Below are 57,671 nucleotides of genomic sequence, written 5' to 3'. Positions count from 1 at the left end.
CGCCCTGATGCGCACCCACCTGCTTCCTGCACCCTACGATTCGATTTCGCATGGGCTGCTGCAACAGTACATCGACCTTCGGCTGGCTGTCAGCAACACCGACTATGCCATGGTAACGGAGCAGGAAACGCTTGCCAAAGAAACCAAAGCCCTGCAGCGCAACATCTGGGAGCAGGCCGTGAAAGCAGCCCGCATCGATCCGCGCACAGTGACCACCGGCTTTTTTATCGACTCGCTCAACAACATGATAGACGCCCACAGTAAACGAAATGCCTTGCTGGCGATGCATGTGCCCGAGATCATTTTATTTCTGCTGTTCATTGTGTTCATCATGTCGGGTGCCCTGATCGGGTATGGCAGCGGGCTCGGCAACCAACGCACCATTCTGCCATCGGCGCTGATGAGTTTTCTGATCTGCCTGGTCGTCTTCATCATCATCGATTTGGACAGACCGAAGCGTGGCATTATCAAAGTCAATCAGCAGAGTATGGAGCAGCTTAAACAGGAAGAGGAACCTGCATAAAACACGGGTTTTTGCCTTTTGTCTGGTGTTGCCTGTTCGTTTCCAATGCCCAATAAGGCTGTTGATCTGGCCCAATGGCAGCTTTCGCAAAATACACTGCAATAACCCGTTGATAATGGATTAAACTACGTATCTTAGGGTATGTTAGAAAATACATTCCCCATCGGATCTGAAGTGTTCGCCAAAGTGAATCCGGATCTAAAGTTAATCATCAGACAATACCTGAAGCGCATCTACTACTGCACTGTTGTTGGCAATCCATTGCAGAAGGACCTGGTGTTCTTCGAGCGAGAGTTGATTCCGGTACGCATTAAATAAAAAACGAAAGCCCCCGCCGAAAGCAGGGGCTTTTTTTATGTGTGACCGCTTAAGGTATAGCCAGGTTCGTGACCTGAACTGATCAGAATTACTTACACCGATAGGTGTAGGTCATGGCCAGTTCCCTCCCATCTGTGTAGCGGGTAGTGGCCGTAACCGGGTACCCTGCTTCGTTGTAGGTATAGGCCGTTGTGTGGCTGGGGTAACTTGGGTTGTTTTCGAGCACGGTATAGCTCAACTGGTTGTGAGCGGACGGTGGGTGCAACGGCTCAAAATAGGTATGGGCGTATGGCGTGCTGGGCAGGTGGAGCGTATCGTACGTCATTTGCACATGGTAATAGCTATCGGCGCCAGGCACAAGCTGTTCCAGTCCAACAGGATCACCGGCCACGTAGGTATACCTCCATATCAACTCCGCTACAGGCTGACCGGACTGCATATTGAAATACTGTGCTTCCGTAAGTTCTCCCTGGCTGTTGTAGCGCAAGGTATAGTACCCTGATTGCTCCTCTTTCAGATCGCCCATGCGTTTTGCAAACCTCATCTGCTTAAGCAGTTTTCCCTGTCCGTCGTACTCGTTCACATAGCGGTAGTACTGATGCACGATCTCTTTTACCAGCCCTTTCCCGTCATACTTTAAATTGGCTCTGTCGAAGTAAACGCCCGCATAGTCTGTCTGGAATACAGTGGCAAGCGCATTCCGATCGTTGTACTCTAACCGTGTTGTGATGGTCTGCGGTTTGAGCTGAAGGTCGGGATACTGAACAGGATCATAGTGGAGTGAAGCAGTTTGCTCCATCAGTTGGCAGGGAGGTATTTCTACAACAGGTGCAGGCGATTCACTGCTGCAGCTACTCCCGAGCAACAGCATGAAAGGAACAGCAAGGCGTACGAATGTTTTCATATCTGTCAGGTTGATGCAACAGCTATAACGGTTCAAAGGGGCCCTGCTGCGCTGGCTTTTTCGTGATCGGGCTTTTCAACAACTCTGCCTTCCCCGTTGCTGGAGCTTCGGCAGGCTCAGGAAAATTACTTGATGCTGTAGGTCAGCAGCGGAAAGTTGCCCAGTTGGCCCATGTCCGTCAGGATAAGCCCTACGCCTTTGGCCCAATAGTAGTCGGTCGGGATGCCCAGTTCCACTTCCGTGCCCATGATGGTATAAGTAGCGTTCATCTGCACATGGATCACTTCTTTGAAGGTTTTGCCCTCCACCGTTTTAGAAATGCCTTTCCCGATAATGGTGAACGTCATTTTGGTTTGGATGCCGTTGATCACATTGCTTTGCTCCCAGGGCTTGCCCACTGGCGTCTCTTCCTTCAGGAAGGTCAGCGCAACATCACCTAAGGATGGATCCATGCCAATAGCCGTATACACCCCTTTCTCTTTCAGCAAATAGGATTTCCCGGTCTCACTGCCCCGCTTTGTTTCCATTTCAGCGTACGACTTCCCATCGATCATTTTGGTTTTGCCGGTGGCGAGGACAGTATAAGGGGTGGAACCGCCGTAGGACCAGGTAGAGCCCTGTGTAGTGGGTTGATAGTCCAGTTCGGCCGTTTCTTTAGGCGAAGCATCATTGTCCTTATCGCCACACGAAACCAGGATGCCCAGCATAAGGCACCACATCATCAACAATTTAAGTTTGTTCATAGGTATATAGTTATATAACGATGCAATATAGAGAAATATATTAGCCGCAAAAATTGAATTTTAATATCCTCCGGCTCAACAAATGGCTAGCTGCTTTAGCACATGCCTAAAACAGGAAAGGTCCGGACAATCTGGTCCGGACCTTTCTGCGTTTATTTCAGATAACTGCCTTTATTTACTCGCTCTTTGCCCCGGCTTATAGGTCGATTTGGCTCTTTTTTCCACATCTTCGCGGTAGTAGGCCACGTCCTTGAATTCAACATCAGCATAGCGCTGGGCCTGGTCGTTGAAGTGCGGAGATTTGGGGTCGCCGCTCTGCCCACCCGCCAGAATGGTCTTGGCTTTTACCTTATCACCAAATTCCACCACGGCCACAAAGCTGTTGCCGGAGGTGCCGTATAGGCGCTTGGTGTTGTAGCTGTTGGCGCCGTAAGAAGCCAGTGCTCCCCAGTTGCCCGAAGCCATCCCGATCGGAATGCTTGGGGCCGCATCATTAAAAGGCTGCTTGATGTCGCCTGTGAGGCGCTGGAAGCGGTTGATCTCGCCCCAGGGTGTGTTCCATTTACCAAAGTCCTGCTCCAGTTGCGCAATGGTCTTTTGGAAAATGTCCAGTCGCTCTGCTGCTGGAGCTGTGTTGGCATAGTAGTCGAAGCGCTCCATGATGTGGCCCTTCGGCGCAGAGCCGTCGCGCAGCAGGTTGGTGGCATAGAAGTGCGCCAGCGATATCGCCACCGACTCCTCTGACACGGCATAGTCCCAGGTACGCATCACCTCGATGGCTGCCTTCAATTTCGGGTCGTTTGGCTTTTGGGAATCATAGGCCTTTACAAGTCCGGGAATCAGCACTTCAAAACCCGGCAGGTAGGGATCGTAGGCCAGGTCAATCAGTTTGTCAAGCGTCAGGTTTTCTGCTTTTTTGAGCAGGCGGATGGCGTGCACACCCCGGAAGTTTTCAGGTGATGGTGCCATGTACACTGGGTAGTCCTCTTTTTTCGGGCTATACTCAGCAGCGGCTGTGTAAGGCGTAGAGTTGCAGTTCTGTATCCAGCCGTTTGGCGGATTCATGATCCGGATCGTTTCATCGAGTGTGTGCAGACCGTTCCAGTCGGTTTTCGGGTTACTGCCATCCACCGGCTTGGAGTAGTCGAAGGAAGTATCGCGCTTCGGGAAGAAATTGCCGTGGTAGTAGGCGATGTTCCCGTCGGCATCGGCATATACCGTGGCGTTGGAAGAGTTAGTGCGCATCTGCATCATCTCGTCGAACTCCTTCAGGTTGCTTTTCTTGGTGCGGGTATAGGATTGGATCAGCGCATCGACCGGCTTCCACATCAGGGCCGTGGCCACCCACTTGTCACCGTTTTTGTGCGTGATCGGTCCGTGGTGCGTGCGGTAGGTTGTGAAGGTTTTTTGCTTCAGCTCATTGCCATCCTTGTAGGCCAGCGTCACTTCCTGTGTTTCCACCGGGCGCAACTCCTCGCCATACTTATAGAACAGCTTGCCGTCCTGCTTTACAATGGTCTCTTCAAACTCGTCGATCACATCGGCATAGGCAGACGTGTGCATCCAGCCGGTCTTCTCGTTGAAGCCCTGGTAAATGAAGAACTGCCCCCAGGTAACGGCGCCGTAGGCATTCAGACCCTCTTCGCTCACGGCATGCACCTCGCCCCGGAAAAAGAAAGAGGTATGCGGATTGATCAGCAGCATGGCATCGCCGGAGGCCGTGTGTTTGCCCGAGATGGCAAAGCCGTTGGAGCCTTTTGGCTCTTCGAGCAAAGCCGGCTGCACCAGACCATGACCGGCACTGTTCAGCCCCAATGATTTATCAGATTCATAAAATGCTTTGATTCCTTTGGTAGAAACGCTCTCGATGTCGCCGCCAATGGAGCCTTCGCTGAAATACATCGGCATCCAGGGCTCAAAACGCGTAAGCAGTTTCGACTTCACCTCCGGGTGCGTGTGCAGGTAGTAATTGATACCGTCGGCAAAGGCCTGGCAGAGCTCCTTCAGCCACGCCGGACTTCTTTCGTATTCAGCCTTGGCTTCTGCCTCGGTCATGTACAAACGGGCACGCAGGTCATTGTAAAGTTGCTCCTCTCCTTCTACCTCAGCCAATCGGCCTGTGGCCCATAGGTAGTTGCGCTCCACGCGGTTAAAGTCATCTTCGCACTGGGCGTAGAGCAGTCCAAATACAGCATCAGCATCTGTTTTGCCATAGACGTGCGGCACACCGAAATCATCGCGCATGATGGTGATGCGGGCAGCCTGCTCCTCCCACTTCGCGACCTCGGTGGCAGAATTGGTTTTGGGGTTGGTGGCACAGGAGGAAAGATAGACGAACAAAAGCAGCAGTAGTGCCTGGGACTTGAAAAGGTATTTCATGGTTTTAAGGTAGATAAGCTGAAATTCGATCTACCAATTTAAGGATAATTCTGAAAACCACAGGAATGATGTATAGCAGGCGTACCCTATACAGGCGCGATCTGACAGCCTTATTCTGTCCCCTATCTTCACCGGAACAATTTTTACGCTTGAGAATTGTCCCCTTGAGGGGACTACAGGGGTGTGAAGCTACGGAGCGGGCGGCCGATCCACAAAAACCGGTGCCCCCAGCTCTTACAGTTGTGGAACAAGAGCTCTCTTGGATTTACAATCCACATAGCAAAAGCAGCTATACCTACTGCCACCTTAAAACCAGGAAAACAGCCTACACATTCACAACAGCAATATCATCAAATTCTGGCCTGATAGGTATAAAGTTGATAGTACCGCCCTTGCTTCTCCAGCAGTTCTTCATGGCGACCCTGCTCGGCGATGCGGCCCTGCTCGATCACCAGGATCTGGTCGGCCTGCCGGATGGTGCTGAGGCGGTGGGCGATCACAAAGGTGGTGCGACCCTGCATTAGAGTTTTAAGACTGGCCTGGATGAGACTCTCGCTTTCGGTGTCGAGGTTGGAAGTAGCCTCGTCCAGAATGAGGATGCGTGGATCGGCCAGGATAGCGCGTGCGATGGCAATGCGCTGTCGCTGCCCACCTGACAGCTTCACGCCCCGCTCCCCGATCAGTGTGTCCAGGCCCTCCGGGAAACGGTTGGTGAACTCCTGCACGTGGGCTGCTTCTACTGCCTGCATCAGTTGTTCCTCCGTGGCATTGGGACGCGGGAAAAGGATGTTCTGCCGGATGCTGCCTTCAAACAGGAAATCGTCCTGCAGTACCACCCCCAACTGACTGCGATAGCTTTGCAAACTGATGCTCTGCAGGTCGTGACCGTCTACGGTAATGGTGCCACTGTCAGGGTTCAGGAACGAAGCAGCCAGCCCTGCAATGGTTGTTTTGCCGGAGCCCGAAGTACCTACCAGTGCTGTGACAGAGCCGGCAGGTGCCCGAAAGCTGATCTCCTTCACCACTTCTTTGCCGGTTTCATAAGCAAAAGCCACGTGGTCGAACACGATATCACCGTGAATCTGATCGAGCTTCAGGGTGCGGGTTCCGAGCGCATCTTCCAATGGTGTGTTCAGGATCTCCTGGGTGCGGTCGAGACCGGCGAAGGCCTCCGTGAACTGGCTTCCGATATTGCTCATTTGCAGGATCGGGGCGATCATAAAACCCAGGTATAGCGTGAAGGCCAGAAAGTCGCCAAAGGTCATTTCTCCTTTCATGATCAGGTAGCCGCCAATACCCATGATGCCCGCCGAGGCAAAGCCCAGCAGCAAGGTAGCGGCAGAGGTCACCATACTGGTCGTGGTCAGGCTCTGTTTTACGTTCAGGAAAAGTCGCGTCACGCCATCTTCAAATGTCTTGATCTCCTGCGCTTCCGCATTAAAGCCTTTGATTACGCGCACCCCGCCCAGCGTCTCGGTCAGGCGACCAGTCACTTCGGCATTGATCACGCCGCGCTCCCGAAAGATCGGCCTGATCTTACCGAATGCTTTGAGGGAGATCACCCCAAAAATTGCCACCGGAATGAGCGCAAAACCTGTCATCAGCGGACTGATATAAATGAGCAGCACGAGGCAGATGAGCGAGGTCAGTACGCCACCGATCATCTGGGCAAAGCCGGTGCCGACGAGGTTTCGCACCCCTTCCACATCCGTCATGATGCGCGACACCAGTTCGCCGGTTTTGGTATTGTCGAAAAAGCGGATGGGCAACTGCATGATGTGACGCTGCACTTTGGCGCGCAATTGAGAGATGAGGTGCTGGGCCTCCACACTCAGTATTTGGGTGAGTGCAAAGGAAGTAACCGACTGAATGACTATGGCCGCCAGCACGGCCCCGATCAGCCATTTGAGCATGGTGCTGTCACCGGTCGGGATCACATCATCGATGAGAAACTTACTCGCACCCGGCAGCACCAGACCTGCCAGACGACTGATGACGATCAGCACCAACCCGACCGCAAGATACCTGCGACGCGGCCATATGATGGTCCTGAATACTTCTGCAATTGTAACGTTCTGTAGCTTTTTTGATTTTGGCATGGGTACGAAGATACGACAAAAAAACGCTCACAGCAGGTATACCTGCCGTGAGCGTTTGAAGGAAGCTGTGTGCTATACCTTAGGATGGGATACTGCTCCTCCAGTTATTCCATTGTTGGAGCTGGGTGGGGTTCAGTACGGTTTCAATGTTTTGCATCAGGTCGGTGCGGTGCTGGCGCAGCACCTGCATATGTGTTTTCTTCTGTTCGTGTTCACTAAGTTCCGCTTCCACACGCTCGTAAAGGACCAGCAGTTTTTGCTCCAGCTGCTCTTTTGTGATCCGCCGTTCCTGATAGGATTTCATAAACGCGTCACGTTCGGTATTGGCGCGCATCAGTATTTCCTGGTGGATGATGCTGATGCTGCCGCGGGGATTGGCAGTGGCCCGTTGGTGGTTGAGCGCGTAGTCCCGGATCGTGGCGCCCTGATTGGCCTGAAGTCCCAGCGTTGGCAGGATGTAGGAAAGTGACTGTCGTTCGGTTTTGGCTGTGGCGACTGTATGGATGTTGAAGGCCTTTTTATCGCAACCATCTCGCAGGTGAGGCTTTGCCAGCGCATCCAGGTCATCGAGCAAAAACTCGGACGATGAGTACGACAGATCGACAGCAGGATCAGCGCCGTCTTTTTCCTCGCAGGCCGACAGGCTCAGGAAGGAAACGAAGGCCATCAGCCCCCAGATACGTAAATATTTTTTCATAGCTAAACATGTTAGAATCACCACCTTCTTTATACGAAGACCGGATTAAAAAGAAGGTACCTTCGCTTGGGAAGCAGGTGTGTTCGCCATGTTTAACTGCCCTAGTCAAAACCCTCCCTGAACTCCCGGAGGTGTGCGTAGCAAACCGGACTGCTGTACTCGTCAGGCTGCTTATCAGGGATATGGCTGCGCAGGGATGCCGGGGGAGTTAGCCGGTTGAAACGCACCAAATGACCGGGCGCCTGCAGACAGGTACAGGCGTTTGTGAGACGTCTGTTTGCGTGCATCGGATCGGTGTCAGGTTTTCGGAGCATAGAATGTCCAGGTTTACTTTTGGGCGGAAGACGCACGTTGAGGTTCTATAAGTTTTTCCAGGGTATAGCGCAGTACTTCGTCATCGTCGTCGAGCAGGTGGTCACGCACTACGTGGTCCGGTATAAGCCCGGCCAGTTGCTCGTCGCCGTTCGGGCGCACAATGTAGCCTTTCGGCACCTTGAGCTCTACGCTGGTGCGGGGCAACTGAAAGCTGAACTGCGCGGCATAGAGGGTGGGCGTGTCGCCGGTCTCTTCTCCCACGATCTCCCCAAAGCCATAATCCTGTATGAGGGCACCGCTCACGGCCGCCATGGAGTAGGACTGGCGGTTAACGAGCACGTATACCTTGCCTTTAAAACGCTGGGCCTCCGGCATGGGCTGCTGCATCGTCTGAGCGTAGGCGAAGGTAACGCCGTCAGCACTTTCCAGAATCTGACGGGTATAGTCGTCAGGTATAGCATTGGGGTACTGCTTTCGGGTTTGCTGCTTGAGCACTTCACTGGTTTTGACAGTGAAGTCAGAAAACCAACGGAAAGGCTTGTCGGCAAAATAGGAGATCAGGTAGTCGCTGTAGGTGTTGTGTCCGCCGGCATTGTTGCGCAGGTCCAGAATCAGGAAGCGGGCCTGGTGGGCGTTTATGTCTGCAAAAGCACTGTCCACGAAGGCTTTGAACTGCTCCTCTCCGTCTGCTTCGGGCGAACTGAAGGGTCCGGGATGCAGGTAGGCCACCTCCTCCGTCAACCTGAAAGAGCGCTCGCTCCGGAGGATCTCCCCTCCCCGGCTGGCCTCGTAGCCCATCACCGTCACGGGCTTGAGCGTGTGGGTGCTGCGTTTGCCACTGGCATGCCTTACTTTGATTTTAAAAGCCTCCTGCTGCCCGAACACCGCCCAGTAATAGCGGGGGAAAGACCAGAATTCGAGTTTAGCGTCTTTGAAATAAGGGCGCTCTGCTGACAGGTAGGGATGAATGGCGGCTTGTATTTTGCGGATGGGCTTGCCGTTTAGTTGTAGCAGTTGGTCGCCTGCCCGTATGCTGGAGTCGGACGTATAGCTTCTGCGGACGAAGGCCTTTCCGTTTTCAAATGCCAGCTCGAGCGGAAACACCGTGCCGCCCTGCGTGGCGTAGGTGATGTACGAAGCAGCCGGGAAATCGACTTCGCAGTGGCCCACGTCGCCGATCGCCAGCAGTCGCTGCATCAGCATGGTTGTTTCGAGCATGCTCAGCGAGTCCTTCCGGATCGACTTTAGCAAATCATCGTAAGCCGCGTCGTAGGCCGACTTGCTCACATAGGCGAACAGGTTGTAATGTGCTTTTTGCAGCGTCTCGTAAGCATAGGCCATATCAGCTTTTACATCCGTTGCAGCAAATTTGATCGGCTTATGTTGGGCGGCCAGGTGCCCAGGCGCTGCCAGCACCAATAAACACAGCAAAAGCTGGATGGAATTTTTAGACAAGAAGCTTTTCATGCTACTGTTTTTCTGAGGTTTGTATGCTGCCGTCTTAGGTCATCACCAAACGGTACACCAATATAAGCACACTGATGAGAACGATCGTGGTATAGATCTCTTTATTATACCTGGCCAGCCAGTTAGGCAGGAAAATATCAAAATTATCACGGGTAGAGTCGGAGTAGCGCCGGGCCACAACCGTAATGGGGCACATTTTTTTGAATACCAGCAGCACAAGCCCTTCCATTACGATCAGACCCAGGCAGATCCATACCCATTTATCGATCCGGTTGGTGAGCACGGCATAGAGCAGGTAGAAGATCACCACATTGAAAAACATCCACACCGTCGTATGCACGACTTTGATGAGCAGTAGTTTTCGTTCCCGCTGTTGCTCCTGACTCAGCTCCATGTTCACCTCCCTCCTTTCTTGTTTTACGATTGCAAGTGCTTGGTGGCAGAGCGATTATGGTGTGAACACTAACGGCGGCTATACCTGCGCTGTAGGTATAGCCGCTGCTTTTAGCTAGCCTGCCAGGGCGGCAGCTTCTGCAGGCTCACGTTGCTGCCTGCTGCTTAGGTATAACCTGATGATGAGGAGCAGGGCCTCGAGTAGCAGCACCCCACCCAGACCCCAAAACACATGGGAAATCCGAATACCCAGCGTTACCATTGTCATGGCGACAAAAGGCAGTGCCAGCAGCAACCTGTCGAGCTTGCTCAGCTGCTCATTGCGCAACAGCGTGACGGCAAAAGCAGCGAAAGCCGGCAGAGCAAAGGTATGGGTCAGGAAGCTATTGAAGGGAGCTACCAGCAGCGTTAGCAGGCAAAGCCCTATCCCCAGCCAACTGTACAAATTCTGACCAATTTGATCCGTTACGGACGGACTAATCTGATAGCTCCGGTCAGCCTGCCATAGAAAACGAAACTTGTCCCGCTCCAGTAGTAGCAGTGTGAGGTTTAACATGAGTATCACCGAATTGACATAGGGCGTGCCGACCCATTGCTGTGAAACAGTTACCGCCAATATGGCCACGTTCATGGGCACCAGCATAATGGCACCCAGCAAGCTGAAGCGTTGCGAAAGAAGCAAGGTACCGCATAGCACCTGACTCACGGCCACTACTTTGGCAAAAAGCCCCAGTCCGTACTCAGCCAGTTGCGCCTCCAGCCACGGCGGCCCGATCAACTGACCAAAATTTCCACCCGTTAGCTTGCAGATGCCAGCCGAGAAAAAGGTATAGCCCAAGAAGAGCCGGATCAGGAGCAGCAGGATGTCTTTGTTTTGAAGCATGGCACTAAACAGCTGATTGACAATAGATTCTATCTTACGCTCAAGAATATAAATCCATTACTCAGATGAAAATCTATTAGACCAACACCCCAAATTAAACGGCTAACATAAGCTGCACCTGCTATCTAAGTTACAAAGCAGTGCCCAACAAGCGGCGAAGTACGACGATCTGGCCAAGGTGGTAGGCATTGTGCTCGGCCACCAGCATGGCTTCACGCAGGAGTGTCTGGCCGTTGCCGTGTGGTAAGGGCGCAAAGAGGTCATGGGCTGAGTTTTGCACTAACTCCACCATGGCTTCCAGGTCATTATTGATCGCTTGCAAGGTATTGTCGAGGGTAGCCTGATTGGCTGGCGCTTCCGATGCGGGCCAATAATCGTCGGGCCAGTCGGGCTCCTGGTAGTTGGGGTTACGGCAAAAGTCGAGTATGTCGTGCTGTGTGAACCGCAAATGCTCAAGCAGCTGCCAGATGGTATAAGACAGGTCCTTTACCCGCTCGCCCGCCTCCTGCACAGTGATTCCTTGCAACAGTTCCTCCCCCGGACGAAAAGCCTGCCCCATCCGCATCAGTTTCTCCAAATGATCGCGCAATTGTCTATCCGGTATCATAAGCTTGATTTTATCTTATCATACTGGTCGTGCGGCAAAAAGATCAAGAAGGACCATCAGATTTAGTGTTACTGCAAAAAAAAGGGCAGCCCATACTGACTGCCCTTTTTTCGCTTCATCGGCTAAGGCTATACCTTAGTATTTCCGTTTATTTTTGTCTTTGTCTTTGTCCATTTCTTTCTCTACGCTACCATCGGCGTTGAATACAACTTTCAGGTCTTCGTCATCTCCATCGAGCTTGGCCATGTACCTGGTCTGCCCGTCTTTCTCCACGGTTTTGGCTTTCTCAATAGTGCGGTTTGCATATTGCTGGCTAATAGCGTTGCGCACCGCTTGTGGCAGCTCGCTCACTTCTATCTCACGCCCTTGCTTTTTGACAGTACCATCCGCATTAAACTTGATCCAATGCTTGTTGCCGTTCATCTCAAACTTGGCGTAATAGGTGTCGTCCTTAGCTTCCCACTCTACATCGCTCGCCTGGGCATAGCTGTTATTAAAATTGGTTTTTACTTGTTCCGGCACATTGTCCTGGGCAAACACGGCTGTACTCATACCGAATCCAAGGGCCAGAGCTAATACTAACTTTTTCATAGCGCTTCTTCTATTTAGGTTAAGGTTTAAAAGATAAACAGGTTGACAATTCTGTGTCTGTAATTGCATACTTAACAGAATATATCAACCCTAGAATTCTCCTGTTTATATACCACCCTCCTATTAGAAGGTTCTGAAAAAAGTGCTTTAATTGCCTGGAATTCAAATAAAACACAAAGCCATTAACCGATATTACAAAAAGTAGGAGAGCCGATCCCCTAAAGGAAACGACTCTCCTGTTGCTCATTTTATAGGTTATGTATTCTAATAGCGATCGTTGCGGTTGCGGCCACCGCCCTGGGCGCCATAGCCACCGTAGTTACCAGAGGAAATTCCGTAACTGCGGTCGCGGTCAAAGTCGGTGCCGAAATCATCCTCGAAGCTGCTGGTGATGCCCGCATTCGGGATACCCCTGTTGGAGTGGATGTCCTGCTGCCGCATACGGCCATAGTCTGAAATGCCGTAGCCTTCGCGCATGCGGTCCTGGCTCATGTGGCTGCTACGATCCTGCTCCATACGGCTGCTGCGATCCAGGCTGCTGTAGCGGTCGCGGTCATAGTCATCGGAGCGCTGGCTATACCTGCCTGCTGTGCCATAGTGATCCTCGTCGGACCAGTTTTGGTTGCGGTTGTCGCCCCAGCTACCGCTATTACTCCTGTTACGCGCACCGTAGTATGTGTCAGAACTGGTGTCGCGGCGCATGCTGTCTCTCCCATCTCGCATGCGCTCGTACGCATTGCCCATATTGCCTTCGTGGTAGCTGTGGCCCATGCCGCCGCGGTTGTAGCGCTGTTCATTCATCTCCGGGTGATGACTGCGATACTCCTGCTCAAACTCGTTGGTCAGGTTGCGGGCGCTGTGGTAGTGCTCATCGTTGCGGTTGTAACCGGCTCCTCCGCTGTAGTCGCGGTCGTAGTTGTCGTGATCGAAGCGATCTCTGTCTCGTCTGTTCATAGTTTTTAATCAGGTTTAAAATGATACTTCCTTTTTTAAACGAGGACAGCGGAATACGGTTATTTTGACACGGTGCCTCAGGTTTCCTTGATGCGGGAAGCCAGCACCCGGAACAGGATGTAGAGGGCAGCGAAAACAGCCATGGCGATCAGCGTCCAGAACTTCTGCTCGTTCTTGTCCTGCCAGTAGTCGCGCTCGCTTTCAGCTGACTTCAGTCTGCCACTGATGGCCTGGTTTGCCAGTTGCTCGATCTGTAATTCGCGTTGCAGCGAGTCAAGCGCCAGTGTATCGCGCAGGTATACGGTGCGGGTTACCACCTTTCCTGGAGCAGCTGCGTAAGGTATAGCCGCTCGCGACGCATCAGGTATACCACCTCGCTCTGGATATCGGGAAGAATAGAAGTTGGCTTCAGTGGCAGCTTCCGGGCTGCTTGCCGATCTGGTGGGGTTAATGGTGGGCTTGGTGTATATAGCCGGTGTATACAATTTCGGCACCCGTTTACGGGCGGCAGGTATAGCCTCCTCATCAGACTTTGCCTGTCGCTGGGTGGCGCAGGCACTGAGCAGCAACAATAAAACCAAGGTCCATCTCATGCGGCAGGGTCGTCAATTTAGATAGGCTATACCTGTCGCCTATACGCATGCGCCTGCCCGGTGGGTACGAAAAAGGGGCAGCGCCTCTTGTTATTTTTTTCAGACTGACAGCTTCTCTTTTAACAAGATGGCTTTTGAATTGTCTTTAAGAATAAAGATATTTAAAAAAATACGGATTCCGCTTTCAAATGACAAAAACCCGCACCATCTCTTCAGAAGTTTTACGCGCATTTGAGGCCGTTCCTGATCTCTACCTCATCCTCTCCACCGACTTCACTATACTGGGAGCCAGCAAGGCCTACCTGGAAGTCACTCAACTGGACGCAGAAGACATCAAAGGGCGTTACCTGTTCGACGTGTTCCCCGATAACCCCGGACTAGTGGAGGCAGACGGTAGCTTCAACCTGCACAAATCACTGGAATGGGTGTTGCAAAACAAAAAGCCACACCACATGGCGCTGCAGCGCTACGATATGCAGGTGCCTCCGGTAACGGGCACCTTTCTGGAAAAATACTGGCTACCTTCCAACACACCCGTGCTGGACGAGGAGGGCAACACCAGCTTTATACTCCACAAAGTACTGGATGTGACTGAACAGGTGCTGGTGAAGGAGCGACTGGAGCAAACCGAGCAGGAAGTGAGGGAAATGTACGGAGAGCAAAAGATCACGAAAGCGAAATTGGTGGCTGCTCGTGCCGAGGCTGAACTGGAGCGTCGCAAGCTGCACAATATTTTCATGCAGGCTCCTGCTATGATCTGTATTCTGGAGGGGCCGCAGCATGTGTTCACTTTCGCCAACCCAACCTACCAGCAATTGGTCGGTAACAGACCCATACTGGGCAAACCTATTTTAGAGGCGATGCCTGAGTTGGAGGGACAGGCGGTGATCACACTGCTAAACAAGGTATACCAGACCGGCGAAAGCGAATTTGCACACGAAATGCTGGTGCGCCTGGATCACACAAACTCCGGCACCCTTGGCAATAATTACTACAACTTCACTTACCAGGCTATCCGCAACCTGGCCGGCGACATAGATGGCATCATGGTATTTGCCTTTGAGGTCACTTCCCAGGTAGAGTCGCACCGTAACATGGAGACCGCCAACCAGGAGCTACACCGCATGCAGGAGGCACTGCTGCAACTGAACCAGGAATTGGAAAGGCGTATTGCTGAACGCACGGCAGAGCTAGAATTCTCCAAAGCGGCCATTGAAGCACAGCGCAACCGCTTGCATTCCATTTTCATGAATGCCCCTACGCCATTTCTGGTCGTGGAAGGGCCCGAATTTACGTTTCATCAGATCAATCCGGCTTTCAAAAGGGTGTTCCCCGGTAAAAACATGATCGGCAAAAACCTGCTCGAAGTGTTCCCCGAACTGCAGGGTACGCCTATTCCAAACATCCTGGAGAAGGTATACCGAACAGGTGAGAACTTTGAAGCCTTAGAGTATCCGCTTATGCTTTCGCGCCACGACGGCGCCGATCCGGAAGAAATCTATTTAACGTTCACTTACCAGGCGCGCCGTGATGAAAAAGGCGAGATAGATGGCGTACTGGTATTTGCCAGTGATGTGACCGAGCAAGTGAAGTCGCGACAGAAAGTAGAGCAGGGCGCCGAGCGGCTGCGCCTGATCACCGACGCCTTGCCAGTGCTGATTGGTTACCTGGACAAAGAAGAAAGATACCAGTTCACGAACAAGGCCTACGAGTCCTGGTTTCCGATTAAAGCAGATGAATTGATTGGCCGTCCCGTTCGGGACGTGGTGGGTGAAAGTGCCTACAGCGGCGTGAAGCAGTACATTGACCGTGCCCTGGCCGGTGAGCGACTCGACTTTGAGAGCCGCATGCCCTACCGCGAGGACTTCGTGAAGTACATCCACACCAGTTACGTACCGGACATAAGAGACGGGGAAGTGGCCGGGTTTTATACCCTGGTGCACGACATCACGGAGCCCACCATCGCCCGCCTGAAACTCGAGGAAAGTGAACATGAGGCCCGCGCCCTCACCGCCAAACTGGCCGCTGCCAACCTGGAGCTTTCGGAGACAAACGCACAGCTCACCCGCACCAACATCGACCTCGACAACTTCATTTACGCGGCCTCCCACGACCTCAAGGCCCCGATCTACAACATCGAGCGCCTGCTGCTTATTCTGATGGAATCGATACCGAGCGAGGCACAGGCCTCCAGTGAGCTGACACATGTGATCGAGATGATTGATAGCTCAATTAGCCGGTTTAAGCGCACGATCGATCATCTGACGGATGTGACCAAACTCCAGAAGGAAAACAGCCAGGAGGCGTCGGAGGTTAACCTGACTGAACTCATACACGATATTACACTTGACCTCAGCGCCCAGATTGAGAGCATGGATGCCAAAATTGAAGTGGACGTGGCAGCCTGCAGCGCTATCCGTTTCTCGGAAAAGAATTTGCGCTCTGTTCTTTATAACCTGATCTCTAATGCGCTCAAATACAGAGACCCGGAACGCAAGCCAGCTATTAAGGTCAGCTGTGAGGTAGCGGGGGATTACATTTTGCTGAAAGTGCGCGACAACGGCCTGGGCTTGAAACCGAGCGGGGTGGCCAAGATCTTCTCGATGTTCACCCGCCTGCACGATCACGTGGAGGGTTCGGGTATAGGACTGTACATGGTCAAGAAGATCGTGGAGAATGCGGAGGGCCGGATCGAGGTGGAAAGTGAGATTGGAAAAGGCTCTACTTTTAGCGTATACTTCAAACGGTAGCAGCCTGCGGATTTTTTCAGAACTTGCAGCTGTGCAATTGCGCTATACCCAGCTTATGAACACCAACCGTTTTCTGCCCAGGCACATGGCCGCCGAACTGCTGCAGCTTATCCGTTCTTCTGACTGCCAGACGGTTACGACCTTCAGGCGTAGCTGCCTATATCACCCTGCCTCTCCGTTAATTAACCTTACAGGCAGTAGGGTCATTACTTAAGTGCACAAACCTCCTTTCGTATCTCACATCCATTAGAGTTGTAAAACATTTTGGGGTAATAAAGTATAAAAGGGTCTTTTTATACTTTATTTTCGGTTGTGTAACATTCGTCACATTAACTGTACTCGTTTCACACCAATTTTGCATCACACAGAGAGTCATACTCTCTGTTGCTAAGGGCTACTAAAAGTGGGTCCGCAAAAACTTATACAACTCAAAAAATCAGCTATATGAAACCTGAGAAAATTGTAATCGTGGGAGGAGTAGCCGGAGGTGCCACGGCTGCAGCCAGACTCCGCCGCCTGAGCGAGAATGCACAGATTGTCCTAATTGAACGCGGCGAGTACATATCGTTTGCCAATTGCGGACTGCCCTATTACATTGGTGGAGCCATCGAGAACCGAAGCAAACTGCTCGTGCAAACCGTGGATGGCATGTCAGATCGCTTTAAGCTTGACATACGCAACCGCACCGAGGCGGTGCGCATCAACAGAGATGAAAAAACCGTGCTGCTGCAAGACCTTCGCACGCAGGAGTTCTATACAGAATCTTATGACGTACTCATATTGTCGCCTGGGGCTAAACCCATGCTTCCGCCTGTGCCAGGTATAGCAGAGGCTGCGCATTTGTTTACACTTCGCAACATCCCGGATACTGACAAGATCAAAGGGTTTGTGGACAAGGTACGTCCGCGCAGAGCCGCTGTGGTGGGCGGCGGCTTCATTGGCCTGGAAATGGCCGAAAACCTGCACGAACTGGGTATCGAGGTTAGTATCGTGGAACGCTCAAATCAGGTGATGGAACCACTTGATCCGGAAATGGCCGCCCCACTGCACCTGCACCTGAAGGAAAAAGGTGTTTCGCTATACCTTGGCGACAGTTTAGCCAGCATCGAGGACGAGGGCAAAAGGCTGCTGCTGCAGAGTGGTGCTGAAGTGCAGACCGACATGATTGTGATGGCTGCTGGCGTGCAGCCGGAGAGTTCGCTGGCAGAAGAAGCAGGTCTCGCTCTTGGCAACCGTAAAACCATTGCCGTGAATGAGTACTTACAAACTTCTGACCCCAGTATTTATGCCGTAGGCGACGCCATCGAGGTACAGGACTATGTGAACGGTACAGCCGGTTTTGTACCGCTCGCCTGGCCCGCCAATCGTCAGGGCCGCATCGTGGCCGACAACATACTCGGCAAGAAAACGCCATACCGGGGTACGCTCGGCACAGCCATTTCCAAAGTGTTTGACCTGACAGCCGCCACAACAGGCAATAACGAGAAAAACCTGGTGCGTCAAGGTATAGCTTATCGCACTGTGCACATACACCCCAACTCACATGCCGGCTACTACCCCGGTGCCAAGCCAATGGCCCTCAAACTCCTGTTTTCACCCGAAGATGGCCGCATACTGGGTGCGCAGGGTGTCGGCGAGAAAGGCGTGGACAAACGGATCGACGTACTGGCAACTGCCATCAAAGCCGGCCTGACTGTATATGATCTGCCCGAACTGGAACTGGCTTACGCCCCGCCCTATTCTTCTGCCAAAGACCCTGTGAATATGGCGGGCTATGTGGCTGTCAACTTGCTGGAGGGTATGCTGGAGACTGTGCAATGGCATGAGATAGATGAACTCTTGGCGACTGGTCATTACGTGCTGGACGTACGCGAGCACTCTGAGCGCCAAGCTGACCACATAGCTAATTCTGCTCACATTCCGCTACATGATCTACGCAACCGCTTAAGTGAGCTTCCAACTGGCGAGACCATTTATATTTACTGCCATGCCGGTCTGCGCGGCTACCTGGCCTTGCGCATCCTGCATGAAAACGGCTTTAAGGCAAAAAGTCTGGACGGTGGTTTTAAAACCTATGCTACTGCCCGCGACGGATCTCACGCCATGATCAGTACCAGTAGCCAGAAATTGGAAATTGCCTAATTGTATACCAGTGACACAACACAAATCCCCGGTAGGTATATCTCTTGCCGGGGATTTGTGTTTTTAACCAACCCAAAACCTCTGGGTATAGGCTATATGGATGTCATAGAAATTGTCTTTGGGTAACTTTTGCAACATGCCTCTGGTTGGGACCCACCAGATGGGATTTGCACCTTTCCAGCCTGGCATTGAAGTACGGGTTCTTGGCAATAGCCTTACCGAAGAATAGGGCTTAAGCATGGGAGATAAAGTTTTATATTTACGGCCCATACCTGTTACTTTTCAGGTATAGGTATAGCAGTGCTCAGCCTGGCATCGAAGAGCGTTGGTTATTGCTATACCCAATACGAACAACCATGAACAAATTTATACCTAAGGCCGTTGCTGCTGAACTGTTGCAGGAAATTTACTCGTCATCGACCAAGACAGTCTATGACTCTGAAAAGCACCGGCTGACGTTGCTAGACGAAGATGGAACAGAGCAGGTACATTTCCGCTTGCCACTATCTATACTCTATGCTGAATCAGGTATAGCCGAAGCCAAATCGGTAAATTACGTGGTCCTACTGATACAGGCGGGCCACTGTGCTATGGGTTATTTTGAGGATGGGCGATGCCTGAACCACAAAGTATTTCGCTCGTACATGGTGCGGCAGAAACAGGGCGTCAGCCAGATTAAGTATCTTAAGACAAAAGGCAAATCAAGGGCGGGCTCCCGGGTAAGGCTGGGCGAAACCGCTGAGTTTTTTGAGAACATCAACAACCGCCTGCAGGCATATTTTCAGGAACACCGCATCGACCGAATCGCCATGAGTTGTTCTAAAACCCTGTTGCCCTACCTGTATACCTCCGCCGTGCCCACACCATTCGATAAGCGCGATCCACGGCTGTTCAAAATACCGAAGCACATCCACACGCCCATCTACGAGGTACTGCTCGATACCAACCGCTTCCTGCAGCGGGGTGAGTTAATCCCCCTGACCGAAGAAGGATTTGCCGCCATCCCGCTGCTTCAGGATTTTTTGCTGCACCACTTAAACACTGATGATGCGAAGGACACCCCTACCGCCTTTGAGGATACTGCCGACGAGGTATATGTGACTGATGAATGGGATGATGAAGAAGACCTATCCTTTGATGATGAAGACGAAGAGGATGATATAGTAGATTGGGATTAAAGCAAAAAGGCAGCTACTTTACAGTAACTGCCTTCCTTATTGGCTATTGTCTAACCCTTCAGCTAATCCTTTTTGCGCGTGATCAACACCACGGCTGCAGTGGCCACCAGGGCCATAATGCCTACTTTTTGGATAAGTCCGCTGCGGTTGTGCTCCCAGTCGGCTTTCCAGCCTTTTTCGGCAAAGATGTTCGGCACGGTGCCTTTAGCAAAATCATCCAGCACGCCCTCTACCACATTCACGCGGTCTGCCATCAGCAGGGGCAGCCAGTGCAGGTAGCTGTTTTCGCTGTGCTTGAAGGCAAAACGCCGGATCATGCCGCTCAGTCCGCTTGGCGGCTCTGATGTTCCGAAAACGGCCGTTACATTGGGCCGCTCAATCGAGTGCAGCACTTCGATGTTGATGTCCTGCTGTGTCGGGCGCTCCCAACTGTAGCCCTCCTGCTCAGCGTCGGTGCGGTGTTTCATGGGGTACGTCGGATCGTTCTTCGGATCAGCGTCTATACCCCAGCCTTTTATATGCGAATAATCTTTTGGTGTCTTGTTTTCCATGGTCTTTCTCTCCTTTATCTGGCTGATGGCGGAATCAGGACAGGCTTGATGCAGTTGTCCAGTTTCTCTGAAAAAATATGGTAGGCATCTGCTACGTCTTCAAGCGGCACGCGGTGCGTGATCAGCGCTTTCGGATTGAGGATGCCATTCTGCACGTGGTCGATCAGCCTCGGCAGAAGACGCTTCACGGAGGCCTGGTTCGCCCGAATAGTGAGACCTTTGTTTACCACATTACCGAGCGGGAAGAGATTATCCGTTGGACCGTATATACCTACAATCGACACAATGCCACCCTTTTTTACAGAGTTAACAGCCCAGTGCGCAGCCGTGGCAGAGCCAGCCTGCAGCAGGAGTTTGCGCCCCGTAATGGTTTGCATCACGTTACCGGTTGCTTCAGCGCCTACAGCGTCAATCACCACATCAGCGCCCATCCAATCGGTCGTCTTCTTTACAAACACCACCGGGTCGTCCATCTCTTCGTAGTTGTAGGCCTCGCAACTGGCGTAGTTGCGCACGAACTCCAGGCGGTATTCCACTTTGTCGATCACAATCACGCGGCCAGCGCCGAAGAGCCAGGAGCAGCGTGCCGCCATAATCCCGATCGGACCGGCACCAAAGATCACGACTGTATCGCCCTTCTGTATACCGCCCATCTCGGCAGCCTGGTAGCCGGTTGGCACCACGTCTGTCAGCAGCACGGCATCGTCAGGGTCCATTCCTGGAGGTATAACGGTTGGCCCGACATCCGCATAAGGTACGCGCACATACTCTGCCTGTCCCCCATCGTAGCCACCGGCCGTGTGTGAGTAGCCGAAGATACCTCCTACCGCAGTCGCCTGTGAGTTGGACTCATGGCAGTTACCAAAGAGGCCCTGCTTACAGAAATGGCATTTACCGCAGGCGATGTTAAACGGCACGATCACCATATCGCCCACTTTGAGCTTCTGTATTTCAGATCCGATTTCAATTACTTCTCCAATAAACTCGTGGCCAAAGGTCATGCCCACGCGGGTGTCGGGCACGTTACCGTTGTAGAGGTGGAGGTCCGAGCCACAGATGCAAGAGCGCGTTACACGCACGATGGCATCCTGGGGATGCAGAATCTTGGGCTCTGGTTTTTCGTCAATGCGGACCCGTTGCGGCCCGCGGTAGTTCATTGCCAGCATAAGTTAGTTTTCAGTTTGTCGTCAAATATGCTCTCTCTTCCACCCTGGTCGGGCTTCCGAATCAAGTTTAATTAAATACTAATCTATACCTTAATAGTTGCAGAAATTGTATTTTTAAAAGAAATACCTATATACATATGCACTTATACTGGCTATCGAGAATCCTGTAAAAATGACCCGCCCCATAACATGAAAAAGGCACAGGTATAAACTGCGCCTAACTGAAAAAATGATACAATGCTGCCTTTGTAAGTACTATGGTCTGCCGTCGTCCCTGATCTTGGTTTTGATCTGCTCGGCCATTTGAGGCGTTACATCTACGTGATGCACATCGTGCGCATGCTTACTGGCCTGCGCCAGCACTTCCTGTTCGGTGTTGGCCTTTACTTCGGCATTGCAGTCAAAGCCGACATCCCTGCATTTGAGTGTTTTCATATTTTAGTTGGTTTGGTGTCTGAATCAAATAGCCCAACTAGTTTATACCTTATTGTTTTTCAATTAGTTATAATTCCAAAGAAATTCTTTGTACCAGTTTGGGGGAGGATGCTGAGATGTGGTTATACCTTACCAAAAAGCCCAATCCTGCGTACACTCAACAATTTTCTTTTGCGACAGGATGCTATACCTTCGCAGCATTGCAGTTTATACCACAACACATGGCTAATCTAAAACAGGATCAGACTACAACAGGGCAATTCAAGGGGTTTGTAGAAGTACGGGGTGCGCGGGAGCACAACCTCAAAAACATCAGCCTGTCCATACCTCGCGATGCCCTGGTGGTGTTTACAGGCGTTTCGGGTTCTGGTAAGTCGAGTCTGGCTTTCGGAACGCTTTATGCCGAAGCGCAGCGCCGCTACCTGGAGTCGGTGTCGCCGTACGCCCGCCGGCTTTTTCATCAGATGGCAGTGCCCGAGGTGGATGCCATAAACGGCCTGCCCCCCGCTGTGGCCCTGCAACAGCAGCGCGGTACCCCCACTACCCGTTCCTCAGTGGGCAGCGTCACGACACTTTCCAACCTGCTGCGCATGCTTTATTCCCGTGCGGGCGACTACCCCGAAGGGCAGTCCATTATCTACGCAGAGGCCTTCTCGCCCAACACCGCCGAAGGAGCCTGCCCGACCTGCCACGGCCTGGGGCGCATGTATGATGTCACCGAAAAATCGATGGTGCCCGACGATTCGCTCACCATCCGGGAGCGGGCCATTGCGGCATGGCCTACAGCCTGGGGCGGCCAAAACCAGCGCGACATCTTGGTGACGTTGGGATTTGATGTGGACAAGCCCTGGCGTGACCTACCCCAGAAAGACCGTGACTGGATCCTCTTTACAGACGAGCAGCCCGTTGCGCCGGTATACCCTGGCTATACCCCCGAAGAGACACGCCGCGCCCTCAAACGCAAAGAAGAGCCCAACTACATGGGCACCTTTAGCAGCGCCCGCCGGCATGTGTTCCATACCTTCGCCAACACCAACAGCCCGCTTATGAAAAAGCGGGTGATGCAGTATATGCTGAGCACCGACTGCCCTACCTGTCAAGGCAAGCGCCTGCGACCGGAGTCACTGTCGGTGAAGTTTGCCGGCTACGATATCACAGAGCTTTCACGCTTGCCTTTGAAGAGAGTGCAGGCCGTACTGAAGCCTTTTGCACGGGGCACCGAGCCGGGCCATGCCCGCACGGAAGCCGAGCACCCGGAGCAGGCAATCGTGGCCAAACGCATTGCAGATGACCTGTGTGCACGCATCGATGTGCTACTCGACCTGGGACTGGGATATTTATCGCTTGAGCGCAGTACACCGACCCTTTCTCCCGGCGAACTGCAGCGCCTGCGCCTGGCCACGCAGCTTTACTCGCACCTGTTCGGGGTGGTGTATGTGCTCGACGAACCCTCCGCCGGTCTGCACCCCGCCGACAAAATAGCGCTACTCCGGGCCCTTGACGGACTCAAGAAAGCGGGTAATTCCCTCTTTATCGTTGAGCATGACCTGGAAGTGATCCGCCATGCCGACTGGATTGTGGATGTGGGACCTGCTGCTGGTGAGAAAGGTGGTGAGATTCTGTACAGTGGTCCGATGGAAGGATTGCGGCAAGTGGAGGCCTCCCATACAGGCGCGTATCTGTTCGGCAAAGCAAATGGCTTCAACTCCGATCCGCGTGCACCCAAAAACTGGCTTAAACTAAGCGACGTTAGTCGAAATAACCTGCACAGCCTGTCCGCCGAGTTTCCGCTTGGCGTGTTCACTGCTGTGACGGGCGTATCGGGCTCCGGTAAGTCCAGCCTGGTGAGCCAGGTGTTGGTGGATCTGGTAGCCGCCCATCTGGGACACCAACTGCCTGTAGAAGAAGAGGAAGGCGACGAACTGGAGCGTGATATACCTGTCACCACCGTAGGCCATGTTACAGCAGGTATAGAACAGATCAAACGGCTGGTGCGCGTGGACCAGAAGCCCATCGGCCGGACGCCGCGCTCCAACATGGCCACCTACACCGGTTTGTTCGATCATGTGCGCAAGCTTTTTGCCAGCACGCCGCTTGCAAAAAAACGTCGCTACGATGCCGGCCGATTTTCCTTTAACGTCGCCAAGGGGCGCTGTGAGAATTGCCAGGGAGAAGGCTTTGTGATGGTAGAGCTCCTCTTCTTGCCGAGTGTATACGCCCCCTGCCCTGTGTGCCACGGCGCGCGCTACAATGCCCAAACCCTGGAAGTGACCTACCGGGACAAGAACATCGCCGAAGTGCTTGATATGACGGTGGACGCGGCGTGGGAGTTTTTTGATGAGGAGCCCGCTGTGCACCGTGCGCTCACTATGCTGCGCGAAGTCGGCCTGGGCTACCTGCGACTCGGGCAACCCGCCACAGAGTTGTCGGGTGGTGAGGCGCAGCGCATCAAGCTCGCTACCGAACTGCAGCGGTCACAACGCGGCAATACCCTGTACATTTTAGACGAACCTACCACCGGTCTGCACCCCGCTGATGTCGACAAGCTCATGACGCAGCTTCACCATTTAGTGGATGCCGGCAACACCGTGATTGTAGTAGAGCACGACATGCGCGTAGTAGCTGCCAGCGACTGGGTGATCGATATCGGTCCTGGTGCCGGAGAAGAAGGCGGCAATATTGTCGCGGCAGGATCTCCTGCCCTTATCGCCAAATCAAAGGAAAGTAAAACAGCGCCCTTTTTGAGAGCGCTGTCAAAAAGGTAACTACTTCGTGCTTATTCCTTACAAAGAGAATAGGACATTACAAAGAGAATAGGACATTCGCCTGCAGGATTGACTCGTCGAGGCCCGCTATACCTACCACGTTGCGCCAGTAGCGCCACTCCGAGCCGACGTATACTTTACCAGGTTTGTCCCAGAAATTGCCCAGGTCCACGTGCAGTTGTGGCTGCGTCAGGTACTGCGTGGTGCCCGGCCCACGGTCCCCGATAAAATCCATGAAGCCCCGGAAGCGGAAGCGGAGACGCTCTGAAACAGGTATAGGAATGTCCCAGCTGGGCGTGAACTGGTAGGTGCCGTTGTATTCGCTGCCCTGCTGTTTGTAGTAGTAGGTCTCAAACTGCAGCAGTCCCTGGCCGGGAAGGCGGAATTTAAAGGCTGGCCCTGCCGTGTAGACAAAGAAATCCTGGTCGCCACCGAACAGGACGTTCATTCCACCCCCTACCAGCACATCGCTGATCGGACCCAGGCTGACATTGCGCCCGGTGGCACGGCTCAGGCTCAGTTTAGGATACCACTCCAGGTATAGATTTGGCGCCGCCAGGCTGGCATCGTTGTAGAGGTCGGCAAAACCGAAGTGCTCGAACGCACCCAGGTCGCCAAAGTGCTCCAGGGTGATTGTAGCCAGCTGACCGGACTGGTTCAGGCTACGGCCATAAAGTAACTGTACATTCGAGCCACCTTTGTAGTTTACCTGCGCCATGGCCTGACTGGTGAACAATAGTGCGAAGACAAAAAAAAGCGCCTTCCTGCAACATCTCCATGAATAGTATTTTGCCATGCCTATATAAAAACTGATGAATTGATAGAACATTATTTGAGTGCAAAGGTAGTACTTATAAAAGACACAGCGATAATTGAAAAAAAGAGCACTTAAATAGTATTACTATTATTTACAGAGCATTATAAGTAATTCATGAATTGACATTTATCCTATTGTTGTCCTTTTGCTAAAATGTGTATTTTTGCAGAATACTATCTTTTTACTTTGTGCGATGGAATACAGGTTCGTGCATCATTGGAATTATGCGCTCCGTGAGGATGAGCACCGTATACTGGAATCTGCCATTTCACTTACCTCACAACCGCGCGGCCAGGCTTTCCTGCAGCGGGCGGCTGAATTCATCACAGCGCACGCGAAGGTGCAGTATGTGGTGATCGGTAGTTTAAGTGATGATGGCAGGCACGTCGTTACGAAGGTATTAACGAAAGACGGGGAAATCCAGTCCAACATCACCTATCCCCTGCAGCACTATCCCTGCGATTCTGTCCTGACCCAACGCTTCTGTTACTATCCCAACAACGTACAGCGCCACTTCCCACGCGACATCGGGCTACAGGTATTGAATATCGAAAGCTACTTGGGCAGCATTTTCCTGACCGAAGACGGCGAACCCGTCGGGCTGATCGCCTTGATGAGTGACAAACAACTCGAAAATGCCGCTTTTGCCGAGCACCTGGTACTGGTGCTAAGTCCTGCCATCGAAGAGGAATTGATCCTGCAGCGCAGTCCTTCACGTTAAACTTACCAAGTACATAAAAAACCTCTGCCGACTTCCAGCGTCTGTGCTGCAGTGGCAGAGGTTTTTGCTATATCAGAAACAGGTATAGCCTCCGGGTCCTAAATAGCAGGATCGTTTGGCGTATTCGGATTGTTACGTCGCTCCTGGTCCGGATACGGGTAGAAATTGCGATTACGTTCGCTCAGGTTATCCGGTGGTCCCGGACGGTTGAAACGGCGACTGTCCTCCCATTTTTGTCCGCTCAGGTATAGCTCAGCAGACCGCTGTTTGTATACCTCCAGGAGCAGGGCTTCTCTTGTCATAGGTCCGCTGTAAGCCGGCAAACCCGCATGCACGCTAAAAGGATCACCGGCAGTCTGTGTCCGCACCTGGTTGATCAGCGCTAGTGCCTCGTCCTGGGAGCCGTTGTTTCGCAGCAGCGCTTCTGCTTTGATGAGCTTCATTTCATCGGGCAGGTATGCCGGGATGCCAGTGGTCTGCGTGTTGAAAAAACCTGCCAGTGTCATCACCCGGTCCCCGGCCACATCAGCTCCCGGCTCTGTCATGTAGAAGTTGTATCGCCTGTCTCCTGCTTCAAAAAGCGCATCTGGCAAACCGAACTTATCACGTGGTCTGAAATAGGCCAGGATAAAAACAGTGTTGTAAACCGGGTTCGGACTCAGTGTGCTGTACACGAACTCAGAGCGTCTGGTCAGATCCACTTTGTCTGCATTGGAGATGGCCGCGTCATAGTTTCCTGCATAAAGATTGTAGCGGGCACTGTAAGCGTACAGCGTATTGCGTAAGTCGAAAGCGGTGCCGGTGACCTGCGTCGTAAATTCTGGTGAAGGTGGTATAGCCTCGATCAGGGCGATGCCTTCGTTCAGATGCGCAATGGCGGCTGCCAACACCTCTGCCCGGGAGTTAAAGGTTACCCTGTCGGTCCGGCTCGTTTCCAAATTGGCCTGTTCGAAGGCGTTGATCAGGTTGCCGAGCGCCATGGCATTGAACAAATGCGCATGCGCCATGACCCCACTCAGTGTTCCTCCTGTCAGGGTTGGTATGTTAGGGGCGTTTTCCAGAATCTGCTCGCTCATGTACATGACGCGCTGCATACGGGACCAGAGTCCGAGTATGTTGCCGTTAAACGTTGGCAGGGCAGTTCCGCCCGCCTCCAGTTCGAGCACGTTGGTAAAGGTGGCCACCCCTTTCATCTCCCGGCCCGTCACACCCGGGTATAGCAGGGCGGCTTCCAGGCCTGCGGTAGAGTAAAACTGGCGCATCCCCACACTCAGGGCTACGATGCCTTCGCGGGAGTTCAGCACCTCAACGTCACTGGCTGCATTGGGATTGGGTATATCCAACTCGCACCCACTCGACAGCAGCAGACAGCCCGAGAGCAAACCCACTTTTAAGTAAGAAGCTATATTTTTCATGTTGTTGATCATTAGGTTGAAGAAGAATTAGAAAGTAAAGTTGAGGCCCAGCGCATAGGTTCTCGGGATCGGCACCTCCACAAAGTCGAAGCCCCGCACGGCATTGGTCTGGCCAGCGGCGTTCACTTCCGGGTCATAGCCACTGTAGTCGTCAATCGAGAACAGGTTACGGCCCGCCAGGCTGAGGCGCACGCTATTACCTCCTAAAAAGGCCGGCTTAAAGTCATAAGCCACCGACACCTCTCTCAGCTTAATAAAAGAGCCATCTTCAATGTAATTCTCAAAAATCCCGAACAGCGCAGCGGAGGTTCCTTTCGGCACTTCCCCTCTTAGTTCAGGCTCGTAACCGGCCAGTCCGCCATACAGGTCGCGCTCACCCACACGACGGGTGAAGTTGAATACATCAAACCCGTAAACCGCATCAAACTGCGTGCGGAAGGACAGGCGGTCACCAACCGAGATGTCGTTCACCCAGGAGCCGGTCCAATCCGGGTTCGGGTCGCCGATCACCTTCGGCACGGTGGCGCCCATCGGCTGTCCGTTTTCAGGATTGCGTCCCGCCCGCTCAGGCTGTGGCAACCCGGCAGGATTCAGCAGCAGCGATCCATCCGGATTTCGGGCAAAATACGTGCTGTAGAAAGAGCCAAGCGGATACCCGTCCACGGCGGCTACCTGACCAAAACCACCCGGGAATGGCAGCACACCGCCCGGTATGTTGTTCACTTCGTTTTTGTTGCGGGAATAGATCAGCGTCGAGGTCCAGCGCACGCGCTCTGTCTGCACAGGAGCGCCTGTGACCATCAGCTCAAACCCTTTGTTGGTCATGGTACCAATGTTGGCGTACTGGTTCAGGAAGCCGGACGAAGGCGTCAGGCCGATGAACAGCAACAGGTCTTCCACATCTTTCTTGTACACAGAGAATTCGAGGCCCAGCCTACCGCCCAGGAAGCTCATGTCGGCACCAAACTCTGTTTCTACCTGTCGCTCTGGCTTAATGCCGGAGTTGCCTAATAAAGTGGATGGGATAACGCCCGGCAGGCCCGGCAATGAAACAGGGTTGTAATTGGTATAGCGGTCATAGGCTCCGATCGCCGTCAGGTTACCCGCCTGGCCGTAGGAGGCACGTAGTTTGAAAATAGGTATGATCTCACTGAGCCCCTGCCAAAAGGTCTCGTTGGAAACCAGGTAGCTGGCACTTAGTTTCGGATAGAACTGCCACCTGTTGTCCTCCCCAAACACAGAAGACACGTCGTAGCGACCAGCACCCGTCAGAAAGAAACGGTCACCGATTCCAAACGTCTGTTGCGCGAAAAACCCCATGATGTTGATATCGGCACGGCCATCGCCGGAGACTACCGTAGCACCGCCGGAACTAACCTGAGCGATCGGCCCAAGCTGCGTGCCTGTTATACCTGTCGAGTAGTATTTCTCGGTTTGTACCGTTCCCCCTATACCTGTCGTGGACTCCAGCCAGTCGGTCAGGAAAGTGCGGTAAGAGGCATTCAGGTCGTTGTTGAGCAGATAAGAGGTGCGATCGGCACGGCGTGAGTAGCCTGCATCGTAGGATGGGGTTGTGTTGCCCACCGGTATATAACCGGTCGCGATTTGGGTGGAGTTATCAAAACCGAGCACATAACTCACGTTCAGGCCATTGATCGGGGTGAGGTTTACCTGAAAATCGCCAATGAAACGGTTGGTCCGCTGCCCGAAATCAAAGCGGTTGATGGCCTCAAGCGGGTTGGTGCGGCGAAGAATAGCGGTAGGTGCTGTAGAAGGGTATATTCCGTTCACCGGCTCAGGGTTGATGAAGTTGTTGCTGAAGATAAAGCCTGTCAGAGCCCCATAAGCCTCGCTTAGACCACCGTTTGGAATCTCCTCACTTGTGCTGAGCACATAGTTGGCTCCTAACGACACCGAGATCCAGTTATTAATTGTCTGGTCTAAGCGCATGCGGGCGCCTCCCCGCTTAAAGCTCGTGTTGTCGATAATGCCCTGATTGCTCAAGAAGTTGCCGCTCATGTAATATTGGGTATTCGCGCTGCCCCCCGAAACCGACACATTGTTCTCGGTACCAAAGGCTGTCCGGAAGATCATGTCCTGGAAGTCATAGCGTGTAACTGGCTCCTGTGTAAGGTCCGAAGCAAGATTGTTCACAAAGCGGAAAGGGTACTGGTTGTAATCGAGTGTCTTGCGCACTTCATTTACCCGGAACTGGGTCGAGACCGTTATTTTGGGCTTACCTTCCACTCCGCGTTTGGTAAAGATCTGCACCACGCCGTTGCTGGCCCGTGACCCGTAAATAGCGGCTGCAGCGGCTCCTTTGATGATCTCAATGCGGTCAATGTCATTGGGGTTAATGTCCACCAATCGGTTCTGCGCATAGCCGCCCAGGTCAATCAGCTCAGGCGAACTGTTGTTAATGATCACCCCATCCACAATGTAGAGCGGATCACCAGAGCCCACTACGGTGCTGGTACCCCGTAGGCGCACACTTATACCGCCGGCTGGGTTACCCGAGTTCTGGCTGATCTGGGCGCCGGCCACTTTGCCTGCCAGGGCCTGGTCCACTGAGGTGGCGACGCTGTTTTCGAGTGAGTTTGCGGAGACGGTAGAGATGGCGTTACCCAGCTGCTTTTTGCTGGTCGCTACCGAGGTACCGGTCACCACCACTTCATCAAGCCCCACAATATCCTCTCGTATCTGCACGTCCACCTGCACCGTTTGCTGATCGCCCAAGGTAACGGGGCGTACTTCAGGTCTGAAGCCTATAAACGAGAAGGTGAGTTGGTAACTACCCGGTGGTAAGGCAGCCGACAAGTTGTACACACCGTTTGCATCAGTTGCTGTGGCAATGTTCTGGTTCTGAAACTTCACCACCACACCAGGCAGCGGCGATTTGGTACGGGCATCGGTAACGGAACCCGTAATGGTGTAGCGTGCCCCTTGCGCTATGGCCAACTGACAGGCAGCTGACAACAGGAAGAAACACAACAGGATAGCCTTTCCGGAGGCCTTCCCAATCACGTAAATTTTTTTCATAGTGCCTCTTATTTTGTACAGTTAAAAATGTGATGTATTGGTTTTCAAGATTTATTCAGGTAAACTGATTTTCCCCATCAGCACGGAGGGCACACGCCGCTTGCCAGGACCAAAGGAAATAGGCTCTCCCACGAGACACTCATTGGCCAGGGTGGCAAACAGTACTGCCTCTTTCGCATCCGGCGACACTCCGAGTTCGGCCGTGTCGCGCACAGTGGCACCCGGCAGAAGTGCCTTTATGTTCTGAATGAGCAAGGGGTTGTGCATACCGCCGCCACTCAGGAAAATTTCAAAGTCCGCATTGCCGAGTGAGCGACTTAGGGCCCCACAGATGGCCACAGCCGAGAAACGATTCAAACTCGCCAACACGTCCTCAGGCGACAGGTGCTCCGTGTCGGATCTGCGCTGCGCCGCTTCCAGGTATGCGAGGTTGAACAACTCCGGGCCAGTCGTTTTAGGGAAGTCCTGCTCAAAGAAAGGATGGTAAAGCAAGCTGGCGACCAGTGCCTGGTTGTAAGTCCCTTTCATCGCGATGGCAGCGTCTGCGTCATAATAAGTGCCAGGAAACTGCTGCTGCACATAGGCGTCCATTAGCGTGTTGCCTGGTCCTACATCGGTCGAGAAGATGCGGCTCGTGTCCAGGTCGCCCGGTAGGAACGTGAAGTTGGCAATGCCGCCGATGTTGAGCATGATCCGGTTCTGGTCCTTCTTCGAGAAAAGCAGGTAGTCTCCATACACTGCCAGCGGGGCGCCCTCGCCTCCTGCCGCCACATGTTTCTGCCGGAAGTCGCTTAGTGTGATAATACCCGTCCCCATGGCAATGTGATCGCCGTCGCCGATCTGCAGCGTCGCATCCGGCATACCGGCTATACCGTGCAGTGAAGCTGGTGCGTGGTAAATGGTCTGGCCATGGCTGGCAATCACGTCAACTTCGGAGGATTCCACCCCCCACTGCTGCAGGCTTTTGCTGATGAGGTCCGCATGGAAGCGCCCGATGTAGGCGTTGAGCAGGCAGACACGCTCCAGATCGACTTCTCTTTTTGAGAAGATCGCCTTCACCTCCTTTTTAAAAGTATCATCGTAGGGCATGGTCACAAATTCTCGCAGTTTCATGCGGGTTTCGGTCCCCTGCCCCTCAAATTCACAGAGCGCAATGTCGAGGCCGTCCAGCGAAGTGCCCGACATCAGACCTATGATGGTTCTTCTTTCTTTACTGGCAACCTCGAAGAGCTGCGCTAGTACTTTATTCATAACAACTAGATTTTTTTGTAATATAATAAGTCAAAAGAACCATAGGTTCTTCATACGAATTACATAAGCGTTAGGTAATATAGATACAGGCGAATTTCCGCATATTCAGGCAAAAACTCACAAGAAGGTTGGTGTTATGACGGGTTTAATCAGATTCGGATGATCCGCCCATCCTCCATTTCAATGATACGGTGGCTGTTTTCGGCAAATTCTGTGTCGTGTGTAACAATGAGCAGGGTTTGGTTGTGCTCCTCGGTAAGTTCTTTGAAGATGTTGAACACGATATCGCTGTTGCGCTTGTCTAGGTTGCCGGTGGGCTCGTCGCCCATGATGACGTGTGGATCGTTGATGAGGGCGCGGGCAATGGCGACCCGCTGCTTCTCCCCTCCCGAAATGCGGTAGGCCGACTGCTTGGCCAAGTGATCTATCCCCAGCATTTTGAGTCGCTCCATGGCACGGTGCTCTACTTCCTGCTCGCTATACCTGCCCAGTTTCAGGCCAGGCAACATGACGTTGCGCAGCACCGTAAATTCGTTAAGCAGGTAGTGAAACTGGAACACGAAGCCGATCTTCTCGTTGCGGATGCGGGCCAGTTCAGGATCGGGGCGCCCGGACATCAGTTCCTTGTCGATAAATAGCTCGCCGGTATAGTCGGTGTCCATGGTGGAGAGGATGTAGAGGAGCGTGGACTTGCCGCAGCCCGACTTGCCGATCACCGACACGAATTCCCCTTTGTTTACTGTGAACGTGATATCGCGGAGCACCTGCACCGTCACGGGGTCGTGAAACGCCTTGTTGATCCCCCTCGCTTCGAGTATAACTTCCTGCATCTTTTCGTTGCTGCCTTTCATACCTTTACCTATTTGCCCCTGATGATCTCAACAGGGTCCACCTTGCTCGCCTTGCGGGCCGGGAAGAAACCGGCGAAGTAGGTCGTGATCAGTGAAAAAGTACCGCCGATAAAATAGAATACCGGATCATAGTTAACCGGATAGGTTTTGATGGTAGGCAAGGCAGACGTGTTAAATGGGATGTTGTCGATGATGAGCGAGAACACGAAGCCGAAAACCAGTCCCAGCAAACCGCCAAACAAGCCGATGCTCATAGCGATGACCAGAAAAACCAGGTTCACATCACGACCAGAAAAGCCGGTGGCCTTGAGGATAGCGATGGAGTCCATCTTCTCGTAGATCATCATGTTGAGGATGTTGAAAATGCCGAAGCCCGCCACGATCAACAGTGTAATGCCCACCGCATACGAGATGAGCGAGCGCACACTGCTGCCTGTCTCAAACTGCGCGTTGGCCGTTTGTATGTCTTCGGCATCAACCTGGAAAAGCTGCGCATACTCCCTGGAAACGGCCGGGGCCTGCTCCAGGTCATGGAGCTTTACCTGGATGTCAGTCATGTAATTGGCTGGCTTGCCGAGCAGTTTTTGGGTAGTCGCAATGGAGGCGTAGCTTTGCACCTTGTCGATCTCCTGTATACCTGATTGAAAATACCCGACTACTTTCAGCGGAAAACGCTCGCCCTGTGCTGTCGTCACCTGCACCACATCACCTATATCGGCCACCAGTATTTCGGCCAAACCCTTGCCCAGTATAATGCTGTTGGCCACGTTTTTGGCATCGATGGGATCTCCCGCTGTCACATAATCCTGAAAGTTGAACAGGCGGCTCTCCTCCTCCACGTCCACCCCATTGATCACGCCGGTAATATCAATCGTACCCTCGTTAAAAAAAACCTGCGCAAGGAGCTTAGGGGTGGCGCCCAATACTCGTTCGTCGGCTTTCACGGCCTGCAGAATTGGACCGCTGTTGTAGATCTCCTGCCGGGTGACGCCGGCTTTTACGGAGCTGATGAAATTGTAGGAATCCTTGTACTGCCCGGCTACATTAACCGGCTGGTTCTCGCTGGGCTTAATCTCGTTATAGAGCCGTACATGGGGCGTTCGGTTTAGGATGAGGCCATCGAGCAGGTCGTTGAGGCCATTCATGAAACCGAGCAGGGTGATGAACATCGCGATGCTGAAGGTTACCCCAACGGCAGCCACCAGCGTCTGCCGCCAGCGGGCCAGTAGCATGGATTTCGCTATGCTGAATATGAGTTTAACATTCATCGCTAAGGCTTCACAAGCACATCTTCTTTGGACAATCCCTCCACTATCTCCACTTTCTGGTAATCTTTCAGCCCGACCTTCACAGGCACACGCTCATCTTTATCCTTCAGCACGTAGGCACCGTCCACCAGGTACTCCCGGGGGATGGTCAAGGCATTCTTTTTAGCCTGGATGATGATGTTGGCCTCGGTAGTCAGATTGGGATAAAGCGCGTCGGGCATGGTCACAAACTCTGCCTCCACGGTAAAGGAACGGGTGCGCTCGTTCATGGCCGGGTTGATCTTGGTGATGCGCCCCTCAAACACCTGCCCTCTGTAGCTATCGAGGTTAAGCAGAACCTGCTGGCCTGGCTTCACACGGGCAATGTCGTATTCGTCTACCTGCAGCTCCAGTATAAATTCATTGGCATCGCCCACCACCGCAATCGGCACCTGCGGACTCACCAGTTCCCCCTTTTCGCGGAGCATGCTGTATACCTTGCCGTCTGTTTCGCTTTTCACGTGATAGTCGTCGCGCAGGGTCTGGCTGATCTGCAGGTTTTTCTGAGACTGGAGGGCGGCAAAGTCGAGTTGCTTTTTGAGGTCGTTGTAGCGCAGGCGGGCTGAGCGGTAGGCTGTCTGGGCGTTTTTGTAGGCTAGTTCGCGCTGCTCCAACTCCACCCGGGTGCCGATCTGGTTGGCCCACAGGTTGCGCTGCCGTACTAGTAGCAGCGAGTCGTTCTGCATGCGACTGCGGGCCAGGTCGATCGCCTCCTGCAGCTCAGTCAGTTTTTCGGAATTTGCTCCGACACGGGCGTATTCTGCAGCCAGGCGGGCATTCTCTGTATTCAGTTGGGCAGCCTGGTTGCTAATGCGGACGAGCGTTTCGCCCCGCCGCACGGTATCTCCCTCCGTCACGAGTATCTCTTCAATGATGCCGCTCACGATCGGGTATACCTGGTACTGGTTGCGGCTTTTCACGAGGCCGGAAGCGTACACGGCTTCCGAAATATCTTCCACGGCCGGCTGTGTTGTTTCCTGTTGGCCTCCACATGAGGAGAAAAAAACCAGCAGCAGTAGCAGTTGCAAATTGCGTTTCATTGACATGATACCTCAAACGTAAAGGACCCGATGCAGCAGCATTTTTAACCGTAACCGGCTATGGTTTCGCTAGACCGGCTATACCGGCCGCAGACAGGGCTGGCAAGGTGCTGCGCTTCAAATGTACTACATTCAGCATACGATTTCATTATTATGCGGAAGCTAAAAAGCATATTATTGCATAACTGATATATGTTTCTCTCAGAAATGACAAGTGTCATAAAAAGAGCCTTTCGGTCTTACGAAATTTGTCAGACAGTGAACCTATAATTCCAGAATAAATAAAACCGTGAGCGGGGTGATATCTGAAAAAGAAGAAACTGTTCTGTGGCAAAGTGGCGCTGGTAACTGGACGGCTGGGCGAGCCAGAGGAAGTTGCCGAGCTGGTCATTAGGCTAAGGTCCGATAAGGCCTCTTTCGCGACAGGCTCTTACCACGCCGTAGACATTGCCTACCTGACACAGTAAATACCCGTATTACCTACAGAATACCGCCTGCTTTCGTGATTCAGATACTCACCTTGTATTGGAATTAAAACAGCCTGCGACCGCATTATGCTGCCCCGCAGGTATGAACGAGAACATCAAACTGATATGAGTGTAACCGAACAGAAAAGAGTAAGCAAAAGCCCTCTGAAACCCGATCAGCAACTCGACTGGCATAGCCTGGACGCACAGGAGGCACTGGAACTGCTGGAGGTATCACCAAAAAAAGGGTTGACCGACGAAGAGGTACAAAAGCGCCAGGAAAAGTATGGGCGCAATGTCATGACGCCCAAAAAGCAACAGAGCGCCCTCGTTCGTTTCCTGCTGCAATTTCACCAACCCCTGATCTATATTCTGCTGGTAGCTACAGTCGTTACCCTCTTTCTGGAGGAGTACACAGATTCTGCTGTGATCTTTGGAGTTGTGTTCATCAACGCCATTATTGGGTACATACAGGAAACCAAAGCCCTGGCCGCCATCGACGCCCTGTCGCGTAGCATGACAGCGAAGGCGCAGGTGATCCGCAATGGCAGCAAGCACAACATCAACGCACAGGAACTCGTGCCCGGTGACATTGTGCTGGTACAGTCCGGTGACAAGTTTCCCGCAGATGTGCGGCTCGTGCATGTGCGCGACATCAAAGTAGACGAATCGGCACTGACGGGCGAATCTGTGGCAGTGGAGAAAAAAGCTGCGCCCGTGGCGGCTGACGACGTGCTGGGCGACCGCTTCTCCATGGGCTTCGCCTCCACGGTCGTAACCTACGGGCAGGCAACTGGTGTGGTCGTGGGCACAGGCGACAGAACGGAGGTGGGTAAGATACAGGCGTCGATCTCGAGTGCGCAGACCCTGGAAACCCCGCTCACCATCAAGATAGAGGAATTCAGCCGGTTGCTGCTTTGGGTTATTCTGGGGCTGGCGGCCATTGTGTTTGCCATCGGTGTGATGCGCGGACAGGACTGGGGCGATACCTTTATGGTAGCCGTGGCGCTTGCCGTAGGTGCCATACCTGAGGGCCTGCCCGTTGCGGTTACCATTATGCTGGCTCTGGGCGTGTCTAAAATGGCCAAGCGCAGGGCTATTATCCGCAAGCTGGTAGCAGTAGAAACATTGGGCAGCACCAACGTGATCTGCTCTGACAAAACAGGCACCCTGACCGAAAACCAAATGACGGTGCAGCAGATCGTGGCCGGCAGCAAGGTATACGGTGTGAGCGGTCTGGGCTACCGTCCGGATGGCCAGATACAGGACAAAGAACAGCAGGCTGACCTGAGCACGAACAAGGCGCTGGAGCAGCTCCTGATCGCGGGACTGCTCTGCAACGACAGCTCGGTGAAGGAAAAGGAAGGCCAGTGGTCTATTGAAGGCGACCCGACTGAGGGAGCCTTGGTGGTGGCCGCGCAGAAGGCCGGGTTCGACCGCAGCAAGCTCGAACAAGTAATGCCCCGAAAAGATGCTATACCTTTCGAGTCGGAGCACCAGTACATGGCGACCCTCCACGACGGGGAGCAGCGTGTCATTTACCTCAAAGGCTCCGTGGAGGCTGTATTGGAAAGGAGCGAGCGCATGCTGCTGCCCGATGGCCAGACTGGTCCTCTGGATACAGAAGGCATTAACAAACAGGTAGAACAGATGGCGGGCGAAGGCCTGCGTGTGCTGGCGTTCGGGACGGCCGAAGCAGACGGGCTGGATAGCATAGACCACGACAAGACACGCTCCGGCCTGGTGTTTATCGGATTGCAGGGTATGATCGATCCGCCGCGCAAGGAAGCAATGGAGGCTGTGAAACTGTGCCGGCAGGCAGGTATAGACGTGAAAATGATCACCGGTGACCATGCCGCGACCGCATCCGCCATTGCCAGCCAGATCGGGCTGGAAGGAATCTGGGAGAACGGCAAGCTCAAGGCCATTACCGGGAAAGAACTGCAGCAGATCGAAGACAAGGAACTGGAGGAGATTGCCGAAAAAACAGCCGTGTTTGCCCGCGTAGCTCCCGAACAGAAACTGCGCCTCGTGAAAGCCCTGCAGGCCCGCAACCATGTGGTGGCCATGACCGGCGACGGTGTGAACGACGGCCCGGCTCTGAAGCAGGCCAACATCGGCATCGCCATGGGCATCACCGGAACAGATGTAGCAAAAGACGCCTCCGACATGGTGCTTACCGACGACAACTTCTCCTCTATAGAGGAAGCTGTGGAAGAAGGCCGCAGTGTGTTTGACAACCTGACCAAGTTCATTGTCTGGACACTGCCTACCAACCTGGGAGAGGGACTGGTCATTATCGCCGCCGTCATTTTCGGAACCCAGCTCCCGGTGCAGCCGGTGCAGCTGCTCTGGATCAACATGACCACGGCGGTATTGCTGGGTCTTACGCTGGCTTTTGAGCCGAAGGAACCGGGCATCATGGACCGTCCGCCACGACCCACCAATGAACCCATCCTGACAAAAGACCTGATCATGCGCACTTTGCTGGTGGGTACGCTTTTGCTGATCGCCGCCTTTGGACTATACCTGTACGAGCGCCGGATCCTGGGCACTGAAGTGGCAGAAGCCCGAACCGTGGCGACGACGGTGTTCGTGGTGCTCGAGTCTTTCTACTTACTGAGTTGCCGCTCCCTGGTGCGCCCTATGCGCGAGATCGGCTTTTTCAGCAACCTGTGGGTGTATTACGGCATCGCGGCCATGTTCTTTTTTCAGGCGCTCTTCATCTACCTGCCGGTCATGAACACGTTGTTCGGTTCCGCCCCGCTGGATGCGATGCAACTGCTGCGCATCTTCGGTGCCGGTTTGGTGCTGCTGATTATCGTGACCATTGAGAAGACCATCCGTTTCAGCATCAACAAACGAAAAGACAAAGCGGCGTTGCGAAAGTAGGCAGCTCCCATACCTAAGTTAAGAGCACTTGAAGACCGTATTTGGCATTGGGATTACACTGGTTTCTTTATACCTGTTACTTATGGGCTTTTTATCGTTTCAGCAGGAGAACCTGATCTTTTTTCCGGAGAAGCTCCCCGCTGACCACCGTTTCGGGTTCAGACAGGACTTCGAAGAGCTCTTTATACCTGCTAACGATGGCACCAGGCTGCACGGTGTGCTCTTTAAAGTACCTGACCCGAAGGGGCTCGTGTTTTACTTACACGGAAATGCCGGCTCCGTAGACTCCTGGGGCTGGGTGCACGAAACGTACACTGACCTGCGCTACGATGTGTTTGTGTTGGACTACCGCGGGTATGGCAAAAGCGAGGGCAACATCCAGAGCGAGGCACAGTTTTATGTAGACGTGCAGGCGGCTTACGATGCCTTAAAAGACAGGTATAGCGAAGAGCGGATCGTGGTGGCTGGCTATTCTATTGGTACAGCTGCCGCTGCGAAACTGGCTGCCGAAAATAAGCCCAAACTCCTGATCCTGCAGGCTCCCTACTACAGTCTGGGTGACCTGATGCAGAGCTTGTATCCTTTTGTGCCCTCTTTCCTGCTGAAGTATAAGTTTGACACTTATCGCTTTGTACAGCAGACCTCGGCCCCGGTTGCTCTCTTTCACGGTCTGCAGGACGAGATAATTTACCCGGGCTCTTCAGAGAAGCTGAAAGCTCACCTGAAGCCTACCGACAGTGTGGTGCTGCTCAAAGGCCAGGGCCATAATGGCATGAACGATAACCTGGCTTTCCGGCGCGAACTGGCACGGGTGCTGGCCAGGTTAGAAAAAGAATAAACCAATGGTCTGCATAAATTGACAAGTTGCTTTTGAGGCTCTAAAAAAACCTGCTGATTCGTATATCTTTACCGATCAGCTGACCCATAAACCCCTTTCGCACATGCGCGCTCTGTTATACACCCTATTGCTCTGCCTGTTTTGCAGCCATACCCTTTTAGCACAAGATCAAAAACCAAAACTGGTCACATGGCAGGATATAGCAGCCCTCCCCGCCCCTGCCGCAGGTATGCGCGTGGCCTATGGCACAGATTCCCTGCAGTTCGGGGAGTTACGGCTTCCGGAGGGTGATGGGCCTTTTCCGGTGGTGGTCGTGGTGCACGGTGGCTGCTGGCTGTCGCAGTACAACCTGCAGTACATGGCTCACCTGAGCGCCGCCCTGACTGCGGCAGGATATGCCACCTGGAACCTTGAGTTTCGACGTGTGGGAGATGCCGGAGGAGGCTGGCCCGGTACTTTCCTGGATGTGGCGCAGGGTACAGACCATCTAAAAGCAATGGCGAAGCAATACCCGCTTAACCTGAAGCAGGTGGTGGTGCTGGGGCATTCGGCAGGCGGACATCTGGCCCTGTGGCTGGCAGCACGCAAAAACCTGCCACGCCAAAGTGCGCTGTACGTGCGAAAGCCTTTAAAAGTAAAAGGAGTGGTTTCGCTGGCAGGTATAGCCGACCTGGAAAGTTACGCAACAGCCGAAGGCAGCTGCAATGCCGCCGTGCCCAAGCTAATGGGCGGCATGCCCGCGCAAGTTCCCGACCGATATGCACATGCTTCGCCGATGCGTTTGCAGCCGCTCAAAGTACGCCAATACCTGGTACAGGGAGCGCTCGATCCGATTGTGCCGACCGAACAGGCCACAGCCTATGCGCGCAGCGCCAAAAGCAAGGGAGATGCTGCCGAGGTGGTGCTCCTTCCCAATGCCGGTCATTTTGACTTAGTGGCTCCACAATCGCCTGCCTGGCCCCTTGTGCTGAAGTCTGTCAGGGAAGTGCTTCGCCAGAAGTAAGTGCATCAGATCAGGCGTATTTTCACCATCAAAACATATGCAGAGCCCTTGATATAAAACAGGTGCTTGCTACGAACGGTTGCAAAGGTCTGTCACAAAACAATTGCCTCTTATTGCAAGTACTTATTAGCTAAAATAACCGATACCCCATGGAAGGCGTTTTTAACACTACTGGTCGCACGAACATACCGGATTCTTATACCTTCACCCCACAAAACGAGCAGGAAGCCTGGATTGCCATCATGCATGCCTGCGTGGCCGTGGACGACGACGTGTCAGACGAGGAACTGGACGAAATGGCGCAGACCCTAGCCGATAGGACACTGTTCGAAGGGCACGATATCATGGCCTACAGCCGGAATGTGTTCTATGCCCACGTGCAGCTAGGTAGCAAAATACTGATCGACAACTCGGTCGACCTGGTATCCGAGGAGAACCGCCCTACCCTGTTCGCCCATACCATCCAACTGGTGCTGTCAGATTGTGTGGTGACTGAAAAAGAGGAGGAGTTGATACACTACCTGTATTCTGCTCTGGACATGGACGAGAAAGAAGCACAGGACATCGTCCGGGATGTACTGATCCAGAACAAAGACAGACAATGCCCCTGAAGAAGCTGTGAAGAAAAGGATTCGTAAGTCGTTCTTTTGATTATTTTTGTGCACTAACCCACCGTGCATGACAAGAATTCTACTCAGCCTCCTTCTTTTCTTTTCCGTTTTGCAAGCAAGTGCACAGGATCCGGGGCCCTCGCCGCTTACCATAGCCGACCAGCACCTCGATGCGGGGCGTTACCAGGAAGCGGTGGCAGCCTACACCATCGTTATCACACGCGACAGCTTCACCTTCGAGCCTTTCTACAACCGCGGATTGGCCCACCTGAAACTCAAAAACTACCAGGCCGCCCTCACGGACCTCGACCGGGCCCTATTGCTGAACGCAGGCAGCAAAGACGGGTTCAGCAACCGGGCGCTCGTAAAGGTGCATCTGAAAGACATGGAAGGTGCTCAGTACGATTACGACAAGGCGATCCGCATTGCGCCACAGGACGCCGACCTTTACTACCAGTCCGCCCTGGCCCTGCTCCTCGACCATAAAACCGCCCCTGCCAGGCAGCACCTTTTAAGAAGCATTGAGTTGGTACCCACCGCCCCAGCCTACCTGGAACTGGGTAAGCTGAGTGACGGTTCCGGGGATTTTGAAGGAGCCAAACGTCACTTCGATAAAGCCATTCAGCTTGATGCCACTTTGGCGGAAGCACACTTCCACAGAGGACAGGTACAGGAGCAACTGGCCCAGCACATGGCGGCCGAGGCAGATTATAGCACGACAGTGAAATTAGATCCGGGGCACGCGGATGCCTATTTCAACAGGGCGCTGCTCCGGTATATGCGCGAGAACACAGCAGGTGCCATACAGGACCTCACAAAGGTGATTGCCCTGGACAAAGGACGCTCCGAGGCCTACGCCAACCGTGCCACGGCCTATACCCGAAACGGACAGACACAGGAAGCATTGGCAGATTACAACAAAGCGATCAGTCTCAACAGCAAGAGTGCTGAGTTGTATACAAAACGGGGTGAGCTGAAAATTAAACTGAAAGATTATGCCGGCGGCGAAAAGGACTTTACCAGCGCCCTGAGACTGGATGCAAAATCACCGAGCGCATTTCTGGGGCGCGGCTACTGCTACATGGCCCTCAAGCAAACGGCCAAAGCCTGCGCTGACCTGACCAAAGCACATCAGCTGGGTAACCGCAACGCCATGGACCTGATGAAGTACAACAAGTGCAACTAAGGTATAGCTGAAATAAGGTATAGCCGAACAAGCCTTTATGGTAGCTCCAAATCAGCATCGAGCCTGATTAAACTAGCTGAGTTGATGCAATAACGCAAACCGCCAGGCTGAGGGCCGTCGTTAAAAACGTGCCCCAGGTGACTGTCACACACATTGCATAGCGCCTCTATGCGCTGCATGTGGTGGCTGTCGTCGAAGGTATAGCGAATGGCGCCACGGCTGGCAGGCTGTGTGAAACTGGGCCAGCCGGATATGGCGTGGTATTTTTCTGTTGAGTTAAATAGCACCTGCCCACAGGCTGCACAGGTATAGGTGCCTGGTTCGTAGGTTCGACAGTAGGCATTGCGGTAAGGCGGCTCCGTTCCTTTTTCTCGAAGCACAGCATACTGCGCCGGTGTCAGCACCTGCCTCCACTCCTCCTCCGTTTTCTCAACCTTGTGGAGAGGCTCCGGATTGCTGTATTTGGCGTAGTAGAGAATGTCTTTCCAGCGTAGCATAGCTGCTTATACGCAAGCTCCTACCATCTGTCAGGTATAGCTGCACGCCTGTCTTCCTGCCGCACGCCCCTGCCTATCGCTGCGTCAACACTCCAGATGCCTGCCCCCCGGGCAGCCATGTACAGGAACAGAAAACAGTAGAGAACCGCATTCTCCCCTTGGTTGAGCAGTGGGTTCCAGCCCTGGGGCACATGGGCCATAAAGAATGCCACTGCCATCTGACCACTGGCAATAAAGGCCGCCGTACCCGTCAGAAATCCGAAAGCGATCATGAGTCCGGTTACGAGCTCCAATATACCTGCAAAGCCCATCAGCGAGGCCATTTCCACGGTGTTGCCGTCGCCTGGCCAGCCAAAGAGCTTTTGGGTGCCGTGCATGGCAAACATCAATCCGGCCACAATGCGCAGGATAGCGTACAGTTGCGGGCTGTAGGGTCCCAGAAATCTTTCCATAGTTTTTGAGTGTTTTAATTCAGATACCACCAAATCCACATAACATACTGTTATGCAAATAATTACATGTTTCCATAAACGATTAATACAACATTTAGGTTAGCTGACCAGCTCAGCCCCCTGCCCACCATCCGAACAGGAAGATTTTGAGGCAGCTATTGAATTTAAGAGGTATGGCTACTGGATTTCTGTGAAAGCTGTATCGATCTGGTACTGCTCCAACACATCCAGAAACTCGTTTCGCAACACAAGCGTGATGTCTTCTCTTTCCTGTCGGTTGCTGAGCTTCACCTTGTATTTGTCCTGGTCGCGCACCAGCAGCAGGTGCTGTTTGCTCTGGCTGTTCTTCAGCGACAGCGTATCTTCCTGTATCTGCTCAATGCGGCGCTGGTTGTTTCCGAAAAGGATGCTGAAAACGTTGATGTCCAGGCTCAGACTGGCATTCCCTCGCATCACATAAGAACCCCTGAGGTCAAAAGACGACAGGTTGTTATTCATGCTGAAACCAGGTGCGACAAACTTATTCTTATAGAGCACAAAGTCAGCATCCACATCCTCGAAAAACAGGTGCTCGGTTCGCTCTTTCCGCATGAAGCCCAGAGCTTCCTGTATAGGCTTGATGTCGATCAGCTCCATACCCCGGAAAGAGGCCTTGGAATAGGCGACTGTCCGGTCGAAACTCGGCGTAAAGGTGCCGTCCAGTTTGGTGTAGACTGTCAGGTTGCAGTCTGCCTTGCCCTTTATATTCCGGCTTCCCAGCATATCCAGCTCCATTTGCTCGGCTACTGCAAACAATTGTTCCAGGTCGATGTCCTGCACCTGCGCCTTTAGCCTGACGGGGATGGTGTCGGAAGCCTCGCCGAGGTACATCATGCCGTTTGAGAATATCTTGCCTCCGAAGGCATGCAGGTATAGCTTGTCAAGCTGCGCCTGCTCCCGGTTCATGCGAGCCTTTATCTGCAGGTTGCTTCCCGTCAGGTATTGGTACTTCAGTTCCTGCGCTTCTACGTGCAGACCCAGATCGTACACCTTCTCACGCAGCTTACTGCTCATGCCGTTTTCTTTCTCTTCCTTCTCGGGCATAGCCTGTGGTTCAGCTGCGGGCAGCAGCGTTTTCAGCGCCGCGAAGTTTTGCATAAAGACCTGCAGGTCCAGAAAGTCATACTGCAGGTTCACGTTCAGGTATGGCCGGGTCAGTTTCGAACTGATCAGGTAGAAGCCCCCGTTTGCGGTGGCCGCACCACCTTTGCTTGTCTTAAAGCGCATTGCCTGCATCGTTACGTGGCTCTTGTTTTTATCCAGGCGCACGGAGAGCTGCTGCAGGTCTTCTTCTCCGGGCAAGTCAATGTGCTTCACGCGCAAGGACAGCTGTACCTTTTGCAGCGGCGTCAGAAAAGCCATCCCATCGGCATTGCCAGCAGGTCCGGTTTTATTTCCGTTGCCCGCCGATCCGGCAATCGCATTGACCTGCTGCAGGCTGGTCAGGTCCAGGGAGTCCATCTGCGCGGCCAGTTGTATGTTGGCATCATGTAGCTTCCGATTGTCGTTCGGCGCCGTTACGTTTCCTGTTACCGTGATGCCTTGCGAATTCAGGCCAATATCGGAGAGCGTGAGACGCTTGCCGTCACTATTTAGCCTGGCCCGCATGTTCTGAATGGGTGCTGTCTGCAGGTTGAGCTGCTCACATTCCAAGCGCATGTTTAGCCTCAAAAACTCAGGCAGGATCGTGGTGGCGACGACTGAATTTGCCGGGGCCGCTTGCTGCCCGTTTGTTTTAGTGTCAGGCTTCAGCTTTAGCCAGGCTGTGTCTACCCGCTTCAGTTTCACGGCGCCTCTAACTGCCACGGTGCTTTGCTGGCCCAGGAGGTAGTTCATCACATCGCGCACAGATCCGTCTATCGTAAAAGGCTGTCCGCCCATTTTGCCTCCCATACCTTGCAGGCGCAGTTCATTGCCTGCCAGTTTTGCCTCCCCATTCAGGTTGGTGAAGGGCACGTTGAGCTTTGCCGGTTGAAAGCCCACATCCTGTAGGCGAATTGCCCCCTGCCACTGCAAATCATCTTCTCGTAACCGATCCTCGACAGCGTGAAGGTTCCCTTTGATGGTCACGTCACCGGCCAGCGTACCACGGGGTAGGGAGAGGTAATCCGGGGGCATCAGGTCTGCCAGGCTATCCAGGGTATAGCTCCCGCTTAGATGTGCATCCACAAAGGGTTTGGTAAAGTCTGTGATCTTCGCTTTGAGTTGCAGGCTGTCGTTGCCGGTACGCACCGACACGCGATGCAGCGTGAATGAACTCGACTCCGGTGCATGCTTCGGCCCATTGTCCAGTTGCCCCGCCACCTGGATTTGCGACAGCGTGATGCGGCTGGTGGGCCAGTGCAGTTTACCATCCTGCAAGGCAAAGTGCAGTTTGTTTCTGGGGCGTTTCGTTGGCCCGGAGTGGCCGGCAATGTGGTAGTGCAGCTTTACGCGGCCCTCGCTCTCCACCTGCCGGAGCAAAGGGATAGACCGGACCGAATTCATTTGGTTGAGCAGAAAGAAAAAAGGCTGTTCTCCCTTAAAGTGCAGGTCCAGCTCAGAGCCCGGTTCGTTAGTCGTCTTTTGGTGCGTACCCGAGATCAGCACTTCATTTTCGTTCAGGACCGCCCTACTCTCCTCAATTGTTCCCAGCTTTTTGTTCAGGTCGTAGGTATAGCGCGCATCGGCCGTAAAGTTTCTGTCCTCGAAAAGGCGCAGGTCACGGCTGCTGATGTAGTTGATCTTACCCTCTAATTTGCCCCTTATTTTGAGGACCCTATCACTTAGTTTTGCTGCCAGATCAGAGTCAAGGAGTTGTATCGAAAAGGCGCTTTCCTTGTACTGGTTTTCGCTCAAAAAGCGGGCGTTCCTGATCCTGAGCTGCGGGATGTTCAATTCGAAATCGCCCGAGTCATCGTCCTGCTTTTCTCCTTTGCCGAAGCCGAGGCTGCGTTTGTGGCCCATTGAGTCTACCTGCTGATGAAAGGTGAGGCCGTCGAGGTATACCTTGCTGATGCGAAGCCTGCCATAGGGCCACTGCATTACCGGCACCAGTACCTCCGCATGCTGCACGGCCAGCACTTCCACTGGCTGCGCACCGCTGGTATCCTTTAGTGAAATATTGTCGAGCGTGAGGGTCAGGTAGGGAAAATTCTTCCAGTTGGAGATATCTGACTGAAAAGGCGCCAGCACCAGGTTGGGATCCTTGGTCAAGGCCGTTCTGATAAGGGCCGGTAGCTTCTCCTGGTAGAGCGGGGCCAGCAGAAACTGAGCGACCACCACCAGGGTGAGTGCCAGTCCGATTATCAGCAGAAAGATCTTAACGAGGGGGCGCGTTTTCATAAGAGATTGTATTGCCTGACCGAAGGGTTAGTTTCCGGTTTGCTTCTCCTTAAACTCACTTTTTGCAAGAAAGTTCGGCCCGCTCTCCGTTGCCAGAACTTCCTGTGTTATATAGGCTTATGCTATATGCGACCGGAATTTTGCACAAAGTTGCTGGCTGCTGACAATGAAACGTAGCGGTGAGGTCCCTGCCCCATTTTCTAACCTAAAACCGGCCCTCGTCCGTACAACTGATTAACCCTGGAGCATTTCCGGGGTTGGTTATTTATGTTCTATCTAAAAGAAAACAAACCATGAGCGACAATAATAGAAATATCTCCGAAGATCCGAATTCAAGAAAAGGCGAAGGCGTGAGCGGCCTGGGCAAAGGCAAACAGACTGGACCGGTAGCAGGCGGCGCTGACAACACCCGCGGCGAGAACAAGCCAAGTCGAGAAGGCAGCAGCGGTGGTGCCAAGCAAGGCAAAGACAACCCGAACGAGCAAAACAGTCCGCAGGGCTCTAATGCCAACTCTACCACGACCAGCCGGGGCGCTGACAGCACCGACAAGGAGTTCCGCAACAACCAGCCGAATCCAAGCACCATTACGGATCCGGATATGAAAAACAAGGAGCGCAACAACTAAGGTTACACCTGCGCCTAACATGAATAAAGCCCCGGCAATAGTCGGGGCTTTTGTTTTACACCTGTCAGGCTGGCTATACCTACTTCAATTCATCCAGCACCACATACATCTTCTTTACAAGCGATGAGGCTGAGCCATTGTAGTTGTTCACCACGAAAGAGAACAGGTACTCCCGTCCGTCTTTGGCTTTGTGATAACCGGTATAGCCTTTCACGCCGCGTATGGTGCCGCTCTTCATCTTCATGCTGTTGAATGTGGGCAGTGAGGCATGCAAACCCGGATACCATGGCTGCTGACGGGCATGCAACAGCAGTTGCACCTGGGCGTGCGTTGTCACCCGGTTGAGTGGAGACAGCCCGGAGCCGTCTACCATGGCCAGTTCGGATTCGGCTATTCCTTTGCTTTTCCAGTGCTGCCGGATTTTGCTCAATCCCTGGCGGGTATCGCTGGTGCTGGCATCGGTATAGGCGATTGTTTTAGCCAGGGCTTCACCGTACAGGTTCACGCTTTTGCGGTTGAACCAGTACACGATGCTATCCAGTGGCGGCGAGGTGACGGTATGGAAGAAGGTATAATCTTGCTGCGGCGTACCATTGTGCTGCAAAACAGCCTCCTGCGGCATGCTGATGCCGAGCGTGCGGAGCGTATCGGCCAGCATGCTCACAAACTGATTGGCGCCGGAAGGGAGTGCGCCCGAAATCTTGAAACTGCTTTCGTTGACAGGTATGGTGCCCCGGATAGCGGCCGTGCTGGTGCCCACCGGGAAGTAGATGTAGGCATTGTCTCCTGTGCCCGCCGCGGCGGAAGTTAGCTCGGAGCGCAAGCCATAGCCATTCAGGTTTGGTACCGTTTTTACGATCGAAACTGGCTCGCCAATCTGCTTGCCTGACTTGAGGATGACATCGTACTGGTTTTCGCGCCAGTTGAGCTTGGCTGCGCCAGCCCCGTAATAATTGGCGATGTCCTGCCACATCCAGCCGTCAGGCACGGTTTCTTCATTCCAGCCTTCATTACTCACTACCACCTCGCTCACCGTTTTTATACCTGCACGCTGCATGGCCCGGACGATATCCTTTAGCACGGCATCCTCTTTGGTGACAGGCCAGCGCCAGCTGCCCAGCGTAGGATCACCACTCGGTAGGATGAGGAGCGAAGTCTGCTTGCCGTTTTTGCGAAGGGCAAATTTCGTTTCGTAGCGGTAGGACTTGCCCAGCAATTCGTAGGCGCTGATGCTGGTGATGAGCTTCATGGTAGAGGCTGGCGCCAGACCGATTTTGCTATTGCGATCATATACAACCTGTCCTGTTTTGGCATCCACCACATAGAGCGAGGCGATGCCGTTCTGCATCTGCGGGTCAGCTTCAAATTTCTGAAAAGCGGTGGTGAGGTTTGCCGTAACAGACTGCGCCCAGGTATGCGGTAGGGTCAGTAAACAGGCAACCAGGAGGGTGAATGAGGTGATGCGGGTTTTCATAAGCAAAAATTACGCATTTCTGCCGGTTATCTCCAACCCTAAAGGCAAAACGGCCACTTATTCCTCCGAATAAGCGGCCGTTCACTATGTTAAATCCTATTGCTACCAGTCCTGATGACCGCGGTTTCTGTTGTGCTCGTTATAGCCACGCTCATCATCGAATCTGCGCTGCCGGTTTTGGCCCCAGTTGTTGTAGGCGCTGCGCTCCCGGTCTTCGTCGCGGTTGGTATACCTGGTGGAGCCGTAGCCCGTGTCGCGGAACTCGTCGAAGCTACGGTTGTAGCCTCTGTCGCTGCCTTGCTCGTTTCGGTAGCCGGACATTGACTGGTTGCTGTCCATGTAGCCCGTGCCACGGTAACGGCTGTCCGGACCTTCGTTCATACGGCCACCATAGTTATAATCGCCGGAGCGGCCGAAGTTCTGGCGACTGTGCTCGTTGTGGTCGTAGTAGTTTCTGTCGCCGCCCATGTGGCTTGGTCTTTCACGACCGGACATCCCATAATTTGATGGTCCGTAAGCAGAGCCTCCTCCGTAAGTGCTGCCGCCTTCGCCGTAGCGTGTCCCGCCGCTGAAATCGCCGTAGGCGCGTGTTCCGTGGGACATTCTGCCGCGGTCGTCACGGTTTTCGTAGCGGTCGTGATCTCCCCTTTGCTGACTGCTTTCGGGATTGAAGCGCGACAGGCTGTTGGTGTTGCCGGTACGGGCGTTACCGTGTTCGTCGAAGTCGGCGTAGTGGTTCTTGCGGTTGCGGTCGTTATGCGGGTTGTTTCTGTTCATAGCTTTGTTATTTAGGTTAAAACACTCCCTCTCATAACGCAGCAAACGTGCGCATGTTCTTCACTGCTCTTTTAAAATCCTTTCAGAGACCTACGCCGTCGACCACCGCCAGGCCGACCTATCACGGATTCAGCGTACAGCTAACACCAACTAATCACCGCTATACCTACAGCTTATGCAGCTGGAAGTAACCCAGGTGCAGCTCGTCTTCAGCGCTTGCTATACCTGGCGTGATCTCGAGCTTGAACTTCTGTTTGTCCTCAGCTGTCAGGATGTCTTTTACTTCAAACACTTCGTCCACGTCCACACCAAACTTATCGTCGATGTGTGAGGTGGCCCCTTTGAAACCAGTATGTTTGTAAAAGGCCGTTTGCTTGGCCTGCTGCACCGCTCCCGCCTGGTTGGGTGCGATAGACAGCATTTTGTAGTGAAACTCGTCGAACTCGTTTGGTTTATACCCGCCGAGGTTCAGAAAGAAAAGCTTGTCAACGCCAGCTTCAGCAGGTATAGCCGCTTTGGGAACGACCTTTACCTGATAACCATTTACCTGGGTCACTTCCCGCCAGGCATCAACGTGGATGTTGCCCTTCGCCTCCGGCCAAAAAGCCTTAATGGCCGGTACCAGGTCTTTTACCTGCTCGCCAATGGCAAAGAACATATCGTGCTGTTCCGTGTTGCGCCCCGCCGGTCGGCACCCCAGCATCAGCATAAAGAGTTTTGGATGTTGCATAGGTGTATTTTTCGTATGAATATATTGTCGTAACGGTGTTTTTTGTCTGAATCTTTATATAGGGCCCCTACCCCAAGGATTTACAGGATTCAGGGATTTACAGGATTCTTGTGCACGATTGTCATCCCCCTGCCCACTTCGAAGGGGGACTCTGCCTTCTCCGTCTGTCATCCTGAAAGGATCTTGGTTGGAGGGGGACAGGCGGTCACTACAACCCACCCCTGCCCCTTCCGAGAGGGGGGATTTTCTGCTACTTCTACTTCGCAGGTATAAGCGCTGTGGTTTTAGTAGTTCCTTTGCAATACCGGATCTAACCACCCCTGCCCCTCCTTATCCAAGGAGGGGAGCTTCTGCTACTGCCAATTCGAAGCTATAAGCCCCGTAGCACAGATCACTGGACAGATCACGGGCAGGTATAGCAAGACTAACTTGCCCCGGAGGCTATGAAACAAACAGCATTAGCCAGGAGCACCACTGACGATTTTGTGTTGGGGTGAAGGGGTCCCCCTGTCAAGAGCGGTCAGCGAGTGGGGGTAGGGGCCCTCGATTTAAAATCGTCTTGATTTTTTTGCTTACTGGGGGTAGGGGCCCTCTATTTTTTCATCAAGGAAAAAAGTAAGGCCCGCCCGGCCAGGGCAAGCTATAGAACAAAACAGGGTGCTATACCTGCAACAGCCGTAGCTAAAAAACAAAGTAAGGTATACCTATACCTGGGCCAGAGGCCCCACCATAGCAGACACGAGCGAGGACGCTCGCGCCATAAGTCCTATACTTGCAATAAGCCCTGCCGACAAGGTAAAACCCTCCTCCCCTTTTACTTATACCCAATAATCGAAGTAAACGACACCTTCCGCATCGTCTGCCGGGAAACAGGATTGATCGCCTCGACCACTCCCTCTGCTTTCAACGCCTCTAACGCTTCTTTGTAATTCCCCCTAATGTAATTCGTGCCGATATTATGATGCCGGTAAATGCTGTCGATGGGCAGGTTGTGGTAATAGTCACGCTTGCCAGCCAGATCAGTGATCAGGTTTTTGATCGAATAGCGGTACTGCTCCTGGAACAGAGACAACTGGTGCTTGATGTTGGCCCCGAAAAGCGGCACGCCGTCTTCCTGGTAGTCGCTGTACATCAGCATGAGCTCCTTCATTTTCATATAAGGCGCATCGTTCTTCGATACAAAAAACAGGTAGTGACTCGTCTGGTTCTTTTTGGGCAGACTGATCTTGAAGCGGAATGTCTTGTAATCCTTCTCCCGGAAAACGTCTTCAAACTGGTCGACCATGAAGTCTTCGCGCTGACCGGCATCCTGGTAGCGGTCGCAGAACTCGCGGATCCTCTGCAGGCGCTCTTTGCCAAACACATCAGCCATGATGCTGTCGTCCGTAGCGCCCTGCACCGCTGCACGCAGTTTGGCCGGCGTAAAGAGCATGAACAGATCCAGCCCCCAGCGGCGCACCGACTGCAAGAGCAGTTGCTGCGAAAACTCGTAACCGAAGGGATCCAGGTATAGCAAGGTGGGCACATCGTTGCCAAGAAGTTTGGCGAGCGTTGCCAGGCTGGTTTCTTCGTGCAGCAGCACCGGTTTGTGCTGCAAATCTGCGTAGTAGGGCAGCTGTTGCAGATTCTCCTTCAGCCGGGCGGTGACGGTCTTCTTCTCATCGTTGAAAAAGGTGCGCACCACTTTGTTCAGGTTATACTTGTCAGTAGCGCCAAAGATACTGTTGAGCACCCGGACAGGTGTGGCCGGTTTGCCGTCTTCGGGCTTCCCGTCACCGGCGTACAGATCAATGAAGGCCAGCACCGGGTTGGTTTTATAGCGCTGCCCCTGCAGCTGGGCACTGCACCAGGCCTTAAAAAACTCGTTCAGCAGCTCAGACTTGATTTCGGCACTGCTCCGTTGTTCTATAAAAAAATCGTTTGTATCGGCAGTAGACATGGACTATAGGTCAAATGTACCCTCCGTATCAGGTATAGCGGTGAGATTGCTACACCTGCGGGGTGGGTCTTGATTTATGGAAAGGTAAAGTTAGGGCTTGTTTCAATTATAAGCGTAATTTTGCAGCATGAAACTGACCGGCAACATTCTCCATATTAAAAATAAGCGCGACGACCGCAACGCAGGTATAGTCGTTGAGGTGGACAAGATCGAATACGTGACTTACAAGAAGGATGGCAAGTATTTCCAGCCCTTTAACCTGGAAGTGGAGTTAGATGAGCCGCTCGTGATCACCGGAGATCAGTTGGCACGCAAGCCTGAGAAACACCTGCAGGAGGGCGAGTACGATTTTGAGGTATATGACAAAGAAGAGGGGGACTATGTGCTCAACGAGAACAGGTTCTTGTCGGTGCTGCTGGTGTACGATGAGTTTGAGCAGGAGCATGTGCTGTCGTCGGTGGAGTATACGGTCACGGTCACGAACGAGGAGTTCAAGGCACTGAAAGAGGAACAGCACAAGCTGCGGCAGTCCCGTAAAGGCACAGGTAAAAAGAAGAAATAACCAGCAACCCACCAGGTATAAAAACAGAAAGACCTGCCTCAAGCAAAGCTTAGAGCAGGTCTTTCCTTTTCATGTTCCGTCAAACATGGAAGCAATTCTTCCAAAAGCTTCTACAAGCTTTAATTCAGGTTTACGCCTGTCTGAACGATAACATAATGTCTATACACAGGTATACGCAAGTTGGCGCAGGAGGTTGATGTCCAAACACTTACTTTTTGTTCATACCCAGGTAGATGCCATAACCGATCAGGCCGGCGCCCACGGCAAAAAGTACATACTGCTTCTGTTTTGTGTCCAGGCCGTTGTAGGTATCCAGCCCGAACTTGCCCGGGTTCTTCACCACGTTCATGATCTCACCTGGATTTTCCATCAGGTAGTTCAAAGGATTTGAGGATTTTGATGTATTCGTTTTCATGGTTATTCTTTTTTCTTTTTCCTTACGGGAAGAGGGACCTAATAGATAGGAAAATTTCAGAAAAGCTATGTCTGATGCCGGTGCCGACTTGCATGGTTCCAAGGATGTAAATTGACAGTACCCCCTCTTTTACACAAGGTCGTTTCACCTGATAAAACAGTCTCAAACTGTCTGTCATTCTGCTCAGAAACTTGACTGTAAAGAAGGGTCTTACCACTAGCGGTTAAGCCCATGCGACCTGCAGGAATAGGGCTCGTTTATACCTGGATTCCTCGAAAAAAGTCCTAGATTTTCAACTTTCAGAATATCGAATAAAGCTGATCTTAATTTTCTTAGTTACCGGTTCGGTTCAGCTCCTCCAGGGTACTGCGCTTGCGCTCTTCCGGCTTCTCTCCTTTGCTGAACTTGTAACGCAGCGTGAATCCAACGTTGCGCTGCCTGAAATACTGGTCCCAGTCGCTCACGTTACCTTCGCCTACCAGGGCACTGATGATGAGGTGCTGGGTTTCGAAGATGTCGTTCGCGTTAACGCTCAGCTCCAGCTTTTCATCCATAAAACTTTTCTTTACCCCCACGTTCACCCACCAGCGCGGATCTATCACATAGAGCGCATAGGCTCCCGGCCCCTGGTAAGTGCCATTTAGCTCCAGCTTTATCTTCTTAGGTAGCATGATCGTGTGGTTCGTCTGCAGCATATAGAACACCTGGTCGTTGATCATCTGCTGTTTGTTCACCACGGCTGAGAACTCACTGTATGAAAGAAGCATGGTGTTGCTGCTCTCCCAGTTTTTCATGATCGTAACCGGTACAATGGCGGTCAGGCTCAGGTTGCGGGATTTGGGCACATTACCGACATAGTAGATCGTAGTCGACGTTTCGGGTATGATTTCCGGCAGCTCGGCGATCACATCCCGGTTGAGTTGGTAGTTGAGCACCAGGTTGTAGGTCTTTTTGAACACCTGCGTGATGCCGATGGCGTGGGTGTACTGCGGGCGCAGATTCGGATTTCCCTGCCAGTAGGTATAAGGGTCGCGATAGGCAAAGAAGGGATTCAGCTGCCCATAGTTCGGACGTTGTATACGTCGGCTGTAGTTGTAGTTGATCTGGTAGTTATCGCTCACCTTCTGCTGCACAAACAGGCTGGGGAACAGGTTCAGATAATCACGATCGTTCACATCCTTGGTCGTCAGCGACTCTCCCAGCGACTTGGTATACTCAGCCCGCAGACCGGTCTGCACACTCAGCTGCTCACCTAGTTTGGAGTTCAAGTTCAGGTAACCCGCGTAGATGTTCTCGTCATATACAAAGTGGTTCGTGCGAGTAGTGTCCAGCAGCAGTGCGTTGTCGTTGTTGAAGTAAAAGCGGGAATCATTGTCAGACACCACCCGGCTGGCTTTGGCTCCCATTTCCAGCTTCCGGCCACTCCCAAGTGGACGCGTAAAGTCTACTTTGGCAGCAAAAATATCAAACTCGTTGGGGGTATCGGTATAGAGGAAGTCCTGCATGGGGGGCAGGCCGGTTGTCAGGTCGTAGTAGTAATTGTAGAAATTTGCGTCGCCTCTGTTCCTGATCTTCACGAAATCCAGGTCTGCTGTAAGCGTCGTGCCCAGGGTATCGTACTTGCCCATGTAGTGCAAGTTGGAAGTGAAGTTGGTGAAGCGGTTCTGGTTAAAGTTATCCGCATCGATAAACTGCGTCGGCTGGTTTGGGGCAGGTCCGATGTAGGTTTCTGTCAGGAAGTCGGCGTGCAGTTTATTGGTGTTGAAGTAGCCCATCACGCCCACACTGTGGCGCTCGTCGAAGCTGTAGTCTGTACCAACCCGCACGGCAGGAGGACCTTGTACTTCAAAATTGCCGGTAGCTACCTGATCAAAGTATGTCGTGCTTTCGCCATCCCGGAATGCTCTGTTGAAGGTGGCATCGCGACCCCCTACCCGGCGTGCCATGTCCAGGTTCAGGAACGAGTTCCAGGGACCGGTTCTGTAGTTGATGTTGCCCCCGGTAGAGAAGCCGTACTGTTTGCCATTGTAGTTGGCACCTGCGTAGGCGCTTCCGTTTATACCTTGCAGCGTGTTTTTTTTGAGGTTGATGTTCAGAATGCCCGAAGAGCCTTCGGCATCGTACTTGGACGAAGGGTTGGTGATGATCTCGATGTTGCGGATGTTCTCGGCTGACATACCTTCGAGCAGCGAGCGCAGGTCGCGTGCGGAGAGGTAGGTCAGTTTACCGTCCAGCATAATGGTCACCCCTGCCCTGCCATTCAGCTGTATATTGCCTTCCTGGTCTATAAAAACGCCCGGCGAGGTGGCCAGCACATCATAGGCAGTCCGGCCTGCCGCCAGGGCCGTCCCCTCAATGCTTACTACCATGCGGTCGGCTTCCTGGGTGATGGTGGGGCGGAGCCCTTCTACCGTTACTTCCTTCAGCTGGGTCGTGCTGGGCACCAGCCTGATGCTCCCGACCGTTGTCTCTGGTTTTGCCGCGCTGACTGCCACCTGACTGATAAATTTCTTCTGATAGCCCAGGAAGCTGATGGCCAACTGGTAATTGCCAGGCGCTACGCCCGTGAAGGAAAAGCGGCCGTTGGCGTCGGTGAGTGCGCTTTGCAGTGCCTGCGTATTACCTGACCGGAGCAGGGCGACTGTTGCATACTCAATAGGCTTGCCGGTGAGCGAGTCGGAAAGTATTCCGGATATTTTACCTGCCTCCTGCGCCCATGCAGCACCTGAAACGGACAGGAGAAGACATAGCATTCCCATCAAAAAAAGTACACTTTTTTTCATAGTCTATAGGATAATGTTTTAATCTTTCGTCTTTGTAATGGAGGGGTGTAAGCTAAAGACACACATTCCGTGTCACAGTTGCATCCGGTGCCAAATTAATCTCACAACATACTGCATTTCGTGCAATGAAATAGAAAAAGCCACGTATAGGACGTAGCAATCCATAATATTAAAGCTTACCATGTTCCTGTTTCAGCATCCTGCGCTTCTGCTCATACTCACTACCACCCTCTTCGAAACCTTAGCAAACCTGGATCTTGCCACGCTGCAGTTGTTAAATGGCAGCCGGGCCTCAGACCTGGACTTCCTGCTACTTACCCTGACAGTCACAGCCTACGGACTTGGTGCCCTGGTGCCGCTTTGCCTATACCTGGCGGGACATTTCAGGAGGATGGTTTCGCTTAAGCTGAAGGCATACCAGTATGTGTTTGCCATGGGGCTCAACATTCTGTTCATTGGCTTGCTGAAGTATACCGTCGATCGTCCCCGCCCATTTGTGACGCATGACACGATAGAGCAGATTGCGGAGGCCAGCAGTCCCTCCTTCCCTTCCGGCCACACGGCTTATGCTTTCACGTCGGCAGTCGTGCTTGTGCTGATGTTCCGCAACCCTACCCTGCGCGGCCTCATCCTGACCTGGGCCTTGCTTGTGGCTTACTCCAGGCTGGCCCTGGGCGTGCACTACCCCAGCGACGTGCTCGGCTCCATGCTACTTGGATCGACCGCTGCTTTCCTATCCACCTACGGCTTTAGAAAACACCGCGAGCAGTTTTATACCCTGCTCAGGCGAGGTCGGAACTTAAGGAAAAGCTACTAGTAGAAAACCGCCCAAGTGCAGCTTTGAAAGAGCAACATTCGTTTTTTGAACAGTATAGTTGTGTTTAGCTACGCTTATAGACTTTTCATACATTGACTGAGCATTATGCAGGCTATTGTGAACCCATTCAGGGAAAAACCTAATAATTCACCCTAATGGCGTGATTTATAATAGCTTTACCTTTACGATTAGCCACACGTTGGAAAAATAGTGAGTTGGTTGTAGTGTTCCTGTAAAAGCACTATATTAGTAAAGCGCTATGGAAGCGATTAATCAACTACACTGCTACCCCACACATAGTGCAGATAAGCCGAATAGATTTCCGTTTAGCTATAAGTTGCCAGTAACCTGAATCATGAAAAAAGCTATTTTATCACTTACTGGAGTTCTCTTGTTGTTAGCTTGTGAGCAGCAAAATAAAGCTGGTGAGAAAGTATCTGGTTTAGGCAAACCTACTGGTGAAGAAATACACTTTACGGTAAACGAATTATCTGAAGAAGATTTTGACGTTGTTGAGCGTAACGACACAACCTACTATCTGAAGCAGCTACATGAAGGACTTGAAGGTAAGGATATTCAATTTGACCGATCATTGGTATCTGACCTTTCAGCTAAAGTCAGGTTTGGCTTTGGCTTCTTGCAGTACACAACAGATGATAATTCAGCAATTCCCTTAGAGTTTACAAAGCAGAGTAAATGGTCAGACCTTCAGATAAAAGACGGTGTTATCGAGATTCCTGATCTCAACGGTAATTCGAACAATCGCAAAGTGTATGAAACGCTTGGATTTCAAGATAGGAAAGAATTACTAGAATGGATTGCAGGAGATGAGTTAGAAGAAATAAAGAATGAATCAATTCAAGCTCAAATTAATTTTTACCAATCTCTTCTAAAGAAAAAAAACAATACGAAAGCTGTTGCCCTGAGTATATTCGGCAGGCAAATGCTTTCTTAAGCTCGCAATCAAAAAACAAGAAAAGTATAGACGAGCTTGGGTTGGAACTTACATACAAGTCATTGACTATTGACATTTCAGGTCAACTCAAAAATGGGGAGAAGTTTCATCGAGTAATTGTAGAAAAATAAAAAAGGCAGCTGGCAACAAGGTATATAAGTCACACTTCGGCTACGCCTCGTTCACCTTCTATACAAGCCGTTACTCTCTCTATCAAAATAAAAATCAATATAATCTAAGTCGCAACTAACCGTTTTTCCACTCATATTCATTACCTTAAAGAATGTTTTGCTGCTTTGCAAGAGTCCGACAGGTATAGCAAAGCTGCTTCATTATTAACAAAACCCAGCCCCCATGGACGAGATCAAAAAAGAAGACATCAAGCAGGAA

Annotated in this window: 50 protein-coding genes (2 of these 50 cut by a window edge); 18 read left to right on the top strand and 32 right to left on the bottom strand. The window is 52.6% G+C overall.

The annotated features are described in order from the left end of the window. Both C8E01_RS14780 and C8E01_RS21705 read left to right on the top strand, forming a co-directional pair. Positions 1-523, top strand: the 3' portion of a protein-coding gene (locus C8E01_RS14780) for a bestrophin-like domain (RefSeq protein ID WP_243409596.1). 269 nt of this gene lie to the left of the window's left edge; only the last 523 of its 792 coding nucleotides appear in the window; its start codon lies beyond the left edge, outside the window; its stop codon occupies positions 521-523. 141 nt (positions 524-664) lie between these two features. After that, positions 665-841, top strand: a complete 177-nt coding sequence (locus tag C8E01_RS21705) for a hypothetical protein (protein WP_165820659.1) — start codon at positions 665-667, stop codon at positions 839-841. A gap of 88 nt (positions 842-929) precedes the next feature. Here C8E01_RS21705 and C8E01_RS14775 read toward each other — a convergent pair whose 3' ends face one another. From C8E01_RS14775 to C8E01_RS14720, 13 genes are all read right to left on the bottom strand, one after another. Then, complete coding sequence (locus C8E01_RS14775) at positions 930-1,745, bottom strand: hypothetical protein (protein WP_116544223.1); 816 nt, start codon at positions 1,743-1,745, stop codon at positions 930-932. A 125-nt stretch (positions 1,746-1,870) separates the two neighbouring features. Next, positions 1,871-2,488 (bottom strand): hypothetical protein, encoded by a 618-nt coding sequence (locus C8E01_RS14770; RefSeq protein ID WP_116544222.1) that lies wholly within the window; start codon positions 2,486-2,488, stop codon positions 1,871-1,873. A 171-nt stretch (positions 2,489-2,659) separates the two neighbouring features. Further along, a complete protein-coding gene (locus tag C8E01_RS14765) occupies positions 2,660-4,867 on the bottom strand; it encodes an acylase (protein ID WP_116544221.1) in 2,208 nt (735 codons plus the stop codon). A 350-nt stretch (positions 4,868-5,217) separates the two neighbouring features. Further along, positions 5,218-6,966 carry an ABC transporter ATP-binding protein gene (locus C8E01_RS14760; protein WP_116544220.1) on the bottom strand — a complete coding sequence of 583 codons (1,749 nt, stop codon included), beginning with the start codon at positions 6,964-6,966 and terminating at the stop codon, positions 5,218-5,220. Positions 6,967-7,045: 79 nt separating this feature from the next. Further along, positions 7,046-7,663, bottom strand: a complete 618-nt coding sequence (locus C8E01_RS14755) for a hypothetical protein (protein ID WP_116544219.1) — start codon at positions 7,661-7,663, stop codon at positions 7,046-7,048. 101 nt (positions 7,664-7,764) lie between these two features. Further along, positions 7,765-7,977, bottom strand: a complete 213-nt coding sequence (locus C8E01_RS21475) for a hypothetical protein (protein WP_133242774.1) — start codon at positions 7,975-7,977, stop codon at positions 7,765-7,767. A gap of 13 nt (positions 7,978-7,990) precedes the next feature. Beyond that, positions 7,991-9,445, bottom strand: a complete 1,455-nt coding sequence (locus C8E01_RS14750; protein ID WP_116544218.1) for a S41 family peptidase — start codon at positions 9,443-9,445, stop codon at positions 7,991-7,993. Between the two features lie 34 nt (positions 9,446-9,479). Continuing rightward, positions 9,480-9,839 carry a hypothetical protein gene (locus C8E01_RS14745; RefSeq protein WP_116544217.1) on the bottom strand — a complete coding sequence of 120 codons (360 nt, stop codon included), beginning with the start codon at positions 9,837-9,839 and terminating at the stop codon, positions 9,480-9,482. A gap of 114 nt (positions 9,840-9,953) precedes the next feature. Further along, positions 9,954-10,721 carry a DoxX family membrane protein gene (locus C8E01_RS14740; protein ID WP_116544216.1) on the bottom strand — a complete coding sequence of 256 codons (768 nt, stop codon included), beginning with the start codon at positions 10,719-10,721 and terminating at the stop codon, positions 9,954-9,956. Between the two features lie 130 nt (positions 10,722-10,851). Next, positions 10,852-11,328, bottom strand: a complete 477-nt coding sequence (locus tag C8E01_RS14735; RefSeq protein ID WP_116544215.1) for a DinB family protein — start codon at positions 11,326-11,328, stop codon at positions 10,852-10,854. A gap of 135 nt (positions 11,329-11,463) precedes the next feature. Then, the gene (locus tag C8E01_RS14730; protein WP_165820658.1) at positions 11,464-11,919 is read right to left on the bottom strand and encodes a PepSY-like domain-containing protein; all 456 of its coding nucleotides are present in this window, start codon (positions 11,917-11,919) and stop codon (positions 11,464-11,466) included. Positions 11,920-12,183: 264 nt separating this feature from the next. Further along, positions 12,184-12,873: a hypothetical protein gene (locus tag C8E01_RS14725; protein WP_116544213.1), complete on the bottom strand. Its 690-nt coding sequence runs from the start codon at positions 12,871-12,873 to the stop codon at positions 12,184-12,186. A gap of 77 nt (positions 12,874-12,950) precedes the next feature. Continuing rightward, entirely contained in the window at positions 12,951-13,466 is a 516-nt protein-coding gene (locus tag C8E01_RS14720; RefSeq protein WP_116544212.1) for a hypothetical protein, read from the bottom strand. 188 nt (positions 13,467-13,654) lie between these two features. Between C8E01_RS14720 and C8E01_RS14715 the strand changes: the two genes are divergently transcribed. The 3 genes from C8E01_RS14715 to C8E01_RS14705 all read left to right on the top strand — a co-directional run bounded on the left by C8E01_RS14715 (position 13,655) and on the right by C8E01_RS14705 (position 19,536). Beyond that, positions 13,655-16,216, top strand: coding sequence for a PAS domain-containing protein (locus tag C8E01_RS14715; protein WP_116544211.1), 2,562 nt, complete (start codon positions 13,655-13,657; stop codon positions 16,214-16,216). Between the two features lie 444 nt (positions 16,217-16,660). After that, on the top strand, positions 16,661-18,358 hold the full coding sequence (locus C8E01_RS14710) for a CoA-disulfide reductase (protein ID WP_116544210.1): 1,698 nt from the start codon (positions 16,661-16,663) through the stop codon (positions 18,356-18,358). 356 nt (positions 18,359-18,714) lie between these two features. Then, a complete protein-coding gene (locus C8E01_RS14705; RefSeq protein WP_116544209.1) occupies positions 18,715-19,536 on the top strand; it encodes a hypothetical protein in 822 nt (273 codons plus the stop codon). Positions 19,537-19,598: 62 nt separating this feature from the next. Here the strand turns inward: C8E01_RS14705 and C8E01_RS14700 are convergent, their stop codons facing one another. The 3 genes from C8E01_RS14700 to C8E01_RS14690 all read right to left on the bottom strand — a co-directional run bounded on the left by C8E01_RS14700 (position 19,599) and on the right by C8E01_RS14690 (position 21,688). Beyond that, complete coding sequence (locus tag C8E01_RS14700) at positions 19,599-20,087, bottom strand: hypothetical protein (RefSeq protein WP_116544208.1); 489 nt, start codon at positions 20,085-20,087, stop codon at positions 19,599-19,601. A 14-nt stretch (positions 20,088-20,101) separates the two neighbouring features. Then, on the bottom strand, positions 20,102-21,253 hold the full coding sequence (locus C8E01_RS14695) for a zinc-dependent alcohol dehydrogenase (RefSeq protein WP_116544207.1): 1,152 nt from the start codon (positions 21,251-21,253) through the stop codon (positions 20,102-20,104). Positions 21,254-21,508: 255 nt separating this feature from the next. Continuing rightward, a complete protein-coding gene (locus C8E01_RS14690; RefSeq protein ID WP_116544206.1) occupies positions 21,509-21,688 on the bottom strand; it encodes a DUF1059 domain-containing protein in 180 nt (59 codons plus the stop codon). Between the two features lie 221 nt (positions 21,689-21,909). Between C8E01_RS14690 and uvrA the strand changes: the two genes are divergently transcribed. Next, complete coding sequence (gene uvrA, locus C8E01_RS14685; protein ID WP_116544205.1) at positions 21,910-24,453, top strand: excinuclease ABC subunit UvrA; 2,544 nt, start codon at positions 21,910-21,912, stop codon at positions 24,451-24,453. 37 nt (positions 24,454-24,490) lie between these two features. Here the strand turns inward: uvrA and C8E01_RS14680 are convergent, their stop codons facing one another. Then, positions 24,491-25,171: a hypothetical protein gene (locus C8E01_RS14680; protein ID WP_116544204.1), complete on the bottom strand. Its 681-nt coding sequence runs from the start codon at positions 25,169-25,171 to the stop codon at positions 24,491-24,493. Positions 25,172-25,463: 292 nt separating this feature from the next. Here C8E01_RS14680 and C8E01_RS14675 point away from each other — a divergent pair, with 292 nt between their 5' ends. Beyond that, complete coding sequence (locus C8E01_RS14675) at positions 25,464-25,991, top strand: hypothetical protein (RefSeq protein WP_116544203.1); 528 nt, start codon at positions 25,464-25,466, stop codon at positions 25,989-25,991. 98 nt (positions 25,992-26,089) lie between these two features. On the opposite strand, the gene C8E01_RS14670 is transcribed toward C8E01_RS14675, so the two are convergent. The 6 genes from C8E01_RS14670 to C8E01_RS14645 all read right to left on the bottom strand — a co-directional run bounded on the left by C8E01_RS14670 (position 26,090) and on the right by C8E01_RS14645 (position 34,894). Then, positions 26,090-27,406 carry a RagB/SusD family nutrient uptake outer membrane protein gene (locus C8E01_RS14670; RefSeq protein ID WP_116544275.1) on the bottom strand — a complete coding sequence of 439 codons (1,317 nt, stop codon included), beginning with the start codon at positions 27,404-27,406 and terminating at the stop codon, positions 26,090-26,092. Between the two features lie 27 nt (positions 27,407-27,433). After that, the gene (locus C8E01_RS14665) at positions 27,434-30,445 is read right to left on the bottom strand and encodes a SusC/RagA family TonB-linked outer membrane protein (protein ID WP_116544202.1); all 3,012 of its coding nucleotides are present in this window, start codon (positions 30,443-30,445) and stop codon (positions 27,434-27,436) included. A 51-nt stretch (positions 30,446-30,496) separates the two neighbouring features. Continuing rightward, entirely contained in the window at positions 30,497-31,696 is a 1,200-nt protein-coding gene (locus C8E01_RS14660) for an anhydro-N-acetylmuramic acid kinase (RefSeq protein ID WP_116544201.1), read from the bottom strand. A gap of 149 nt (positions 31,697-31,845) precedes the next feature. After that, on the bottom strand, positions 31,846-32,526 hold the full coding sequence (locus C8E01_RS14655; RefSeq protein WP_116544274.1) for an ABC transporter ATP-binding protein: 681 nt from the start codon (positions 32,524-32,526) through the stop codon (positions 31,846-31,848). A gap of 29 nt (positions 32,527-32,555) precedes the next feature. Next, complete coding sequence (locus C8E01_RS14650; protein WP_116544200.1) at positions 32,556-33,815, bottom strand: ABC transporter permease; 1,260 nt, start codon at positions 33,813-33,815, stop codon at positions 32,556-32,558. A 2-nt stretch (positions 33,816-33,817) separates the two neighbouring features. Next, positions 33,818-34,894 (bottom strand): efflux RND transporter periplasmic adaptor subunit, encoded by a 1,077-nt coding sequence (locus tag C8E01_RS14645; RefSeq protein WP_165820656.1) that lies wholly within the window; start codon positions 34,892-34,894, stop codon positions 33,818-33,820. A 335-nt stretch (positions 34,895-35,229) separates the two neighbouring features. Between C8E01_RS14645 and C8E01_RS14640 the strand changes: the two genes are divergently transcribed. The 6 genes from C8E01_RS14640 (at position 35,230) to C8E01_RS14615 (ending at position 41,891) form a co-directional block, all read left to right on the top strand. Continuing rightward, positions 35,230-35,361: a hypothetical protein gene (locus tag C8E01_RS14640; RefSeq protein WP_317046913.1), complete on the top strand. Its 132-nt coding sequence runs from the start codon at positions 35,230-35,232 to the stop codon at positions 35,359-35,361. A gap of 126 nt (positions 35,362-35,487) precedes the next feature. Continuing rightward, positions 35,488-38,253 carry a cation-transporting P-type ATPase gene (locus C8E01_RS14635; RefSeq protein WP_116544272.1) on the top strand — a complete coding sequence of 922 codons (2,766 nt, stop codon included), beginning with the start codon at positions 35,488-35,490 and terminating at the stop codon, positions 38,251-38,253. Positions 38,254-38,335: 82 nt separating this feature from the next. Then, positions 38,336-39,091 (top strand): alpha/beta hydrolase, encoded by a 756-nt coding sequence (locus tag C8E01_RS14630; RefSeq protein ID WP_116544199.1) that lies wholly within the window; start codon positions 38,336-38,338, stop codon positions 39,089-39,091. Between the two features lie 103 nt (positions 39,092-39,194). Then, on the top strand, positions 39,195-40,094 hold the full coding sequence (locus tag C8E01_RS14625) for an alpha/beta hydrolase family protein (protein WP_243409595.1): 900 nt from the start codon (positions 39,195-39,197) through the stop codon (positions 40,092-40,094). A 149-nt stretch (positions 40,095-40,243) separates the two neighbouring features. Beyond that, the gene (locus C8E01_RS14620) at positions 40,244-40,705 is read left to right on the top strand and encodes a tellurite resistance TerB family protein (RefSeq protein WP_116544197.1); all 462 of its coding nucleotides are present in this window, start codon (positions 40,244-40,246) and stop codon (positions 40,703-40,705) included. Between the two features lie 67 nt (positions 40,706-40,772). Beyond that, a complete protein-coding gene (locus C8E01_RS14615) occupies positions 40,773-41,891 on the top strand; it encodes a tetratricopeptide repeat protein (protein WP_116544196.1) in 1,119 nt (372 codons plus the stop codon). A 35-nt stretch (positions 41,892-41,926) separates the two neighbouring features. On the opposite strand, the gene msrB is transcribed toward C8E01_RS14615, so the two are convergent. The 3 genes from msrB to C8E01_RS14600 all read right to left on the bottom strand — a co-directional run bounded on the left by msrB (position 41,927) and on the right by C8E01_RS14600 (position 46,203). Further along, entirely contained in the window at positions 41,927-42,388 is a 462-nt protein-coding gene (gene msrB / locus C8E01_RS14610; protein ID WP_116544195.1) for a peptide-methionine (R)-S-oxide reductase MsrB, read from the bottom strand. 20 nt (positions 42,389-42,408) lie between these two features. Further along, the gene (locus C8E01_RS14605; RefSeq protein WP_116544194.1) at positions 42,409-42,840 is read right to left on the bottom strand and encodes a DoxX family protein; all 432 of its coding nucleotides are present in this window, start codon (positions 42,838-42,840) and stop codon (positions 42,409-42,411) included. 177 nt (positions 42,841-43,017) lie between these two features. Then, positions 43,018-46,203: an AsmA family protein gene (locus tag C8E01_RS14600; RefSeq protein ID WP_116544193.1), complete on the bottom strand. Its 3,186-nt coding sequence runs from the start codon at positions 46,201-46,203 to the stop codon at positions 43,018-43,020. Positions 46,204-46,496: 293 nt separating this feature from the next. Between C8E01_RS14600 and C8E01_RS14595 the strand changes: the two genes are divergently transcribed. Further along, positions 46,497-46,829 (top strand): hypothetical protein, encoded by a 333-nt coding sequence (locus tag C8E01_RS14595; RefSeq protein ID WP_116544192.1) that lies wholly within the window; start codon positions 46,497-46,499, stop codon positions 46,827-46,829. Positions 46,830-46,908: 79 nt separating this feature from the next. Here C8E01_RS14595 and dacB read toward each other — a convergent pair whose 3' ends face one another. The 4 genes from dacB to tcmP form a co-directional block, all read right to left on the bottom strand. Next, entirely contained in the window at positions 46,909-48,303 is a 1,395-nt protein-coding gene (gene dacB, locus C8E01_RS14590; RefSeq protein WP_116544191.1) for a D-alanyl-D-alanine carboxypeptidase/D-alanyl-D-alanine endopeptidase, read from the bottom strand. 102 nt (positions 48,304-48,405) lie between these two features. Then, positions 48,406-49,080 carry a hypothetical protein gene (locus tag C8E01_RS14585; protein WP_116544190.1) on the bottom strand — a complete coding sequence of 225 codons (675 nt, stop codon included), beginning with the start codon at positions 49,078-49,080 and terminating at the stop codon, positions 48,406-48,408. A gap of 166 nt (positions 49,081-49,246) precedes the next feature. Continuing rightward, the gene (locus C8E01_RS14580; protein ID WP_116544189.1) at positions 49,247-49,810 is read right to left on the bottom strand and encodes a DUF1543 domain-containing protein; all 564 of its coding nucleotides are present in this window, start codon (positions 49,808-49,810) and stop codon (positions 49,247-49,249) included. 814 nt (positions 49,811-50,624) lie between these two features. Then, positions 50,625-51,749, bottom strand: coding sequence for a three-Cys-motif partner protein TcmP (gene tcmP, locus C8E01_RS14575; protein ID WP_116544188.1), 1,125 nt, complete (start codon positions 51,747-51,749; stop codon positions 50,625-50,627). 127 nt (positions 51,750-51,876) lie between these two features. On the opposite strand from tcmP, the gene C8E01_RS14570 reads away from it, so the two are divergent. Beyond that, a complete protein-coding gene (locus tag C8E01_RS14570; RefSeq protein ID WP_116544187.1) occupies positions 51,877-52,311 on the top strand; it encodes a hypothetical protein in 435 nt (144 codons plus the stop codon). A 208-nt stretch (positions 52,312-52,519) separates the two neighbouring features. Here C8E01_RS14570 and C8E01_RS14565 read toward each other — a convergent pair whose 3' ends face one another. Together C8E01_RS14565 and C8E01_RS14560 are read right to left on the bottom strand one after the other, a co-directional pair. Then, positions 52,520-52,726, bottom strand: a complete 207-nt coding sequence (locus C8E01_RS14565; RefSeq protein ID WP_116544186.1) for a hypothetical protein — start codon at positions 52,724-52,726, stop codon at positions 52,520-52,522. Between the two features lie 332 nt (positions 52,727-53,058). Next, positions 53,059-55,509: a TonB-dependent receptor domain-containing protein gene (locus tag C8E01_RS14560; protein WP_116544185.1), complete on the bottom strand. Its 2,451-nt coding sequence runs from the start codon at positions 55,507-55,509 to the stop codon at positions 53,059-53,061. Positions 55,510-55,690: 181 nt separating this feature from the next. On the opposite strand from C8E01_RS14560, the gene C8E01_RS14555 reads away from it, so the two are divergent. From C8E01_RS14555 to C8E01_RS14545, 3 genes are all read left to right on the top strand, one after another. Next, complete coding sequence (locus C8E01_RS14555; protein WP_116544184.1) at positions 55,691-56,326, top strand: phosphatase PAP2 family protein; 636 nt, start codon at positions 55,691-55,693, stop codon at positions 56,324-56,326. Positions 56,327-56,681: 355 nt separating this feature from the next. Next, positions 56,682-57,281, top strand: coding sequence for a hypothetical protein (locus C8E01_RS14550; protein WP_116544183.1), 600 nt, complete (start codon positions 56,682-56,684; stop codon positions 57,279-57,281). A gap of 354 nt (positions 57,282-57,635) precedes the next feature. Continuing rightward, positions 57,636-57,671, top strand: partial view of a dienelactone hydrolase family protein gene (locus C8E01_RS14545; protein ID WP_116544182.1) — the 5' portion only. 852 nt of this gene lie beyond the right edge of the window; the window shows 36 of its 888 coding nt (coding positions 1-36); it begins with the start codon at positions 57,636-57,638; its stop codon lies beyond the right edge, outside the window.

It is taken from the genome of Pontibacter virosus, assembly GCF_003096355.1.
GTDB lineage: Bacteria > Bacteroidota > Bacteroidia > Cytophagales > Hymenobacteraceae > Pontibacter > Pontibacter virosus.
Note: the sequence above shows the minus strand (reverse complement) of the source record. Positions and strands in the feature narration are given on the sequence as shown.

Bases quoted from the DNA above. Each gene is read 5' to 3' on its own strand.
- C8E01_RS21475 (WP_133242774.1), bottom strand. From the start codon at position 7,977: ATGCTCCGAAAACCTGACACCGATCCGATGCACGCAAACAGACGTCTC.
- C8E01_RS14715 (WP_116544211.1), top strand. From the start codon at position 13,655: ATGACAAAAACCCGCACCATCTCTTCAGAAGTTTTACGCGCATTTGAG.
- C8E01_RS14700 (WP_116544208.1), bottom strand. From the start codon at position 20,087: ATGGAAAACAAGACACCAAAAGATTATTCGCATATAAAAGGCTGGGGT.
- C8E01_RS14585 (WP_116544190.1), bottom strand. From the start codon at position 49,080: ATGAACAGAAACAACCCGCATAACGACCGCAACCGCAAGAACCACTAC.
- C8E01_RS14695 (WP_116544207.1), bottom strand. From the start codon at position 21,253: ATGCTGGCAATGAACTACCGCGGGCCGCAACGGGTCCGCATTGACGAA.
- C8E01_RS14660 (WP_116544201.1), bottom strand. From the start codon at position 31,696: ATGAATAAAGTACTAGCGCAGCTCTTCGAGGTTGCCAGTAAAGAAAGA.
- C8E01_RS14560 (WP_116544185.1), bottom strand. From the start codon at position 55,509: ATGAAAAAAAGTGTACTTTTTTTGATGGGAATGCTATGTCTTCTCCTG.
- C8E01_RS14765 (WP_116544221.1), bottom strand. From the start codon at position 4,867: ATGAAATACCTTTTCAAGTCCCAGGCACTACTGCTGCTTTTGTTCGTC.
- C8E01_RS14725 (WP_116544213.1), bottom strand. From the start codon at position 12,873: ATGAACAGACGAGACAGAGATCGCTTCGATCACGACAACTACGACCGC.
- C8E01_RS14630 (WP_116544199.1), top strand. From the start codon at position 38,336: ATGGGCTTTTTATCGTTTCAGCAGGAGAACCTGATCTTTTTTCCGGAG.
- C8E01_RS14730 (WP_165820658.1), bottom strand. From the start codon at position 11,919: ATGAAAAAGTTAGTATTAGCTCTGGCCCTTGGATTCGGTATGAGTACA.
- C8E01_RS14720 (WP_116544212.1), bottom strand. From the start codon at position 13,466: ATGAGATGGACCTTGGTTTTATTGTTGCTGCTCAGTGCCTGCGCCACC.
- C8E01_RS14710 (WP_116544210.1), top strand. From the start codon at position 16,661: ATGAAACCTGAGAAAATTGTAATCGTGGGAGGAGTAGCCGGAGGTGCC.
- C8E01_RS14670 (WP_116544275.1), bottom strand. From the start codon at position 27,406: ATGAAAAATATAGCTTCTTACTTAAAAGTGGGTTTGCTCTCGGGCTGT.
- C8E01_RS14625 (WP_243409595.1), top strand. From the start codon at position 39,195: ATGCGCGCTCTGTTATACACCCTATTGCTCTGCCTGTTTTGCAGCCAT.
- C8E01_RS14655 (WP_116544274.1), bottom strand. From the start codon at position 32,526: ATGCAGGAAGTTATACTCGAAGCGAGGGGGATCAACAAGGCGTTTCAC.
- C8E01_RS14680 (WP_116544204.1), bottom strand. From the start codon at position 25,171: ATGGCGCAGGTAAACTACAAAGGTGGCTCGAATGTACAGTTACTTTAT.
- C8E01_RS14595 (WP_116544192.1), top strand. From the start codon at position 46,497: ATGAGCGACAATAATAGAAATATCTCCGAAGATCCGAATTCAAGAAAA.
- C8E01_RS14600 (WP_116544193.1), bottom strand. From the start codon at position 46,203: ATGAAAACGCGCCCCCTCGTTAAGATCTTTCTGCTGATAATCGGACTG.
- C8E01_RS14705 (WP_116544209.1), top strand. From the start codon at position 18,715: ATGAACAAATTTATACCTAAGGCCGTTGCTGCTGAACTGTTGCAGGAA.
- C8E01_RS14550 (WP_116544183.1), top strand. From the start codon at position 56,682: ATGAAAAAAGCTATTTTATCACTTACTGGAGTTCTCTTGTTGTTAGCT.
- C8E01_RS14615 (WP_116544196.1), top strand. From the start codon at position 40,773: ATGACAAGAATTCTACTCAGCCTCCTTCTTTTCTTTTCCGTTTTGCAA.
- C8E01_RS14745 (WP_116544217.1), bottom strand. From the start codon at position 9,839: ATGGAGCTGAGTCAGGAGCAACAGCGGGAACGAAAACTACTGCTCATC.
- C8E01_RS14565 (WP_116544186.1), bottom strand. From the start codon at position 52,726: ATGAAAACGAATACATCAAAATCCTCAAATCCTTTGAACTACCTGATG.
- C8E01_RS14690 (WP_116544206.1), bottom strand. From the start codon at position 21,688: ATGAAAACACTCAAATGCAGGGATGTCGGCTTTGACTGCAATGCCGAA.
- C8E01_RS14755 (WP_116544219.1), bottom strand. From the start codon at position 7,663: ATGAAAAAATATTTACGTATCTGGGGGCTGATGGCCTTCGTTTCCTTC.
- C8E01_RS14740 (WP_116544216.1), bottom strand. From the start codon at position 10,721: ATGCTTCAAAACAAAGACATCCTGCTGCTCCTGATCCGGCTCTTCTTG.
- C8E01_RS14770 (WP_116544222.1), bottom strand. From the start codon at position 2,488: ATGAACAAACTTAAATTGTTGATGATGTGGTGCCTTATGCTGGGCATC.
- C8E01_RS14750 (WP_116544218.1), bottom strand. From the start codon at position 9,445: ATGAAAAGCTTCTTGTCTAAAAATTCCATCCAGCTTTTGCTGTGTTTA.
- C8E01_RS14665 (WP_116544202.1), bottom strand. From the start codon at position 30,445: ATGAAAAAAATTTACGTGATTGGGAAGGCCTCCGGAAAGGCTATCCTG.
- C8E01_RS14635 (WP_116544272.1), top strand. From the start codon at position 35,488: ATGAGTGTAACCGAACAGAAAAGAGTAAGCAAAAGCCCTCTGAAACCC.
- C8E01_RS14760 (WP_116544220.1), bottom strand. From the start codon at position 6,966: ATGCCAAAATCAAAAAAGCTACAGAACGTTACAATTGCAGAAGTATTC.
- C8E01_RS14650 (WP_116544200.1), bottom strand. From the start codon at position 33,815: ATGAATGTTAAACTCATATTCAGCATAGCGAAATCCATGCTACTGGCC.
- C8E01_RS14775 (WP_116544223.1), bottom strand. From the start codon at position 1,745: ATGAAAACATTCGTACGCCTTGCTGTTCCTTTCATGCTGTTGCTCGGG.
- C8E01_RS14645 (WP_165820656.1), bottom strand. From the start codon at position 34,894: ATGAAACGCAATTTGCAACTGCTACTGCTGCTGGTTTTTTTCTCCTCA.
- C8E01_RS14555 (WP_116544184.1), top strand. From the start codon at position 55,691: ATGTTCCTGTTTCAGCATCCTGCGCTTCTGCTCATACTCACTACCACC.
- C8E01_RS14605 (WP_116544194.1), bottom strand. From the start codon at position 42,840: ATGGAAAGATTTCTGGGACCCTACAGCCCGCAACTGTACGCTATCCTG.
- C8E01_RS14675 (WP_116544203.1), top strand. From the start codon at position 25,464: ATGGAATACAGGTTCGTGCATCATTGGAATTATGCGCTCCGTGAGGAT.
- uvrA (WP_116544205.1), top strand. From the start codon at position 21,910: ATGGCTAATCTAAAACAGGATCAGACTACAACAGGGCAATTCAAGGGG.
- C8E01_RS14735 (WP_116544215.1), bottom strand. From the start codon at position 11,328: ATGATACCGGATAGACAATTGCGCGATCATTTGGAGAAACTGATGCGG.
- C8E01_RS14620 (WP_116544197.1), top strand. From the start codon at position 40,244: ATGGAAGGCGTTTTTAACACTACTGGTCGCACGAACATACCGGATTCT.
- msrB (WP_116544195.1), bottom strand. From the start codon at position 42,388: ATGCTACGCTGGAAAGACATTCTCTACTACGCCAAATACAGCAATCCG.
- C8E01_RS21705 (WP_165820659.1), top strand. From the start codon at position 665: ATGTTAGAAAATACATTCCCCATCGGATCTGAAGTGTTCGCCAAAGTG.
- C8E01_RS14580 (WP_116544189.1), bottom strand. From the start codon at position 49,810: ATGCAACATCCAAAACTCTTTATGCTGATGCTGGGGTGCCGACCGGCG.
- dacB (WP_116544191.1), bottom strand. From the start codon at position 48,303: ATGAAAACCCGCATCACCTCATTCACCCTCCTGGTTGCCTGTTTACTG.
- C8E01_RS14570 (WP_116544187.1), top strand. From the start codon at position 51,877: ATGAAACTGACCGGCAACATTCTCCATATTAAAAATAAGCGCGACGAC.
- tcmP (WP_116544188.1), bottom strand. From the start codon at position 51,749: ATGTCTACTGCCGATACAAACGATTTTTTTATAGAACAACGGAGCAGT.